The sequence below is a fragment of the Plantactinospora sp. DSM 117369 genome, from assembly GCF_053764795.1.
The window spans coordinates 9,791,015-9,846,785 of sequence record NZ_CM132446.1; the positions used below are offsets into that span (position 1 = coordinate 9,791,015).

At 71.9% G+C, this 55,771-nt stretch carries 56 protein-coding genes and 1 pseudogene (2 of these 57 cut by a window edge); 39 read left to right on the forward strand and 18 right to left on the reverse strand.

Annotated features, from left to right (window positions below):
* The 3 genes from ACSMXO_RS42130 to ACSMXO_RS42140 form a co-directional block, all read right to left on the reverse strand.
* A protein-coding gene (locus tag ACSMXO_RS42130; protein ID WP_455416177.1) for an acyl-CoA dehydrogenase crosses the window boundary here: on the reverse strand, positions 1-664 show its 5' end (the start). It extends 1,226 nt beyond the left edge of the window; only the first 664 of its 1,890 coding nucleotides appear in the window; the start codon lies at positions 662-664; the stop codon falls past the left edge of the window.
* A 177-nt stretch (positions 665-841) separates the two neighbouring features.
* A complete protein-coding gene (locus ACSMXO_RS42135; RefSeq protein WP_455416178.1) occupies positions 842-1,969 on the reverse strand; it encodes a PP2C family protein-serine/threonine phosphatase in 1,128 nt (375 codons plus the stop codon).
* A 177-nt stretch (positions 1,970-2,146) separates the two neighbouring features.
* Positions 2,147-2,785, reverse strand: coding sequence for a septal ring lytic transglycosylase RlpA family protein (locus ACSMXO_RS42140; RefSeq protein ID WP_346258098.1), 639 nt, complete (start codon positions 2,783-2,785; stop codon positions 2,147-2,149).
* 187 nt (positions 2,786-2,972) lie between these two features.
* Between ACSMXO_RS42140 and ACSMXO_RS42145 the strand changes: the two genes are divergently transcribed.
* Positions 2,973-3,524, forward strand: a complete 552-nt coding sequence (locus ACSMXO_RS42145) for a phosphoribosyltransferase family protein (RefSeq protein ID WP_455416179.1) — start codon at positions 2,973-2,975, stop codon at positions 3,522-3,524.
* A 56-nt stretch (positions 3,525-3,580) separates the two neighbouring features.
* On the opposite strand, the gene ACSMXO_RS42150 is transcribed toward ACSMXO_RS42145, so the two are convergent.
* From ACSMXO_RS42150 to ACSMXO_RS42160, 3 genes are read right to left on the reverse strand one after another with little or no spacing between them, the layout of a single operon-like run.
* Entirely contained in the window at positions 3,581-4,726 is a 1,146-nt protein-coding gene (locus tag ACSMXO_RS42150; protein WP_455416180.1) for an SUMF1/EgtB/PvdO family nonheme iron enzyme, read from the reverse strand.
* Between the two features lie 5 nt (positions 4,727-4,731).
* Positions 4,732-6,090, reverse strand: a complete 1,359-nt coding sequence (locus ACSMXO_RS42155; RefSeq protein ID WP_455416181.1) for a radical SAM/SPASM domain-containing protein — start codon at positions 6,088-6,090, stop codon at positions 4,732-4,734.
* Between the two features lie 17 nt (positions 6,091-6,107).
* Entirely contained in the window at positions 6,108-6,800 is a 693-nt protein-coding gene (locus ACSMXO_RS42160; protein ID WP_455416182.1) for a hypothetical protein, read from the reverse strand.
* Between the two features lie 183 nt (positions 6,801-6,983).
* On the opposite strand from ACSMXO_RS42160, the gene ACSMXO_RS42165 reads away from it, so the two are divergent.
* From ACSMXO_RS42165 to ACSMXO_RS42175, 3 genes are all read left to right on the forward strand, one after another.
* Positions 6,984-7,670 (forward strand): response regulator transcription factor, encoded by a 687-nt coding sequence (locus tag ACSMXO_RS42165; RefSeq protein ID WP_455416183.1) that lies wholly within the window; start codon positions 6,984-6,986, stop codon positions 7,668-7,670.
* On the forward strand, positions 7,667-8,785 hold the full coding sequence (locus ACSMXO_RS42170; protein WP_455416184.1) for a HAMP domain-containing sensor histidine kinase: 1,119 nt from the start codon (positions 7,667-7,669) through the stop codon (positions 8,783-8,785). Before ACSMXO_RS42165 ends, ACSMXO_RS42170 begins: the two co-directional genes overlap by 4 nt.
* A 185-nt stretch (positions 8,786-8,970) precedes the next feature.
* Positions 8,971-10,791, forward strand: coding sequence for a DUF4153 domain-containing protein (locus ACSMXO_RS42175; RefSeq protein ID WP_455416185.1), 1,821 nt, complete (start codon positions 8,971-8,973; stop codon positions 10,789-10,791).
* Between the two features lie 120 nt (positions 10,792-10,911).
* Here the strand turns inward: ACSMXO_RS42175 and ACSMXO_RS42180 are convergent, their stop codons facing one another.
* Positions 10,912-11,199 carry a hypothetical protein gene (locus tag ACSMXO_RS42180; RefSeq protein WP_346258105.1) on the reverse strand — a complete coding sequence of 96 codons (288 nt, stop codon included), beginning with the start codon at positions 11,197-11,199 and terminating at the stop codon, positions 10,912-10,914.
* A gap of 595 nt (positions 11,200-11,794) precedes the next feature.
* On the opposite strand from ACSMXO_RS42180, the gene ACSMXO_RS42185 reads away from it, so the two are divergent.
* From ACSMXO_RS42185 to ACSMXO_RS42270, 18 genes and pseudogenes are all read left to right on the forward strand, one after another.
* Positions 11,795-12,610, forward strand: a complete 816-nt coding sequence (locus tag ACSMXO_RS42185; protein ID WP_455416186.1) for a helix-turn-helix domain-containing protein — start codon at positions 11,795-11,797, stop codon at positions 12,608-12,610.
* Entirely contained in the window at positions 12,601-12,789 is a 189-nt protein-coding gene (locus ACSMXO_RS42190; RefSeq protein WP_455416187.1) for a DUF397 domain-containing protein, read from the forward strand. Before ACSMXO_RS42185 ends, ACSMXO_RS42190 begins: the two co-directional genes overlap by 10 nt.
* Positions 12,790-13,606: 817 nt before the next feature.
* On the forward strand, positions 13,607-14,014 hold the full coding sequence (locus ACSMXO_RS42195) for a hypothetical protein (protein ID WP_346258192.1): 408 nt from the start codon (positions 13,607-13,609) through the stop codon (positions 14,012-14,014).
* Position 14,015: 1 nt separating this feature from the next.
* Complete coding sequence (locus ACSMXO_RS42200) at positions 14,016-15,659, forward strand: sodium/solute symporter (protein ID WP_346258106.1); 1,644 nt, start codon at positions 14,016-14,018, stop codon at positions 15,657-15,659.
* An 89-nt stretch (positions 15,660-15,748) separates the two neighbouring features.
* A pseudogene (locus ACSMXO_RS42205) lies at positions 15,749-16,300 on the forward strand (flavin reductase family protein); the annotation flags it as partial.
* A gap of 177 nt (positions 16,301-16,477) precedes the next feature.
* A complete protein-coding gene (locus ACSMXO_RS42210) occupies positions 16,478-16,846 on the forward strand; it encodes a DUF485 domain-containing protein (RefSeq protein ID WP_346258107.1) in 369 nt (122 codons plus the stop codon).
* Entirely contained in the window at positions 16,843-18,537 is a 1,695-nt protein-coding gene (locus ACSMXO_RS42215; protein ID WP_346258108.1) for a solute symporter family protein, read from the forward strand. The genes ACSMXO_RS42210 and ACSMXO_RS42215 overlap by 4 nt, the downstream gene beginning before the upstream one ends.
* 168 nt (positions 18,538-18,705) lie before the next feature.
* Entirely contained in the window at positions 18,706-19,686 is a 981-nt protein-coding gene (locus tag ACSMXO_RS42220; protein ID WP_455416188.1) for a GDP-mannose 4,6-dehydratase, read from the forward strand.
* A 75-nt stretch (positions 19,687-19,761) separates the two neighbouring features.
* Complete coding sequence (locus tag ACSMXO_RS42225) at positions 19,762-21,018, forward strand: LCP family protein (RefSeq protein ID WP_455416189.1); 1,257 nt, start codon at positions 19,762-19,764, stop codon at positions 21,016-21,018.
* A gap of 125 nt (positions 21,019-21,143) precedes the next feature.
* Positions 21,144-22,400 (forward strand): LCP family protein, encoded by a 1,257-nt coding sequence (locus tag ACSMXO_RS42230; protein WP_455416190.1) that lies wholly within the window; start codon positions 21,144-21,146, stop codon positions 22,398-22,400.
* A 233-nt stretch (positions 22,401-22,633) separates the two neighbouring features.
* Entirely contained in the window at positions 22,634-23,608 is a 975-nt protein-coding gene (locus ACSMXO_RS42235; RefSeq protein WP_455416191.1) for an LCP family protein, read from the forward strand.
* Positions 23,609-23,649: 41 nt separating this feature from the next.
* On the forward strand, positions 23,650-23,985 hold the full coding sequence (locus tag ACSMXO_RS42240; RefSeq protein WP_346258112.1) for a rhodanese-like domain-containing protein: 336 nt from the start codon (positions 23,650-23,652) through the stop codon (positions 23,983-23,985).
* Between the two features lie 68 nt (positions 23,986-24,053).
* Positions 24,054-24,902, forward strand: a complete 849-nt coding sequence (locus tag ACSMXO_RS42245; protein WP_455419440.1) for a glycerophosphodiester phosphodiesterase — start codon at positions 24,054-24,056, stop codon at positions 24,900-24,902.
* 136 nt (positions 24,903-25,038) lie between these two features.
* The gene (locus tag ACSMXO_RS42250; protein WP_455416192.1) at positions 25,039-26,499 is read left to right on the forward strand and encodes a sensor histidine kinase; all 1,461 of its coding nucleotides are present in this window, start codon (positions 25,039-25,041) and stop codon (positions 26,497-26,499) included.
* 88 nt (positions 26,500-26,587) lie between these two features.
* Positions 26,588-26,995: an ATP-binding protein gene (locus ACSMXO_RS42255; protein WP_455419441.1), complete on the forward strand. Its 408-nt coding sequence runs from the start codon at positions 26,588-26,590 to the stop codon at positions 26,993-26,995.
* Between the two features lie 109 nt (positions 26,996-27,104).
* Positions 27,105-28,022: a DUF5926 family protein gene (locus ACSMXO_RS42260; RefSeq protein WP_455416193.1), complete on the forward strand. Its 918-nt coding sequence runs from the start codon at positions 27,105-27,107 to the stop codon at positions 28,020-28,022.
* 661 nt (positions 28,023-28,683) lie between these two features.
* A complete protein-coding gene (locus ACSMXO_RS42265; protein ID WP_346258116.1) occupies positions 28,684-28,902 on the forward strand; it encodes a helix-turn-helix domain-containing protein in 219 nt (72 codons plus the stop codon).
* Positions 28,902-29,609, forward strand: coding sequence for a Clp protease N-terminal domain-containing protein (locus tag ACSMXO_RS42270; protein WP_455416194.1), 708 nt, complete (start codon positions 28,902-28,904; stop codon positions 29,607-29,609). The genes ACSMXO_RS42265 and ACSMXO_RS42270 overlap by 1 nt, the downstream gene beginning before the upstream one ends.
* A 61-nt stretch (positions 29,610-29,670) precedes the next feature.
* On the opposite strand, the gene ACSMXO_RS42275 is transcribed toward ACSMXO_RS42270, so the two are convergent.
* Positions 29,671-30,891: an arginine deiminase gene (locus ACSMXO_RS42275; protein WP_346258118.1), complete on the reverse strand. Its 1,221-nt coding sequence runs from the start codon at positions 30,889-30,891 to the stop codon at positions 29,671-29,673.
* 164 nt (positions 30,892-31,055) lie between these two features.
* On the opposite strand from ACSMXO_RS42275, the gene ACSMXO_RS42280 reads away from it, so the two are divergent.
* The 6 genes from ACSMXO_RS42280 to ACSMXO_RS42305 all read left to right on the forward strand — a co-directional run bounded on the left by ACSMXO_RS42280 (position 31,056) and on the right by ACSMXO_RS42305 (position 36,451).
* Positions 31,056-31,793: a hypothetical protein gene (locus tag ACSMXO_RS42280; protein WP_455416195.1), complete on the forward strand. Its 738-nt coding sequence runs from the start codon at positions 31,056-31,058 to the stop codon at positions 31,791-31,793.
* A 176-nt stretch (positions 31,794-31,969) separates the two neighbouring features.
* Positions 31,970-32,503, forward strand: coding sequence for a hypothetical protein (locus ACSMXO_RS42285; RefSeq protein WP_455416196.1), 534 nt, complete (start codon positions 31,970-31,972; stop codon positions 32,501-32,503).
* Positions 32,504-32,751: 248 nt separating this feature from the next.
* Positions 32,752-33,141, forward strand: a complete 390-nt coding sequence (locus tag ACSMXO_RS42290; protein WP_318399993.1) for an ACT domain-containing protein — start codon at positions 32,752-32,754, stop codon at positions 33,139-33,141.
* Positions 33,142-33,229: 88 nt separating this feature from the next.
* Positions 33,230-33,778, forward strand: coding sequence for a hypothetical protein (locus ACSMXO_RS42295; RefSeq protein WP_346258119.1), 549 nt, complete (start codon positions 33,230-33,232; stop codon positions 33,776-33,778).
* A 10-nt stretch (positions 33,779-33,788) separates the two neighbouring features.
* Entirely contained in the window at positions 33,789-34,745 is a 957-nt protein-coding gene (gene pheA / locus ACSMXO_RS42300) for a prephenate dehydratase (RefSeq protein WP_455416197.1), read from the forward strand.
* 314 nt (positions 34,746-35,059) lie between these two features.
* Entirely contained in the window at positions 35,060-36,451 is a 1,392-nt protein-coding gene (locus ACSMXO_RS42305; protein ID WP_455416198.1) for a carbohydrate-binding domain-containing protein, read from the forward strand.
* A gap of 57 nt (positions 36,452-36,508) precedes the next feature.
* Here the strand turns inward: ACSMXO_RS42305 and ACSMXO_RS42310 are convergent, their stop codons facing one another.
* From ACSMXO_RS42310 to ACSMXO_RS42320, 3 genes are all read right to left on the reverse strand, one after another.
* Entirely contained in the window at positions 36,509-37,237 is a 729-nt protein-coding gene (locus tag ACSMXO_RS42310; protein WP_346258122.1) for an AIM24 family protein, read from the reverse strand.
* A gap of 126 nt (positions 37,238-37,363) precedes the next feature.
* On the reverse strand, positions 37,364-37,705 hold the full coding sequence (locus tag ACSMXO_RS42315) for a metallopeptidase family protein (RefSeq protein ID WP_346258123.1): 342 nt from the start codon (positions 37,703-37,705) through the stop codon (positions 37,364-37,366).
* 204 nt (positions 37,706-37,909) lie between these two features.
* Positions 37,910-38,341 (reverse strand): OsmC family protein, encoded by a 432-nt coding sequence (locus ACSMXO_RS42320; protein ID WP_346258124.1) that lies wholly within the window; start codon positions 38,339-38,341, stop codon positions 37,910-37,912.
* 141 nt (positions 38,342-38,482) lie between these two features.
* Between ACSMXO_RS42320 and ACSMXO_RS42325 the strand changes: the two genes are divergently transcribed.
* The 4 genes from ACSMXO_RS42325 (at position 38,483) to ACSMXO_RS42340 (ending at position 42,558) form a co-directional block, all read left to right on the forward strand.
* Complete coding sequence (locus ACSMXO_RS42325; protein WP_455416199.1) at positions 38,483-39,298, forward strand: hypothetical protein; 816 nt, start codon at positions 38,483-38,485, stop codon at positions 39,296-39,298.
* Positions 39,299-39,449: 151 nt separating this feature from the next.
* On the forward strand, positions 39,450-40,706 hold the full coding sequence (gene serS / locus ACSMXO_RS42330) for a serine--tRNA ligase (protein ID WP_455416200.1): 1,257 nt from the start codon (positions 39,450-39,452) through the stop codon (positions 40,704-40,706).
* 152 nt (positions 40,707-40,858) lie between these two features.
* Positions 40,859-41,680, forward strand: coding sequence for an HAD family hydrolase (locus tag ACSMXO_RS42335; protein WP_455416201.1), 822 nt, complete (start codon positions 40,859-40,861; stop codon positions 41,678-41,680).
* Positions 41,680-42,558 (forward strand): HAD family hydrolase, encoded by an 879-nt coding sequence (locus ACSMXO_RS42340; protein ID WP_346258128.1) that lies wholly within the window; start codon positions 41,680-41,682, stop codon positions 42,556-42,558. Before ACSMXO_RS42335 ends, ACSMXO_RS42340 begins: the two co-directional genes overlap by 1 nt.
* Positions 42,559-42,627: 69 nt before the next feature.
* On the opposite strand, the gene ACSMXO_RS42345 is transcribed toward ACSMXO_RS42340, so the two are convergent.
* Positions 42,628-43,233, reverse strand: coding sequence for a bacterial proteasome activator family protein (locus ACSMXO_RS42345; protein WP_346258129.1), 606 nt, complete (start codon positions 43,231-43,233; stop codon positions 42,628-42,630).
* A gap of 118 nt (positions 43,234-43,351) precedes the next feature.
* Between ACSMXO_RS42345 and ACSMXO_RS42350 the strand changes: the two genes are divergently transcribed.
* Both ACSMXO_RS42350 and ACSMXO_RS42355 read left to right on the forward strand, forming a co-directional pair.
* Positions 43,352-44,203 carry an alpha/beta hydrolase family protein gene (locus tag ACSMXO_RS42350; RefSeq protein WP_455416202.1) on the forward strand — a complete coding sequence of 284 codons (852 nt, stop codon included), beginning with the start codon at positions 43,352-43,354 and terminating at the stop codon, positions 44,201-44,203.
* A gap of 45 nt (positions 44,204-44,248) precedes the next feature.
* Entirely contained in the window at positions 44,249-45,460 is a 1,212-nt protein-coding gene (locus tag ACSMXO_RS42355) for an ABC transporter substrate-binding protein (protein WP_455416203.1), read from the forward strand.
* A gap of 30 nt (positions 45,461-45,490) precedes the next feature.
* Here ACSMXO_RS42355 and ddaH read toward each other — a convergent pair whose 3' ends face one another.
* A complete protein-coding gene (gene ddaH / locus ACSMXO_RS42360) occupies positions 45,491-46,315 on the reverse strand; it encodes a dimethylargininase (protein ID WP_346258132.1) in 825 nt (274 codons plus the stop codon).
* Between the two features lie 67 nt (positions 46,316-46,382).
* Here ddaH and ACSMXO_RS42365 point away from each other — a divergent pair, with 67 nt between their 5' ends.
* The 3 genes from ACSMXO_RS42365 (at position 46,383) to ACSMXO_RS42375 (ending at position 50,710) form a co-directional block, all read left to right on the forward strand.
* The gene (locus tag ACSMXO_RS42365; protein ID WP_346258196.1) at positions 46,383-46,841 is read left to right on the forward strand and encodes an Lrp/AsnC family transcriptional regulator; all 459 of its coding nucleotides are present in this window, start codon (positions 46,383-46,385) and stop codon (positions 46,839-46,841) included.
* 309 nt (positions 46,842-47,150) lie between these two features.
* The gene (locus ACSMXO_RS42370; protein ID WP_455416204.1) at positions 47,151-48,515 is read left to right on the forward strand and encodes a glycoside hydrolase family 6 protein; all 1,365 of its coding nucleotides are present in this window, start codon (positions 47,151-47,153) and stop codon (positions 48,513-48,515) included.
* Positions 48,516-48,679: 164 nt separating this feature from the next.
* Entirely contained in the window at positions 48,680-50,710 is a 2,031-nt protein-coding gene (locus ACSMXO_RS42375) for a beta-propeller domain-containing protein (RefSeq protein WP_455416205.1), read from the forward strand.
* A 6-nt stretch (positions 50,711-50,716) separates the two neighbouring features.
* Here the strand turns inward: ACSMXO_RS42375 and ACSMXO_RS42380 are convergent, their stop codons facing one another.
* Entirely contained in the window at positions 50,717-51,823 is a 1,107-nt protein-coding gene (locus ACSMXO_RS42380) for a T3SS (YopN, CesT) and YbjN peptide-binding chaperone 1 (RefSeq protein ID WP_346258135.1), read from the reverse strand.
* Between the two features lie 131 nt (positions 51,824-51,954).
* Complete coding sequence (locus ACSMXO_RS42385; RefSeq protein WP_455416206.1) at positions 51,955-52,854, reverse strand: extracellular catalytic domain type 1 short-chain-length polyhydroxyalkanoate depolymerase; 900 nt, start codon at positions 52,852-52,854, stop codon at positions 51,955-51,957.
* An 82-nt stretch (positions 52,855-52,936) separates the two neighbouring features.
* Between ACSMXO_RS42385 and ACSMXO_RS42390 the strand changes: the two genes are divergently transcribed.
* Complete coding sequence (locus ACSMXO_RS42390) at positions 52,937-53,524, forward strand: PadR family transcriptional regulator (protein WP_346258137.1); 588 nt, start codon at positions 52,937-52,939, stop codon at positions 53,522-53,524.
* Here the strand turns inward: ACSMXO_RS42390 and ACSMXO_RS42395 are convergent.
* Together ACSMXO_RS42395 and mobA are read right to left on the reverse strand one after the other, a co-directional pair.
* A complete protein-coding gene (locus ACSMXO_RS42395) occupies positions 53,521-53,772 on the reverse strand; it encodes a DUF6457 domain-containing protein (protein ID WP_455416207.1) in 252 nt (83 codons plus the stop codon). The genes ACSMXO_RS42390 and ACSMXO_RS42395 overlap by 4 nt on opposite strands.
* Complete coding sequence (mobA, locus tag ACSMXO_RS42400) at positions 53,769-54,509, reverse strand: molybdenum cofactor guanylyltransferase (RefSeq protein WP_455416208.1); 741 nt, start codon at positions 54,507-54,509, stop codon at positions 53,769-53,771. Before mobA ends, ACSMXO_RS42395 begins: the two co-directional genes overlap by 4 nt.
* Positions 54,510-54,571: 62 nt before the next feature.
* On the opposite strand from mobA, the gene fdhD reads away from it, so the two are divergent.
* On the forward strand, positions 54,572-55,429 hold the full coding sequence (fdhD, locus tag ACSMXO_RS42405; protein WP_455416209.1) for a formate dehydrogenase accessory sulfurtransferase FdhD: 858 nt from the start codon (positions 54,572-54,574) through the stop codon (positions 55,427-55,429).
* Between the two features lie 104 nt (positions 55,430-55,533).
* Here fdhD and ACSMXO_RS42410 read toward each other — a convergent pair whose 3' ends face one another.
* Positions 55,534-55,771, reverse strand: the final stretch of a protein-coding gene (locus tag ACSMXO_RS42410) for a DUF4192 domain-containing protein (protein WP_455416210.1). The gene runs 818 nt beyond the window's last position; the window shows 238 of its 1,056 coding nt (coding positions 819-1,056); its start codon lies beyond the right edge, outside the window; the stop codon is at positions 55,534-55,536.

Genomic DNA, 55,771 nt, shown 5'->3' on the forward strand with positions numbered 1-55,771 from the left:
CACCCTCCACCCCGACCGGCCGGGCCAGGACATAGTGGATGATGTTGTCCGTCAGGTCGTGCTCACCACTGGTGATGAACCGCTTGACGCCCTCGATGTGCCAGGAACCGTCCGGCTGCGGGATCGCCCGGGCACGGCCGGCGCCCACGTCCGAACCGGCGTCCGGCTCGGTGAGCACCATGGTCGCGGCCCACTGCTTCTCGACGAAGAGCTTGGCCCACTTCTTCTGCCGCTCGGTGCCCTCCCGGTAGAGGGTGTGTGCGAAGGAGGGGCCGCCGGCGTACATCCACAGTGGCGCGTTGGCGCCGAGGATCAGCTCGGCGGCCGACCACCAGAGCGCCCGGGGCGCCATCGTGCCGTCCAGCTCGGCCGGCAGGTCCATCCGCCAGAACTCGGAGCCCATCAGCGCGTGGTAGGACTTCTTGAACGGCTCGGGCAGCGGCGCGCTGTGCGTGGCCGGGTCGAAGACCGGCGGGTTGCGGTCGCTGGTGGTGTAGCTGGCCGCCAGGTCCTCCCGGGCCAGCCGCTCGACCTCGGCGAGCACGCTCCGCGCGGTGTCGGCGTCCAGTTCGGCGTACGGGCCGACGCCGAACGCCTGGTCCGCGCCGAAGACCTCGAAGAGGTTGAACTCGAGGTCTCGCCGATTGCTCCTGTAGTGGCTCATACGCCTCTGCCCCCCGGACTCGCGAACACAGGTTACCCGGCAGTAACAGGGGTTATATTACTCGCGGGTAAGTCACCGCGAAGCACCGGCTTCAGTGACCCGCACCACAGTGACGGCAACCTGACGACCGGTGCCGGACCGGACGTGCGGCCGATCGCGCTCACCGGGCCGGGCCGGTCAGCTATCGGCGGCGCCGACCTCCCAGCTCGGCACCGACGACGCGGTTGCCGAGTGCGGTCCCGGGTACTCCATCAGGACCAGTGCGATGTCGTCGTCGAGCCGGCCGCGCACCCACTCGACCAGGGCCGTCTCCAGCGAGGCCAGGCCGTCGGCGACCGTACCGTGCCCGAGCAGCCGCCAGGCCCGGTCCACGGTCGGGAAGAACTCCCCGTCCCGGCGCGCCTCGCCGAGCCCGTCGGTGAAGAGCAGCAGCCGGTCGCCCGGTTCGAGCCGCTCGACCCGGGGCCGGACCACCGGCATGAACCCGAGTGGCGGCGCGGGAGCCGGCGGCTCCATCGGAATCACCTGGCCGCGACGGAGCAGCAGGGGTGCCGGATGACCGCAGTTGACGATCGTGAGCGTGCCGCCGCGCTCCTCGACCAGGGCTGCGGTGACGAAGTCCTCGTCGCCGACGTTGCGGGCCACCGCCCGGTCCAGGTCGGCCACGATGGCCCGCAGGTCGGCCCGCTCGTACGCCACGTGCCGGTACGAGCCGAGCACGATGCTGGCCAGCCGGACCGCGTCCAGCCCCTTGCCCCGGACGTCGCCGATGATGATCCGCACTCCGTACGGGGTGTCGATCGCCTCGTACAGATCGCCGCCGATGTCGGCGGCGGCGGTCGACGAGATGTAGTGCCCGGCCACCGCCAGGCTGCCGACCTGCGGTCCGACCGGCCGCAGCACCGCCTGCTGGGCCACGGAGGCGAGCTTGGACAGCTCGGCGATCCGCTCCGCCTGCCGCTGCCGGATCACCGCGAAGAGCGCCGCGATCGCCGTGGCCAGCACCACGCCGATCAGGTTGACCGTGGTGGCCAGCGGCACCACGCGACCGCCCCAGGCCAGCGAGCCGGCCAGCACGGTGGCGATCACGCCGACCGCGAGTACCACCCGCCAGGAGGCGAACGCGGCAGCCAGGAACGGGGCCGCCGCGACCAGGCCGACATAGTTGACCTTGGATTCGTCCGCGAACTCCACCACCGAGACGAGCGCGAGCAGCACGAGGGCCGCGCCGAGACCGGCGCGGGAACCTTGGCTCAGCGGGCGACGGCCCGGTGGCATCAGTCGCATGGGTACGCGGAACAGCATGCCTGATCGACGACCGCGATTGTACGAAGTTGACTCCTCGTCCGATCGGGTTCTGGCCACCTGGCGCATCCCACCGGTCCGGACCCGCCGGATCTTGTCGACGAGTCAGCCAACCGTTGCAGGTCGAATGAACATTCCTGGATCACTTACCTCACGTCGCGCACTCGCCCGGTCACCTCAGCCGAGCACTTCGTACCGGACGTCGATGGCGCCGAGGCCCAGCGAGGCGATCGCCTCGAAGGAGGCCCGGGACAGGTCGATGCAGCGACCCTCGATGAACGGCCCCCGGTCGTTGATCCGGACCACCACCGACCGGCCGTTGTCCGGGTTCGTCACCCGGACCCGGGTGTTGAAGGGCAGGGTCTTGTGCGCGGCGGTCAGCGCGTTCGGGTCGAAGGCCTCGCCGTTCGCGGTCACCTGCCCCTGGTCGTAGTAGGAGGCGCCGCAGGAGCCGCTCTGCACCACCCGGGCCGGTGGGCTGGTCGCCGGGCGCTTGGTGGCGGGCTTCTTCGCGGTGGTGGTCCGGGTCTGGCTCGGCGAGGGGCGGGAACTGGCCCGCGAGGCGCGCTCGGGCGACCGGTTCGGCGTGGGTGTGGCCGCATCCGGGGTGGGCGACGCCGTCACCGGCCCGCTCGGGGTGGCCGGGGTGGCCACGTCGACCAGGGCCGGCACCGAGGCGGAGTTGGCGGCCGGCTCCGTGCCGAGCGTCACCACACCGGCGGCACCCGCGCCGACCAGCGCGACGGCGACCGCTCCGGCCGCCACCATGCCGGTTGGCCAGCGCAGGATCCGAACTCGGGCATGCTTCCCAGCCACCGCACCGTCCTCTCCCAGGAACAACAGAGATCGGGTCGGACCGTAACGAGGGTGGTACTTCGGAAGTCAACGTGATCATCTGCTTTCGCCCGGATATGGGGCGAAACGTGTAGCCGATCATCCGACCCTGGGTGGGTCGGACGTGCCCGTACCCGGGGCGGGCCGGCGATGCCGCAAGATGGTCTCCGTGCGGGCTGAGCTGAGCAGGCGGCTGGTCGGGGCGTTCCGGTGGACCGACCCGGGGCCGGAGAGCACGCACCTGGTCAGCGACGTGTCCGGCTGGTGGCGGGACCCGGCGATCCTCGCCGGGCTGGGTCCGGCGCTGGCCGAGCCGTTCCGGGCGGACCCGCCCACCGTCGTGGTCGCGCCCGAGGTCACCGGTCTGCTGCTCGGGCCGCTGGTGGCGACCGCGCTGGGCGCCGGCTTCGTCCCGGCGTACAAGAACACCGGCGAGCGGCGGATCGCGGAGCCGACCACCTGGGCGTGGACCGATTCCGACTACCGGGGCCGCCGGCTGGCTCTCGGGGTACGGGACCGGCACCTGGGGCCCGGTGACCGGGTACTGGTGGTGGACGACTGGGTGGCCAGCGGCGCCCAGGTACGCGCCCTGCACGAGATCGCCGCCCGGCGCGGAGCCACCGTCCTCGGCACGACGTGCCTGGTCGCCGAGGCCGCACCGGAGGTGGTGGCGGAACTCCGGCTCGACAGCCTGCTGACCCCGGCCGACCTGGACTCCTGACCGCCCCGCCTCAGCCCTTTCGGCGCACCCGTCCACCGGCAAAGGCGTCAGGCGCGTCAGGCGTCAGGGGCCGGGGCCGGGCGTTCGGTGCGGCAGAGCCGGAAGCCGATGTTCGGGGCGAGGTGGTCGCCCCAGTCGCCGCCCCGCCAGCTCGTCGAGGCGCGAGACATCCGGAACGAGACGCTGACCGCACCGGCACAGTCCGCCCAGGAACCGCCGCGCAGCACCCGCTGCTCCCCGTCGACCGGTCCGGTCGGATTGTCCACCGGGCTCTCCAGGTAGTACTCGGCGTCGTACCAGTCGGCGGTCCACTCCCAGACCGAGCCGGCCATCCCGTACAGGCCGTAGCCGTTGGGCGGGAGCCGGCGCATCGGCAGGATCGACAACTCGTCGAACCGGTCGAAGTCGCACCGCTGCGAAGTCGGCGGCTCGTCCCCCCACGGATAGCGGCGGCCGACCAGGCCACCCCGGGCCGCCCGCTCCCACTCGGCCTCGGTGGGCAGCCGGTAACGGACCGTCGCCGTGGAGATCCGCTCGCCGAACTCCTCGGCCTCCTGCGCGGCGACGCAGACCATCGGCTTGTGGTCGTACCCCCACGGCCGGCTCGGGTCCGCCCGGGGCGGTACGCCGAACACGGACGCCGGGTCGACCGGCTCGCCGCCCCGGGTCAGCGACATCCGGGGATGGTGGGCGTGCCAGTCGACCGCCCGGGTGGTCTCGTCCTCGCAATATTGCAGGCGGATCCGGTTCGCCCCGTCCAGCACGAACCACCCGCCCCGGTCGATCGTGGCGGCCTCGGCACCGTCCTCCGGCGGGCGTCCGTCCGGCGGCGGCAGCCAACCCATCAACCGGCAGTACGCCGACCAGCTCACCGGGGTCTCGGAGAGCCAGTAGCCGTCCAGCCGCACCCGGTGCACCGGCCACTCGTCCGGGTCGGCCGTGTCCGAGCCCATCAGAAAGGTGCCGGCCGGGACGTACCGGAAGGTCAGGCCGTACTCCTCGACGGCCAACCGGTCCAGCAGCTCGCGGCGCGCCCCGGCCAGGTCGGCGTCACCCGGGTCGAGCGCGTACGCCCGGTCGTAGACCGCCGCCGCCGCCCGCAACTCGCCGACTCGGACCAGCTTGCGGGCCAGCCGGCACAGCCGAACCGGACCGCCGGTCGCCGCCCGCTCGGCGCGCAGCCACTCCTCGGTCGCACCCACCCCGGTCAGCTCCCGCAGCCCGGCCGGATCCGACCTGTCCCCGCCGACACGTCCAGTACGGCCAGCGGGTTGCGTACCGGATCCGGCGACCGCTGCTCCAACGCCACCTGGCCCTCGATCCACGGATCCGGCGCGTTCACCGAACCGTTCAGCACCAGTGCCCGGGCCCGGCAGCCGCCGCCGAAGGTGGCGGTCCCGCCCCGCGTGCTGGCCGGCTCGGTGTGCGGCAGCGCCCGGATCGCCCGGAAACCGGTGCTGTGCCGCCAGATGTCGGCCAGCGACCGGTCCCGAACGTTCGCCGCGACGAACCGTGGGCCGAGGAAGCTGCACGGGTTGACGTCCCCGGATACGGAGACCGAGCAGACCAGGTTGCCGGCCCCGCAGCCGTAGTTCTGCTGGATCACCGACTGCGCCTCCCGCCGGGTCTGCGGGCCGAACGGGTCGATCTGGCGCAGCTCCATCCGGTCGTCGTCCATCCGGGCCAGGGTGTTCAGCGCGGTGTTGTACTCCGCGAAGCTCGGCATCAGCTCCAGGTGCCGCTGCGCCACCCCGACCGGGTAGAGCGGCCGGAACACCGCCGTGTCCGCGCCCACCTCGCGGGCGAGCCGGGCGCACGCCTCGACCTCCTCGACGTTCGACCGCATGATGGTGAAGGCCAGCGTGAACCGGGTGTACCGGCGGAGCACCGCCAGCCGGTCGAGCACCTTCGCGAAGGTGCCGGCACCGCGTACCCGGTCGTTGGTCTCGGCCGTGGCGCCCTCCAGGCTGACGTTGAGCCAGACCAGTTCCCGCCGGCCGAACTCCCGGGCGATCTCCTCGGTGACCAGTAGTCCGTTGGTGGTCACGCAGGGCGCGAGCCCGTGCGCGGTGGCGAGGTCGATGATCTGGAAGAGGTCCTTGCGGAGCAGCGGCTCGCCACCGGTCAGCCCGAGCCGGAAGCTGCCGAGGCTGGCCATCTCGGCGAAGAGCCGGTCGATCTCGGCCAGGCTCAACCGCTGCTCGCGGCGCGGCAGGTCACCGGCGAAGCAGTGCGTACAGCTCAGGTTGCAGGCCGAGACGACCTCCAGATGTACGGCGAGCGGCCCGGCCAGATGGTCGGCCGGCGGCTCCGGACCGTCGAGTACGACCCCGGCGAACCGGTGCCGCACGGTGAAGAAACCCAACTCGTAGAAGTGCTCGTAAAAGCGGAGCATCCGCATCCGCCGCCCGTCGTCGGTGACCTCCGACAGCACCTCCCCGATCGGCCGGTCGACCAGCCGGCGCAGCAGGGCGGTCGCCTCGGCGTCGAACGGCAGGTACCGCGAGGTGCGGCGGTCGAAGACCAGGCTGCCGAAGTACTCGGGAATCAGCACCAGCGGGGGCACCCGACCTCCTCCGTCCGTCACCGTGCCACCCCGCCGTCGACGGAACCGTCCGCCGCATCGTCGACGGAGGTGTCAGTCATGCCGTCCGGGGAGAGCCGGAAGGTCTTGCGTACCCAGATCGGTCCGGTGCCGTCGGGTACGCCCAGCCCCACCGCGCCCAGCTCGCCGAGCTGCCGGACCTGGTAGCCGGCCCGGTCCCAGCCGGTGTCGTCCGGCGGGCGACGCTCGGCGCGGAGTTCCATCGGCGCCCAGCCGGTGTCGTCGAAGCCCGGCCGGGTCCAGCCGTCGTCCACCGGCTCGGTCGGCGACCACCGCCAGGTGCCGTCCGCACTGGACAGAATGGAGGTCTCGCCGGTCTGCCCGGGAATGGATTCGACGTCGGAGTCGCTGGCCGGGCGGTACACGGCGGCGAACATCAGCGCGATGTACGCGGGGTCGACCTCGGCGACGGTGCAGGCCAGGACGTGCTCGCCGTACGGGACGACGGGGCGGGCCGAGGGCGGTTCCGCGCCGTCGAGCAGTAGCTGGCACTCCCCGGCGACGTAGAGCCGGATCCGCAGCGGCACCCCGGCGAGCGGGTCACGCCAGCGGAGCACCACGCCACCGCAGCCGGCCGGCACCTCGCAGTGCCCGTGCTCCTCCAGGATGAACAGCGGGGACTCCTTGGCGTACCTCGACACCGAGTTGAGCTTCAGTTCCCGGTCCGGCATGCCCACCTCTCGTCCCGGCCTCCCAAGGCCGCCCAACCTATCGCAGCCGCGCCATCCCGGGGACGAACCTTCCGGCCACCGTTCTCCCCTGGTCGGACGGTTATCCACAATGCGGCGCTGTTCTCCACAGGTTGTTCACAACGTGATCCACGTTCCCGCACGCGGGCTTTCTACAGTCAGGGCATGACGGAACGCCGGATCCTGGTCGTGGAGGACGAGCGCACCATCGCCGAGTCGGTGGCCGCCCGACTGCGTGCCGAGGGCTTCGTGGTGGAGATCGCGCGGGACGGGCCGGGCGCCGTCGAGGCGTTCCGCAGCGGCCGGCCGGAGCTGGTCGTCCTCGACGTGATGCTGCCCGGCTTCGACGGCCTGGAGGTGTGCCGGCGGATCCAGGCCGACCGGCCCGTCCCGGTGCTGATGCTGACGGCCCGGGACGACGAGACGGACCTGCTGGTCGGGCTCGCCGTCGGTGCCGACGACTACCTCACCAAGCCGTTCTCGCTGCGCGAACTCGCCGCCCGGGTGCACGCGCTGCTGCGCCGGGTCGACCGGGCCGCGGCCGCGGCGGGCAACGGCGTGGAGATCCTCCGGATCGGGAACCTGGAAATCAACCAGGCCGAGCGGCGGGTCCGCCGCGACGGGGTCGAGGCGCACCTGACCCCGACCGAGTTCGACCTGCTGACGCACTTCGCCAACCGGCCCCGGATGGTACTGCCCCGGGAGCGGCTGCTCGCCGACGTCTGGGGCTGGGCCGACAGTTCGGGTACCCGCACCGTCGACAGCCACGTCAAGGCCCTGCGCCGCAAACTCGGCGCCGATCTGATCCGCACCGTGCACGGTGTCGGCTACGCGTTGGAGGTACGGCCGTGACGAGCTTCTGGACCACCGTCAACCGGACGATGGACGTACTGCCCCGACCGCTGGACCCGATCTGGTCGATCAAGCTGAAGCTGGGCATCCTGATCGTCGGTTCGGGTGCCGCCGGGATGACCGTCTTCATCATCGGCATCGGCTGGCTGCCGCCGTGGACCACCGGGACGGCCATCGGGCTGGCGCTGCTCACCTCCCAGGTGCTGGCCCACGGCATGACCTCGCCGCTGCGCGAGATGACGGCGGCGGCCCGGGCGATGGCCAGGGGCGACTACACCCGGCAGGTCCGGGCCAGTTCCCGGGACGAGGTCGGCACGCTGGCCGCCGCGTTCAACCAGATGGCCGGAGACCTGGCCGAGGCCGACCGGCGCCGCCGCGAGCTGATCGCGAACGTGTCGCACGAGCTGCGTACCCCGATCACCGCCCTCCAGGGCGTACTGGAGAACATCGTCGATGGGGTGGCGGAGCCGGACCTTCCGACGCTGCGGGTCGCGCTGGCCCAGACCGAACGGCTCGGTCACCTGGTCGCCGACCTGCTCGACCTGTCCCGGCTGGACGCCGGGGTGCTGCCGCTGCGCCGGAAGGACGTCGACGTGGCGGAGTTCCTGGACGAGGTGATCCAACAGGCCACGGTCACCGCGGCCGGCGCCGGGCGCAACGTCCGGTTCGAGGTACGCCAGCACTCCGCGGAGCTGACCGTGCAGGCGGATCCCCGGCGGCTGCACCAGGTCTTCGCCAACCTGCTGGACAACGCCGCCCGGCACAGTCCGCCCGGCGGCACCGTACTGGTCGCCGCGCAGCGGGTCGGCGACGAACTGCGGTTCGAGGTGACCGACGAGGGCGAGGGAATTCCGGCCCGGCTCCGGCCGGAGGTGTTCGAACGCTTCACCCGGGGCGAGCGGACCAGCGACGGCGGCACCGGGCTGGGCCTGGCGATCGCGCACTGGGTGGTGGAGCTGCACGGCGGCAGCATCGCCGTCGCCGACCGTCCTCTGGTCGAGCCCGACACGACCAACCGCGCGGACCGTCCGGTCGGCTGCCAGATCCGGGTGAGCCTGCCGATCGTGGCACCGCCCGCCGGAGACCACTCCGCCGTACTCGTAGAGCAGCGATGAACGAGGTGGAAACGACGATGAACGACCAGCCGACCGGACCCGCGAACGGACCCACGAACGGGCCGACCCCGCAGGGGCAGCCGGATCCGGCACCCCGCACCGGCACGCCGCCCACGCCCACCCCGCGCCCGGCACCGACCCCAGCAGCCGCGACGGCCGCACCGCCTCCGAGGCAGGGGCCGCCCGTGCCCGGTACCTGGGCGGCGCTCGGAGGCCCGCCCGCGCCGTCCCCGACATCCCGGCCGCTCCCGCCGCCTCCGCCGTCCTGGATCGCGACCCGCTGGCCCGGACCGGCCGGCGGCCCGACCCAGCCGGTGCTGGTCGGAGTGGCCGCAGCGGCAGCCGTCGCCGCGGTGAGCCTCCCGCTGACCCGGCCCGGTGTCGGCTGGCTGGTCGCCGGAGTCGCCGGAACGGCGGCCCTGGTCACCGCCGCCTGGCCCACCGCACGTCCCGCGACCACCGCCGACGCCGTCCACCCGGCCAGCGACCCCGGCTCCACCCGGCCGAAGAGCGTGCCCGACCCCGCTACCCCGCCATCCGCACCGCCCCAGGCAACAACCGCACCCTCCCAAGCCCCGGCCACACCGCCGCAAGCAGCAGCCACACCACCCCAGAGCCCGGCGACGCCACCCCGGTCGGCAACCGCACCGCCCCAGGCGACGGCCGTAGCGGTCAAGGGGCCGGCCGCACCGGTCGGGAGGGTGAGTCGGCCGGTCGGTGGATGGCGGCGGATCGGCTGGCTGCGGCCGTTCTGGGCCGCCACGACCGTCGCGCTGCTCGGCGTCGGCACGATCCGGGCGGCGGGCTGGCTGTTCGTACTCTGCCTGCTCACCGCGGCGGTCACCGCGACACTGACCCTCGTGGACGGCCGGTCGGTACGCGCGATGCTGCTCTCCGCCCTGGTCCCACCGGCGGCCGTGATCCGGTCGCTGCCGTGGCTGGCCAAGAGGCGGGCCGGGAACGCCCGGTCGGGCCGGGGACCGGCGGTCGGCCGTACCCTGGTCAGCGTCCTGGTCTCGGTCGGCCTGTTGGTGGTATTCGGCCTGCTCTTCTCCTCCGCCGACGCGGCCTTCGCCGGGCTGGTGGACGCGCTCCTTCCGGAGCTGTCGGGTGCCACCGTGTTCCGCTGGGTGTTCGTGTTCGGAGTGGTCGGCGCGGCGCTGCTCGGTGGGGCGTACGTGCTGGCGGCCCCGCCGGACCTGACCGGGATGGCGTCCGGCCCGAGCCGGCGACGGCTGCGCCGGGCCGACTGGATACTGCCGGTCGCACTGCTCGACACACTCTTTGCCGGGTTCGTGGCGGTGCAGGTCACCACCCTCTTCGGCGGTTCGGACCACGTACTGCGGACCGCCGGCCTCACCTATGCCGAGTACGCCCGGCGCGGCTTCTGGCAGCTACTCGCCGTCTCCCTGCTCACCCTGCTGGTGATCGGTGCCGCCGCCCGCTGGGCGCCCCGGGAGAGCCGGGCGGATCGGGCGCTGGTCCGGATCCTGCTCGGCGGGTTGACCCTGCTCAGCCTGGTGGTGGTGGCCTCCGCGCTGTTCCGGATGGACGTCTACGCCGACGCGTACGGCGCGACCCGGCTCCGGCTGCTGGTCGCGGTCTGCGAGGCGTGGTTGGGGCTGGTCTTCGTGCTGGTCGCGGTGGCCGGGGTACGGCTGGCCGCCCGCTGGCTCCCCGGGGTGGCGCTCGGTACGGCGGTACTCGCGCTACTCGCCCTGGCGGTGGCGAACCCGGACCGGCTGATCGCCGAGCACAACGTCGACCGGTACTGGCAGAGCGGCCAGATCGACGTCGCCTACCTGTCCGGGCTCTCCGCCGACGCGGTACCGGCGCTCGACCGGCTGCCGGATTCGCTGCGCGACTGCGCACTGTGGAGCCTGGCGGCCGGTTCCCGACCAGACGACTGGCGGGAGACCAATCTCGCCCGGATCGAGGCCCGGCGGATTCTGGCCGAACGCCCGGCGACCAGCCGAAGGTTCTGCCCAACCCGATCCGGATGGTGACCTGACCCAGCCCTGACAACGACTTGACTTTCCCGCGCAGGATGCCCACCCCGGGCCGCCACCGTTATGGGGGGTAGAACTGGCGGCCCGGGGCAGGTGTTGGGTGATGAGGCACGTTCGTCATCGCTGGCGCGGTACCCAGTAGAGGATCTGGCCGACGATCAGCGCGGGATGCCGATCGGGTAACGCCTCCAGGGCGCGGGGAAGGTGCGCGGCGAGATACATCATCAGCCCCACCCGGTTACCGTCGAAGCCGATCAGCAGTGACAGGCGGGCGTGTGGGCAGGGCCAGTCGCGCTCGCACTCCACACAGGCATACGTGGCTCCGGGAAGATGCTGGCCGATCTGGCGCTCAAGCCGGCGCCGCCGGGCGATGTGCCGATCCCAACGCGCCCACGGCCCGATCACTGGTCAGACCCGCTCGCTGTGCCGGGCGCGGTGTTCCTGAGCGGGTGTGAGGTTTCCGGCCCGGCCGTTTGTGAGCCTGGGATACGCGCGGGTCGGGCCGTTCCATCCGTCGCGGCGATTGGCTACGCGACGCACCGGGGCCGGCTGAGTCTGCCGCGCCCTGGCGGCCACGCGAGTGATCGCGGCTTCGGCCTGGGCGCGGCGCACCCCCGCCCGGAATGCAGCGCGGTCCGGGGTTACCGACGCTGACGGCGATGAAGCGGGGCAGCGCCAGCGGTGCCCGCATCGGCAGAAGAGCCAGAGCCGCCGCCAGTCCCGCCGGTGGTGGGGCCGTGGCCCGGTCAAATGCCGAAGGAGCCTTTTCATCACAACCTCCTCAGGGAGTTGGAGGGGAGCCAATCTCAGCGGGGAATGAGACCGGCTCCCGGGCGAGTTCCACTCGGGCGCTAAGCGGTCACCGAACGGTTCTGCTGGGTGACACTCTGCTGCTCGCGCGCCTACAGTCGACAGTGGAGGAGCTGCTTTCCGGCGTATCAGACCCAGGTCCGGCGGCTCCTGGCGATCTCTGGCAGCTTCGGGGAAATCGTGGAGAGGTGTGGAAGGCGTGGGAATTTCACCTTTGGAGTTCTTGCTTCGGGAGCTGCGCCGCCGCCGTAAGGCCGCGAACATGAGCCAGGAGGCTCTGGGCGCGAAGTGCTTCTGCTCCAGCTCCCAGATATCCGCGATCGAGAACGGCACGGCACCGCTCACCCTGGAACACCTGCGCTTGGTGGACGCCGCGCTGGAGACGGGCGGCTACTTTGAGAACGCCTGGGACGAGATGGTCAAGGACTATGCGGAGGCCGTGATCTGGCTCCGTGAGTGGATCGTGCTGGAACGCGAGGCAGCGGCGCTCCGCTGGTACGAGCAGTCGTTCATGCCCGGCATTCTTCAGACCGAGGCGTACGCGCGGGCGACATTGGGTGTCGGCAAGCTGTTCTCGCCGGACGAAATCGACAAGCGGGTGGCGTCACGCATGGAGCGGCAGAGCATCCTCAGCAGAGAGAAGCCACCGAGCCTCACTGTCGTGCTCGACCAGTCGGTCCTGGAGCGCACGGTCGGCGGCTCAGGGAAGCTGATGGCCGAGCAGCTTGACCACCTGATCGTCTGCGCGGAGATGCCCAGCGTCCAGGTCCACGTCGTGCCGTCGGACGTCGGGCTCTACCCCGGGCTGGCCGGGTCGTTCATCATCGCCACGATGGAGGACAACCGCCAGTACGGCCACCTGGACCACCAGATCGGCGCCGACATCATCGAGCGCCCCAGCGACATTGCTAATCTGGCAAGGTCGTGGGAGGCCGTGCGGAGCGAAGCGCTCCCGAACAGACAGTCGCTTGACTTGATCAAGGAAGTGGCCAAGAGATGGACGTGACCGGCGCACGGTGGCGGAAGTCGACCCGCTCGTCAACGAATGGCGGGTCATGCGTAGAGGTTGCCGACAACCTGCCCGGCGCCGTCCTGGTCCGGGACACGAAGGACCGTGACGGCGGAACGCTGGCCTTCGGGCCGGCCGCGTGGCGCGCGTTCGTCGGCCTCGCAAAGCGGCACTGACCGCAGCACCCCCGCAGGGGCTTTCGGCGTCGTGCCGGGGCCCCTGCGCGCTTTTCAGGCCCGCCCGGTGGCAGGCCATGACGTGGTGACCCCGGGGATACCCACGCCTCCGCCACGGCTTCTGGTGCCTCGTCTTTGAACGTTGATCGGGTAACCCGTTGCTTCCGGGTACCTCTCGGGCTGGCGATCTCTTGACGTTGATCGTGTATGCGGTGGTGTGGGGTTGGGATACCTGCCAGCGAGACTGTCGAGCTGCCCCGCCTGTGCGCCCACTGTCCCGGGCCGTCCAGGCCCCGACCTCCGCCAGCCGGTCGACCCGAACCGCATCGCCATGTGCCGTCTCGGCAAGCCCGACTCTCCGTGCCCCGTCTGGGCACCCAGCTCGACAGTCCGCGCACCAACCACTCCCCAGCCGGGCCGCCGGGTCGCTCATCCTGGTCAGCCGGGCCGCCCGCCCAGCGGCGCCGGTGCCACGTCACATAGCCCGGAACCGGTGATCCGGGATCGCGGATCGTGGAGACGATCGCAGAGGCGCGGAGACAGCCTGCGGAGCGGTACCCGGACCACCGGATTACTCGATCAGCCTTCAAGGACGAGGCACTAGCAGCAACGTCGTCCGGTTAGTCGGGTTGGTCGGCTGTCAAGGGCTGGTGTCGAGGATGTCGATCTCAATAGTGGCTTTGTAGGTGGTTCGGTTGAGGTCGGGGCCGCAGGCGGGCGGAGGACTTTGACCGGCGGCCAACCGAACGGGCTGCCCGACGCGGCCCCGATGATGACTTGACATTCCTGGCCAGCCGGTGAGACTGCCGGGGTGGCCATCCCCATCGATCGGCAGCCGGAGCCGGGGCCGCCCGGACCGCCCCGCCGGACCCGGGTGGTACTGGCCGAGGTGGCTCGCAGCGGCACCGGTGCCGAGCGGACCAGGGCCGAGCTGACCCAGCAGACCCAGGTCGGCGAGGCCCTGCTCCGGGGACTGATCCGCGCCCAGCTCGCCCTCGCGCTGCGGCTGTCGCTGGTGGTCGGGATCGGGCTCGGCGGTCTGCCGCTGCTCTTCGCGATCGCCCCGGAGGTCGGCGCGGCGAAGCTGTTCGGGGTCAACCTGCCCTGGCTGCTGCTCGGGGTGGCCGCCTTCCCGTTCCTGGTCGCGGTCGGCTGGGCGTACGTGCACCTGGCCGAGCGCAACGAGCAGGACTTCACCGACGTGGTTCAGCGGCCGGAGCGCTGAGGTGGACAACGCCTACACGGTGCCGGCGATCATCGTGGTCACCCTGGTCACGGTCGCGATCGGCTTCTACGGGCTGACCCTGGCCCGGACCACCTCGGACTTCCTGGTGGCGTCCCGGATGGTCAGCCCGACCTGGAACGCGGCGGCGATCGGTGGGGAGTACCTCTCCGCCGCCTCCTTCCTCGGCATCGCCGGCCTGATCCTCAAGTACGGCGTGGACGTGCTCTGGTATCCGGTCGGTTTCGCCGCCGGCTATCTGGCGCTGCTGCTCTTCGTGGCCGCGCCGCTGCGCCGCTCCGGCGCGTTCACCCTGCCCGACTTCTGCGAGCTGCGGCTCGGCTCGCGACGGTTGCGCAAACTGGCCACCGCCTTCGTCGTCTTCATCGGGTGGCTCTATCTGGTGCCGCAGTTGCAGGGGGCCGGGCTGACCCTGACCACGGTCGCCGGTGGACCGTACGAGCTGGGTGCGCTGCTGGTCGGCGCGGTGGTCACCGCCAACGTCGCGCTGGGCGGGATGCGGGCGGTCACCTTCGTGCAGGCGTTCCAGTACTGGCTCAAGCTGACCGCGCTGGCCGTACCCGCGATCTTCCTGGTGTTGCAGTGGCAGGCGGACGCCCGGCCGCCGGTCACCCCGGTCGGTGGTCCGGTCTTCGCGGCCGCGACCACCGTCGTGGTCGAGGAGCCGGCGAAGCTCACCCTGCCGGACGGCTCCTCCCGGGAGGTACGCCCCGGCGAGGAGCTGTCGTTCGCGGCCGGTGACCCGGTGCCGGACGTCTCCAGCGTGAACGCCGCCAGGGGGGCGGACTGGCTGCTGCCGAGCATGGCCGGCAACGACGACCGGGGACTCTTCGCCACCTACTCGCTGATCCTGGCGACCTTCCTCGGCACGATGGGGCTGCCGCACGTACTCGTGCGGTTCTACACGAATCCGGACGGCGCGGCGGCCCGGCGCACCACCCTGGTGGTGCTGGCCCTGGTCGGCGCCTTCTACCTGTTCCCCACCCTGTACGGCGTGCTCGGCCGGATCTACACCCCGCAACTGCTGCTGACCGGGCGGACCGACGCGGCGGTGGTACTGCTGCCCGGTGCGGCGCTCGGCGACGGCCTGACCGGGCAGTTGCTGGCCGCGCTGGTCGCCGCCGGAGCGTTCGCCGCCTTCCTCTCCACCTCCTCCGGCCTGCTCACCAGCGTGGCCGGGGTGCTCTCCACCGACGTGCTCGGCCGCGGCTCGGTACGCGACTTCCGGCTGGCCACGGTCGTCGGCGGGCTGGTGCCGATGGTGCTGGCGCTGAACGTCTCCGGGCTGGACGTCTCCCAGGTCGTCGGGCTGGCCTTCGCGGTCGCCGCGTCGAGCTTCTGCCCGCTGCTGGTGCTCGGCATCTGGTGGCGCGGGCTGACCGACGCCGGGGCGGCGGCCGGAATCCTGGCCGGCGGGGGCGCGGCGGTCGGCGCGGTGCTCTTCACCGTGGTCGGGCCGGAGTTGGCCGGCTGGCCGGCCGTCCTGATCGCCCAGCCGGCCGCCTGGACCGTGCCGCTGGCCTTCACCGTGATGGTCACCGTCTCCTGGGCCACCCGGCGCCGGGCTCCAACCGACGTCGCCGCGACGATGCTGCGGCTGCACGCCCCGGAGACGCTCCGGCTCTGACCCGGTGTGCCCGGTTGCCGAAGGTCCCGGTGTCGACCGCCAGCCCGATCCGGGCGGGCCGGCACAATGGTGCGGTGAACCGAGCCGAGCAGCCGGGCGGACAGATCCACCACACCGATCCGTTCGCCACCCCAGAGCGGGACCGCTCCCCGGTGCGCCGGCTGCGCGGCCGGCTTCCGGCGCCGGTGACGCTCTGGACCGCGTACGCGGGGACGACCGCGACCGGCGAGCCGACCGGTCCGGCCGGGCTGACCGTCTCGTCCACCCTGGTCGCCGACGGTGAGCCGGGGCGACTGCTCGGACTGGTCGACGAGGAGTCGGAGCTGTGGGCGGCGGCGTCCACCGGCGGGCGGTTCGCGGTCACGCTGCTCGGTCCGGCGCACCGGCAGCTCGCCGACCGGTTCGCCGGGTTGTTTCCGGCCCCGGGCGGGCTCTTCGCCACCGGGGAGTGGACGCGCACGCCGTACGGGCCGGTGCCGGGCGGGGCCGGGATCGGCGGTTGGGCCGGATGCCGGCTGGACGGCGCCCGGGAGTACGGCTGGGCGCTGCTGGTCGAGGCCACGGTCGAGACGGTCGAGCTGGCAGGTACGGCGGCACCGCTGCTGCACCACCGTGGCCGCTACCGCGAGCTGGCCGACTAGCGTCGCTCCCGCAGCCCCGGCCTGTCGCCAAGCGGCGTGACCCGGGTCACTGGGCGCAGCCACCGGCCCGTTCGGCGCAGCCGGCGACCAGGCTCCGGATCACTGCTTTCCGATATCCGGACCGCTCCATACGGTGCGCGGAAACTCCCCTGCCCCTGCGAAGGTGGTGAGACCAGCATGTCTACGGACACTCCCGCACCGGCCAGCGCACCGCCGGACCGGTACGTCGCCGTACAGCAATCGGACGAGTTCGCCGGGTTGCGCAAGGCGCTACGCGGCTTCGTCTTCCCGATGACCGTGGCGTTCTTCCTCTGGTACGCGCTCTACGTGATCCTCTCCGCGTACGCGCGCGGTTTCATGGGCACCAAGCTCGTCGGCAACATCAACGTGGCCCTCGTCTTCGGCCTGTTGCAGTTCGTCTCCACCTTCCTGATCGCCTGGCTCTACTCCCGGCACGCGGAGCGGAAGCTGGACCCGATCGCCGACAAGATCCGTGCGGAGCTCAACGGCGCGACGGACGAGCAGAAGGAGGAGGCGACGTCATGAGTCGCGACGTCCTCGCCGGGTTCACCCTGGCCGCGGAGGCGGGGAGCAGCAACACCGCCCGTACCCTGACCATCACGCTCTTCCTGGTCTTCGTCGCGGTGACCCTGGGCATCACGATCTGGGCCAGCCGGCAGACCAAGACGGCCACCGACTACTACGCCGGTGGTCGCTCGTTCTCCGGCTTCCAGAACGGCATGGCGATCGGCGGCGACTACATGTCCGCCGCGTCTTTCCTCGGCATCGCCGGCATCATCGCGCTGTACGGCTACGACGGCTTCCTCTACTCGATCGGCTTCCTGGTCGCCTGGCTGGTCGCCCTGCTGCTGGTGGCGGAGCTGCTGCGGAACTCGGGCCGCTACACGATGGCCGACGTGCTGGCGTTCCGGATGCGGCAGAAGCCGGTCCGGACCGCGGCGGCGGTCTCCACGATCACCGTCTCGATCTTCTACCTGCTGGCCCAGATGGTCGGCGCGGGCGCGCTGGTCGCACTGCTGCTGGGCATCCGGCCGGGTACCACGTTCCTCGGCATGGACGCGGACGCGGCGAAGATCGCCACCATCATCATGGTGGGCGCCCTGATGATCATCTACGTCACGGTAGGCGGCATGAAGGGCACCACCTACGTGCAGATCGTCAAGGCGTTCCTGCTGATGAGCGGCGCCCTGGTGATGACGATCCTGGTGCTGGCGCACTACAAGTTCAACCTCTCCACCCTGCTCGGCGACGCGGCGAACGCGTCCGGCAAGGGGCAGGCGTTCCTCGAACCAGGACTGCGCTACGGCGTCGAGGTCGCCGGAGACGCGACGAAGACGTTCTACAACAAGGTCGACCTGCTCTCCCTCGGCATCGCCCTGGTGCTCGGTACCGCCGGTCTGCCGCACATCCTGATCCGCTTCTACACCGTGCCGACCGCCAAGGCGGCCCGGAAGAGCGTGCTCTGGGCGATCGGCATCATCGGCACGTTCTACCTGTTCACCCTGGCCCTCGGCTTCGGCGCGGCGGCCCTGGTGGGGCGGGAGGCGATCACCGCACAGGACGCGGCCGGCAACACGGCGGCACCGCAGCTCGCCGAGGCGCTCGGAGTCGACTTCCTCGGCGGCGACGTCGGCGGGGCGGCGATGCTCGCCATCATCGCGGCGGTGGCCTTCGCCACCATCCTCGCGGTGGTCGCCGGGCTCACCCTGGCCTCCTCGTCCAGCCTGGCGCACGACTTCTACGCCAACGTGGTCAAGGGCGGCCAGGCGTCGGAGCGGCAGGAGGTCAACGTCGCCCGGGTCTCGGCACTGATCATCGGCGCGATCTCGATCGTGCTGTCGATCTTCGCGCAGAACCTGAACGTGGCGTTCCTGGTGGCCCTGGCCTTCGCGGTGGCGGCCTCCGGCAACCTGCCGGCGATCCTCTACAGCCTGTTCTGGAAGAGGTTCAACACCTCCGGCGCGGTCTGGGCGATCTACGGCGGCCTGATCAGCGCGGTCGGGCTGGTGTTCTTCTCCCCGGTGGTCTCCGGGGCGCCCAGCGCGATGTTCCCGGATCAGGACTGGCAGTGGTTCCCGCTGTCGAACCCGGGCATCATCTCCATCCCGGTCGGTTTCCTCTGCGGCTGGATCGGCACGATCATCTCCAAGGAGACGGACGCGGAGAAGTACGCCGAACTGGAGGTGCGGGCCCTCACCGGCGCCGGAGCGCACTGACCGGCGTACCGTCAGCGCATTTCGACGATCACCGATAGTCAGATCGGCACAACGGGTGGTGTCGGGCACGGAGGTGACCCGGCACCACCCGTCCCGTTGTCCCGATCCGACCGTCCCGGATAGGTCCCTCGGCCAGCCGGTGATCAGCTTTCTGGGTACGCTGACCATATGGTGGTAGCCCAGCGTTTCGGATCGGAACACCGCGTCCTCGTCACCGGCGGTGCCGGATTCGTCCCATCCCACCTGGTCGACGCGCTCATCGCGCGGGGCTGCACGGTGGTCGCGGTGGACAACTTCGTCACCGGGTCCAAGGAGAACGTCGCCCATCTGGCCGACCATCCCCGGTTCACCCTGGTCGAGGCCGACGTCTCGGAGGGACTCCCCGGGCACCACCCGGCGATGGCCGAGCGGTTCGACGCGATCATGCACCTGGCCTCGCCGGCCAGCCCCACCGACTTCGCCACGCTGCCGATCGAGATCCTCCGGGTCGGCTCGCTGGCCACCCTGCACCTGCTCGACCGGGCGGTCGCCGACCGGGCCCGGTTCATCCTGGCCTCCACCTCCGAGGCGTACGGCGACCCACAGGTGCACCCGCAGGTCGAGACGTACTGGGGCAACGTCAACCCGGTCGGCGTACGCAGCGTCTACGACGAGGCCAAGCGGTTCGCCGAGGCGAGCACGATGGCGTACCACCGCTACCACGGGCTCGACGTCGGCATCGTACGGATCTTCAACACGTACGGTCCCCGGATGCGGCCGGACGACGGGCGGGCGATCCCCACCTTCATCACCCAGGCGCTGCGCGGCGAGCCGCTGACCGTGCACGGCACCGGCGCGCAGACCCGGTCCATCTGCTATGTCAGCGACCTGGTCCGCGGCATCCTGCTGCTGCTCGACTCCACCGAGACCGGCCCGATCAACTGCGGCACCGAGCACGAGGTGTCGATGCGCGAGCTGGCCGAGACGATCGCCGAGCTGACCGGGAGCCGGTCCCAGGTGACCTATATCACCCGGACCGCCGACGACCCGGAGATGCGCCGGCCGGATCTCACCCTGGCCCGCGAGCGGCTCGGTTACGAACCCGAGGTGACTCCGGCCGAGGGGCTGCGCCGGACGATCGAGCACTTCAGCCAGCGGTTGGCGGGGTAGCGGAGGATACCGGCTTCGTGCCAGCCCGGCCGTGGCACACAGCGGCTTCTTGGTTCCGCTACGTACCCTGAGGGCATGTTCGAGAGTCCCGCACCGAACGCGGCCAGCAGTTCGTACCGGATGACGGCCGGCGGATCCGCCGGTCGGGCCTCGGTGCCCGGCCCGGGCCAGGCGGCCGGTTCGAGCCGGATCTCCGGCCGGGCGCACGTCTCCGGCGTACCGGGCCAGGCTCGTCCCTACGACTCGCCGCCCGGTCCCGGCGGCGGTGGTCCCGGCGGTCCCGGCGGTCCGGGCCTGCCCGGCGGCCCCGGCCGAAGCGGCCCACGGCCCCGGTGGGGTCGGATCGCCCTGGTCGTCGGCGTCGCCGTGCTGGTGCTGGGCCTGCTCACCAGCGGTGGCCTCTGGCTCTACGTCAGAGGGCTCGACAACGACCTGGCCCGGACCGACCCGTTCGCCGAGCTGGCCGACGGCCGGCCCAAGTCGGTCAGCGGCGCGTTGAACATCCTGCTGGTCGGCAGCGACTCCCGCGATCCGGACGCCCCGATCGACCAGGCCAGCAAGTGGCGGGCCGACACCATCATCGTGATGCACATCCCGGCCAGCCACGACAAGGCCTACCTGGTCTCGGTGCCCCGGGATCTCTACGTGCCGATTCCGGAGAACGCCAAGGCGGAGTGCGGCAGCGGCGAACGCGCCAAGATCAACGCGGCCTTCGCGTTCGGCGGCCTGCCCCTGGCGGTACGCACCGTGGAGTGCTTCACCGACGTCCGGATCGACCATGTGATGGCGATCGACTTCGCCGGCTTCAAGGAGGTCACCGACGCGCTGGGCGGGGTCGACCTGCAGGTGGAACGCGACACCACCTCGATCCACAAGCCGTACCGGAAGTTCAAGAAGGGCGTCAACCACATGGACGGCGCCGAGGCGCTGGACTGGATCCGCCAGCGCAAGCAGTTCCCGGACGGCGACTTCGCCCGGATGCGCCACCAGCAGGAGTTCCTGCGGGCGCTGATGGACAAGGCGGTCAGCACCGGCACGCTGACCAACCCGGGCAAGCTGAACGCCTTTCTCAAGTCGGTCACCGGCGCGGTCACCGTCGACGAGGGCTTCTCCCTGATCGACATGGCGATCCAGTTCCGCAACCTGCGCGGCGAGAACCTCCAGTTCATCACCAGCCCGCACAACGGCAGCGAGACCATCAACGGCGAGTCGGTGGTGGTGTCGAACCGGGAGAAGGCGCTGGCCATGTACCGCGCGATGGCGGCGGACACAATGGACGACTGGGTCGCGGCGAACGTCGCCCCGACGCCCACGCCGGCCAATGGCGGTTGAACCGATCCGCGCGCTCACCCGTAAATGAACAGGAGCAGGTAACGTAGTTGAACTCGGGGCGACTGGCGGGTGTCCGCACCATGTCACGGCGTCCCGGCTTCTCACCCCCTGACCCTGGAGCAGGCATGCCGGTGCAATCCCGCCGACGTCCCCCACGGCCCGCCGCGACCGTCCCGCCCTCCCGCGCGGCCGCGTCGGTCGGGTCCGGTGCGGCTCTCGACCACTGGGCGGAGGCGCCGAACGGCACCGGCGGAAAGGCCAACGGGAGCAAGGGCAAGGGTGGCAAGAGCGCCCGGCGCCGCAAGACCCCGCTCTGGGCCCGCCTCACGCTGGTCTTCGGCGCCGTGCTGATGCTCTCCAGCGGGGTGGCCATCGTCGGCATGCAGGTCGTGATCGACCAGGCGACCAGCACCATCCAGCAGGAGAACCTGCTCGGCGCCGCGAGCAAGTCCGACGCGGACGGCGGCAAGGACCTTGAGGGCCCGATCGACCTGCTGCTGCTCGGCATCGATGCGCGGGCCCGGCTGGACGCCGACAACGTCCGGGCCGACACCATCATCGTGCTGCACATCCCGGCCAGCCACGACCAGGCGTACCTGCTCTCCATCCCGCGCGACACCGAGGTGCAGGTGCCGGCGTTCAAGAAGAGCAGGTACGGCGGCGGCACCGCCAAGGCGACCGAGGCGTTCTACCACGGCGCGCAGAACGGCGGCGGGCTCTCCGGCGGCGCGCAGTTGATGGCGCTGACCATCAACAAGCTGACCGGGATCAGCTTCGACGGCGCGGCGATCATCAACTTCAGCGGATTCAAGAAGATCATCGACGCCCTCGGCACCATCCCGATGTGTGTGCGCCAGGAGGTCAAGTCGCACCACATGAAACTGGTCGACGGCAAGCCGATGTGGAACCACGAGGCCGACAAGGCCAGCGGCGTCAAGAAGCCGGTGGTGCACAAGAAGGGCTGCCGGCAGATGGAGGGTTGGGAGGCGCTGGACTACTCGCGCCAGCGCTACGGGCTCACCCACGGCGACTACGACCGCCAGCAGAACCAGCAACAGCTGATCAAGGCGATGGCCAAGAAGGCCATGAGCGACGGCGTGATGACCGACATCGGCAAGCTCAACCAGTTGATGAAGGCGGCCGGCGAGGCGCTGATCCTGGACACCAGCGGCACCCCGATCGCCGACTTCATCTTCACGATGCGCGGCGTGGCCGCCAACGACCTGGTGCTGCTGCGTACCAACGACGGCAACTTCGCCGGCAACGGCAACGGTCGGGAGACTCTCAAGCCGATCAGCCAGCAGATGTTCACGGCGGTCAAGAACGACAGGTTGGACGAGTTCATCATCAACAATCCGACCGTGCTAGCGCCGAGCAAGTAGGCCACGGCGGACATCGCCAGCGAAAATCTCAAAAGCCACTAGACGCTCAAACCGGGCCCCTAGCCTGAAGTGAGGAAGCTTCACTCAGCCGGGTCCGGGGAGGGGTCACGTTCACACCCAAGCGGGCAGTTCCGGGTCAACCCGGGCAGCCAGGACGCGTCTTCGGCACCGGGCGTACCGGTGGACCGGAACGTGCGCGACGGCACCCACGCAAGGCGCCGGCCTGGGCGAAGGTGGCGCTGGGGCTCGGCCTGGTCCTGCTGCTGGTCTCCGCAGCCGGCGGCGCCGGCCTGCACATGCTGGCCAACCGCTACGACAACAGCGTGGTCAAGCAACTGCTCCTCGACCCGGCCGCCCGGGGGGAACGGGGCGACGTCGCCGGCCCGCTCAACTACCTGCTGGTCGGCTCCGACGAGCGCCCCGCCGCCAGCCCCGGCGACGACCAGCGGTCGGACACGATCATGATCGCCCACCTGCCCGCCGGGCTGGACCGGGCCTACCTGATCTCGGTACCCCGGGACCTGCTCGTCGAGATCCCGCCCGCACCGGCCGTCGGCTGGCCCGGCGGCTCCGACAAAATCAACTCGGCGTTCCAGTACGGCGGCGGTGGCCAGGGCGGCACCCGACTGCTCTCCGCGACTCTGAGCCGGCTCACCGGAATCCGCTTCGACGGTGCCGCCCTGGTGAACTTCGCCGGCTTCCAGCGCGCCATCGACCTGCTGGGCGGGGTGCGGATGTGCGTCGACACCCCCGTCCGGTCGATACACACCCGACACGTCTTCGAGGCCGGCTGCCACCAGATGAGCGGGGCACAGGCGCTGGACTACGCCCGCCAGCGGTACGACCTGCCGAACGGCGACTTCGACCGGCAGCGGCACCAGCAACAACTGCTAAGGGCGATGATGGACAAGGCCACCACCACGGACATGCTCCGCAACCCGCTCCGGCTGGACCAGGTGATCCGGGCCATCGGCTCCTCGTTCACGGTCGACACCAACGGCGTACCGCTGGAGGACCTGGTCTTCGGCCTGCGCCGGATCCGCTCCGACGCGCTGCGCGGCATCCAGCTCCCGTCCCACTCCGAGATGATCGACCAGGTCTCGTACGTCCTGCTGGACGAGCCGGCGAACACCCTGTTCGACTCGATGCACGCCGAGGACCTGGACAACTGGGCACAGCAGCACCCGAAGTGGGTCAACCGGCTCTAGCCCTCCGGCGATCTCCCGGGCAGGCTCTACCCTTGGTAACCGTGTTCGCAGCCAACATTCCCGCCGTGACCGCCGCCGAGGTACCCGCCGACGCCTACCTGCTCGACGTACGGGAGCCGGACGAGTGGACGGCCGGGCACGCGCCCGACGCCCACCACCTGCCGATGATGGAGGTGCCCGCACGGATGTCCGAGATCCCGACCGACGCCGACGTGGTGGTGGTCTGCCGCTCCGGCGGCCGCTCCGGCCAGGTGGTCGGCTACCTGATGCAGAACGGCTGGGACAACGTGCGCAACCTCGACGGCGGGATGCGGCAGTGGGCCGCCGCCGGCCGCCCGCTGGCCAGCGAGGACGGACAGCCGGCCCGGGTCATCTAACCCGACCGGTGGGCACCGTGAGCGCGAGGAGTGAGCCGGGGTCGCGCGCCCCGCAGCGCGAGCCGGGGTTGCGGGTTCCGCGGCCACGGGAGTCGGGCGGAGTACCGGAACGCCGGACGCGTCCGCTGGTCTTCGCGCACCGCGGCTCCTCGGCGGCGATGCCGGAGCACACCCTGGCGGCGTACCTCCGGGCGTTGGCCGAGGGCGCGGACGGGCTGGAGTGCGACGTACGGCTGAGCCGGGACGGGCACCTGGTCTGCGTACACGACCGGCGGTTGGAGCGGACCAGCAACGGCCGGGGACCGGTCGGGGCGTACACCCTGGCCGAGCTGGAACGGCTCGACTACGGCTCGTGGCACAGCGGGGCCGCGCCCGACGGCGATCTGCCGCCGGATCCGGAGCGGACCCGGCTGCTCACCCTCGACGCGCTGCTCCGGGCGGTCCGGGCCGCCGACCGCGAGGTCGAGCTGCTGATCGAGACGAAACACCCGGCCCGGTGCGGCTCCGGCGTCGAGCGCCGCCTGATCGCGCTGCTGGAGCGGCACGGGCTGGCCGACCCCCGGCCGGACGATCCGGTACGGGCGACCGTGATGTCCTTCTCCCCGCTGGCCGTACGCCAGATCCACCGGCTGGCGCCCCGACTGTCGACGGTACTGCTGCTGGAGCTCGCGCCTCCCGGGCTGCGCCGGGGGCGGCTGCCGTTCGGTGCCCGGATCGCCGGCCCGAGCCTCAAGCTGCTCCGCACCCGCCCGCAGCTCGTCCCGGCCCTGCACCGGGCGGGCAACCGGGTCTACGTCTGGACCGTCAACGACACCCCCGAGCTGGACCTGGCGCTGGCCTACGGGGTGGACGGGATCATCACCGACCGGCCCGCCATGGTCCTCGACCGGCTGGGCCGAGCCGGGTCCGATCGCTGAACCGAGCCGGGGTCCGACCGTTGGGCCGGACCGGGCGACCGCCGGACCGGGCGGTCGCCCGGCCGGGCCTCGGCCGGAGCACGCCAGCCGGATGACGGTACTGCCGAAAGACCCGCCGAACGGGCAGACTCGGAGCATGCCGGAACGCCCCGATTACCCCTGCCTCATCGCCGGCCACGCCGAGGTGATGGAGATGCTGAACACGGGCGAAGTGGGTCTTCCAGTGCTCAACCGGCTGTTATGGGTCGCCGCCCGGGCGCTCCACGCACCCGGCGTCGCGTTCGTCGAGTTCGGCCCGAACGGCGGCCGGGTGGTCTCCGGCAACGGGGAGTTGGACTGGGCGGTCGGCCGACCGATCCCGATCGTCGAGCAGCCGACCGACGAGCTGCTCTGCGCCCCGGGAGTACGCGCGATGAGCGTCGACGTCCTCCCGCCCGACCTCGCCGAGGAGCTGGACGGGCGCGGACTGCGGCACATGCTCGCCGCCCAGGTCGAGATCGGCGGACTGACCATCGGCAACCTCTACGCGCTCTATCGGGACGCCGAGCCCCCCGACGACCCCGAACACCGCTCGACGCTCGGCTTCCTGGCCGCCACCGCCGCGCACATGTACGGCGACCAGGCCGGCCTGCCGGTGCACGGCGACGGCACGGTGGTCGCGGCGCTGGCCGACGGGCTGGCGATCGTCACCCGGGACGCCACCGTGCAGCTCTGGAACCCGGCCGCCGAGAAGGTCACCGGGCTGCGCGCCGCCGAACTACTCGACCGGCCGCTGCCCTTTCCGGTGCCGCCGCCCGGGCAGGTGCTCGACCACCGGCTGCCGGACGGACGCTGGCTCAAGATCACCTCTGGCGAACTGCCGGGCACGGCGGCATCCCGGGTGGTGACCTTCCGGGACAGCAGCGACCAGCACATCCGCGACCACGACCGGGACCTCTTCGTCGCGGTGACCAGCCACGAACTCCGTACTCCGGCCACGGTCATCAAGGGGTACGCCGACACGCTCGGCACGCACTGGGAGTCGCTCTCGGACTCGGACCGCCGGCAGGCGGCCGGGGTGATCGGCCAGCGAGCCGGCGAGCTGGCCCGACTGGTGGACCGGCTGCTCGCCACCACCAACGAGGCCGGCCCGGTCGGCGGCTCCCCGCCGATCCCCTTCGACCTGCTCGACACGCTCCGGGCGGCCGCCGCCGACCTCCCGGCCGAGCTGCGCCACCGGCTGGTCATCCAGCTTCCGGAGAACCTGCCGAAGGCGCTCGGCGACCGGGCCAGCCTGGCGACGGTACTGACCGAACTCACCACCAACGCCGGCAAGTACTCGCCGGACGGCTCGCCCGTGCTGCTGACCGCCGAGGCCGACCGGCGGACGGTGGCGTTCCGGGTGAGCGACCGGGGGATCGGGGTACGTCCGGAGCATGTCGAGCGCGCATTTGAACGGTTCTGGCAGGGGGAGTCCGGCGACCGACGCCGCTATCCCGGCGCTGGCCTGGGGCTCTACCTCGTACGCCGAATCGTCGAGCGACAGAATGGGTGGGTTTCCCTTCGCCCGCGCGACGGGGGCGGTACGGTCGCAGAGGTACGGCTGCCCCGAGGCTGAACCGAGGTCGCCCGGTGCCGCCGTGCCCCGGTGGTCCGTCGAGGAGGCACTTGGAGTGTCGAGCGTCTCGACCGAACGATCGTGGTGCCTGCTGGTGCCACAGCACGCCCAGGGTGCGCGGACCGCCCGGCACCGGCTCGGCGCCGAACTCGACGGTGCGGTCCCGACGGCGCTGCTCGCCGATGCCGAGATGGTGGCGGCCGAGCTGCTCGGCAACGCCGTACGGCACGCGCCGCCGCTGCCCGGTGGGATGATCCGGCTGACCTGGCTGCTGCGTACCAGCCCGACCGCCCACACCGTGGAGATCCGGGTGACCGACGGCGGCGCCGCCGGCCCGCCCCGGGTGCGCCAGGTCGGGCCGGAGGCGACGGACGGTCGGGGGCTCCTCCTGGTGGCCGCGCTCGCCACCGACTGGGGGGTCGAGCGCGACGGGCTGGGGCAGAGCGTCTGGGCCCGGCTGGTGCATCCGGTCCGGCACACTGTCGCCGTCCCGTGACGCGCCGGTTGGCGGCTGCAGAAGAGCCGCCGACGGTCAGCCGCAGGTGACCCGCCGGTAGTGCCGCCGGGTGTCCGTGCCCGCCCGGTTGCGCCTAGGCTGTCTCGCCGTGGGCAAGCGTCGAAAGAGTTCCCGGTCCGCCGCGGCGGACGCCAGCAGCTCCGCGAGCGGGGAGAACCGGGCCGAGAAGCGGCAGAAGGTACGGGACATCTTCGTGCCCCGCCCCTTCGAGGGGCTGACCGACGAGGCGGAGTGGATCGCACTCCGTGAGCTGGTGCCGGCGGCCTCCGCCCCGCTGACTCTCGCGCCCCACCTGGCCGAGGAATTCGGGGACCGCCCGGTCACCCTGGCCACCGTGCTGCCGATGGCCACGCCCGCGATCACCAAGCCGGACGGCCGGATCATGATCGGTCTCCAGCGGCACGTGCAGTCCGGCGACGTCTCCCGGGACCTGGCCGAGGCGCTGCTCTGCGCCCTGCGTACCGAGCCCGGCGGCACGGTCTCGGTGCCGGCGCTGCCCGGCGAGGGTCCCCGGCTGCCGGACGTGCTGGTCGACGGGCCGCTGGACATCACCATGCACGAGGGGTTCGAGTTCTGGCTCGACCCGGGGGCGGGCGACGATCCCAACGTCAAGGCGTCGCTGGAGCGGGCCAACGCCTCGATCTACCCGACGGTCCGGCTGGCTGCCGCGCCGGCCGCGTACTGGTGCCAGGTCACCGACAAGAGCCACGTCCGCTGGGTGTTGCCGGATGACGAGGACGCCGCGCTGGACGCCCTCTCCCGGCTCTCCGCCGCCGGTGAGCTGCCGCTCGGCCCGCAGACCCGGTTCGCCGGGATGTTCCGGGCACACGGCCGGCTCGTACCGGTCTGGGACATCCCCCGGGACGCCGCACCGGAGTCCTGGGAGGCCCCGCTGGCGGACTTCGCGAAGCGGTACGCCGCCGCCCTGGCCGACCCGGCCCCGCTGGACGCTGCCGGTCGCCGGGCGAAGCAGGGGCTGCTCGGCCGCCAGCTCACCCTCCGCTAGCTCTCACCCTCGACCCGTCAAACCGACGGTCATCGCCGCAGGCGAGCGATCGCCTGCGGCGCTGTCCGCAGTTGCTGTAGAGCGGTATCCAGTGCCCCGTCTTTGACGGTTGATCGTGTATGTCACCCGTTGCTTCCGGTTGGTGTGGGGTTGGGGTACCTGCCGGGGAGACTGTCGAGCTGCCCCGCTTGTGCGCCCACCCACCCCCGGGCCGTCCGGCCCGGTCCCCAGGCCGTCCGGGCCGTCCGGGCCGCCCGAGCCCGGTCCCCAGGCCGTCCGAGCCCGGTCCCGCCGGCCGCTCGCCCCGAACCGCATCACCACACGCCGTCTCGACAAGCCGCTCTCCGTGCCCCGTCTGTGCACCCGGCTCGACAGTCCGCGCACCGACTACTCCCCGGTCGGCCGTCGGGGCCGCTCATCCTGGTCAGCCGGGCCGTCCGCCCAGCGATGCCGGTGCCACATGACGCAGCCCGGAACGGTGATCCGGGTGGCGGATCTTGGAGATGATCGCAAAGGCGGGCTTGCGGCGGCTGCGTCTAGCGGAACGGAGCGACCGATCGGGACCCCGAGCGGCAGCCTCGGCAGGCCGCCGCAGTGACTGGCCAACCACCCTCGTCAGCATGTGTTGACGATTTTGCCGCCGTCAGCATATGCTGACGACATGTCCGCGATCGCCGACCTTGACCGGGCCGTACACGGCAGTGACCCCGACGTCACGCTGCCGGCGGTCGCCCGACTTCGCCGCCTGGTGGAACAACTGGAGGCCGACCAGGTCGCGGCGGCCCGCCGAGCAGGCTGGTCCTGGCAGGACATCGCCGTCCGGCTGGGCGTCACCAAGCAGACCGTGCACCGGAAATACCGCCGCAACCAGGAGGTCTGATGTTCCGAGGCGATCACCCCGAGCTCCGCCGTACGGTGGGTCGGGCCCTGGCAATGGCCCGCGATCTCGGCCATCCCCGGGCCGGCAGCGAGCATCTCCTGCTCGCCCTCGCCGCGACGGATCACCCCGTCAGCGCGGCCCTGGACCGGCACGGCGCCACCGAGGCGGCCATCCGCGAAGCGGTACGCCAAGCCGCGCCGCTGGGCGCCGGAGCCGCCGCCGACCGCGACACCCTGACACCGCTCGGCATCGACGTGGACGGGCTCATGTCACGCCTGAGTCCGGCCGTACTGGACCGGGCGACCGCACGCGAGCCGCTGCTGCCGTTCGGAGCCGCCAAGGCACGACGGCGGTGCGCTCGAACCAGCCCGCCCCTCGGGCTCGACGCCCAGGCGGCCTACGAAGCATCACTCCGGCTCGCACTCGCCCGCCGGGACCGCGAGCACCGGCCGGAACACCTCGCCCTCTCCCTCGTCGCGCTCGATCCCGGGGCAGCCTGGGCGCTGCGCGCTGCCAGGGTGGACACCCCGACCCTGCTCGCCGACCTGGCCGACGCCTTCCCGCCGCCGTCACGCAACCCACTGCTGCGCGCCGAACGCCGGATCGGCCGGCAAACACGCGGCCACGACCTGGTCCGGCGTTACCAGCGTACGACCGGGCGCACGGTCACCTCAGGTAGCACGGTCACCGCACTCATCACCGGCTGACACCGAACGGGTCCGCTTCAACTGTGGCGAAAGCATCCGGCGACCGGGCGGGTCGGCCTCATCACCTAGAGGGTGCTCCCGCGCGTAGTGGCTCCCGGACGAGGGGGCAGGACATGCAGCGCGGCCCGCCCCGGCCCGAGCCGAGTTCGGAACCGGCGATCCGGATCACCTCGATACCGGCCCGTTCCAGTTGGGCGTTGGTCTCCACGTTCCGCTCGTACGCGACGCAGAGCCGGGGCGCGAGCGCCAGTGTGTTGTTGCCGTCGTCCCACTGCTCGCGTTCCGCCATCACCGGGTCCAGGCCGGTGTCGATCACCCGGAGCGTGTCCAGGTCCATCGCGTCCGCCGCCGCGCGCAGGAACGGTGCCGGCCCGTCGAGCTGGAGATCACCGTCGGTGCCGGCCACCACCGTGTACGCCGAGAGCGTGTCGGCGATGTTCGGATACATCAGTACCGCGTCGACGTCGACCATCGTGCAGACGGTGTCCAGGTGCATGGTGGCGCGCTCCTGCGCGATCGGCACCACCAGGATGGTGTGCGCCAGGCGTGCGTCGAAGACCCGGCGGGCCAGCCGCTCCGCTCCGGCCGGGGTGGTGCGCTCGCCGACCCCGACCGCCAGCACCCCGGGGGCGAGCAGCAGTACGTCGCCGCCCTCCAGGTGCTCCAGGCCGGGGCCGTACACGAAGGAGGTGCCGGCGAACCGGGGGTGGTGCCGGTAGATCGCGTCGGTCAGGCTGGTCTCCCGGCCCCGGGCCGGCATGGCCAGGCTGGTCACTGCGGCATGGTCGCCGATCCAGGTGGAGGAGTCCCGGGTGAAGAGCAGGTTCGGCAGCGGGTCGATCACGAAGTCCAGCCGGTCCATCAGCCGGTAGACCAGGCCGCCGCCCCGGCCGCCGAGCCGCAGCTCCTCGTGGGCGAGGCCGGCGATCAACACGTCGGCCAGCGCGGCCGGATCGAGGTACGACAGGTGCTCCGCCACCCGGCGCCGCAGCGTGTCACCCAATCGGGTGTCGGCGAGTACCCGCTCGGTCATCTCGGACCGCGCGTCCGGCACGGCCAGCGTCTCGGCGAGTAGGGTTCCGATGTAGAGCACCTCGACGCCGCGCCCGGTCAGCGCGGCGGCGAACGCGTCGTGCTCCTCCTGCGCCCGCCCGACCCAGGGGATCGCGTCGAAGAGCAGCGAGTCGTTGTTCCGGGGCGTGAGTCGGGCGAGTTCAGGCCCGGGACGATGCAGAAGTACGGTGCCGAGACGCCCGACCTCGCTGTCCACGAAATGGGTCATCCTCGCAGCGTAGGCCAGCAGTTGGCACCATCCGGGAAAAAGGGCTTCGGGTGAATAGGGCATTCATCCACACTCACTCCGGTGCTTCGACTTGCCGCTCCCTAGGTCTGGCCACGTACCGTAGTGAGGAGATAACTTCGAGGGACCTTTTGCCGGAGGTCACGATGACTGTCTTTTCTGCACGATCAGCGGTTCCCGCTGCGCGGGCCCTCCCTCCCGCGCCGGTCAACCAACTTCCCCCTCTGGAGGCCGTCCGGCCGACACCGATGGACTGGGCCCGTCGGCGTCGCGCGGAACGGGACGCCCGCCGGATCGAGGCCGCCGGTGCCCGGGCGCTGAGCCGGCTCGACCACCTCGGTCCATCGTGGCACGTGGTCGACTGGCCGCGTACCGAGATGACCGAGGCGAGCATGCTCGACCTGGACTACCGGTCCCGGGACGAGCGCGCGGGCTTCCTCGCGATCGGTCCCAGCGGACTCTTCGCGGTCACCGTGGCCGACCACGGCCGGTCCCGGGTCCTGATCGCCGGGGACGTCGTGCAGATCAACGGCAAGCGGCCGGCGTACGTGTCGGAGGCGCGGCGGGACGCGAAGCGCGCCGCCAAGGCGCTCTCCAACGCGGTCGGCCTGACCATTCCGGTCACCCCGGTGCTGACCTTCGTCGGCTCCGGGGTGATCAGCGTGTACGGACTGCCCAAGGAGTGCCTGGTGGCGACCCACCGGGAACTCGACCGGCTGCTCGTCGCGGGCGGCAACCGGATCAGCGCCGCCACTGCGGAGAAGCTGTCCCGGGTCGCCCAGTCCCCCTCCACCTGGCTGAACGCCCCGTACCGGTCCGCGGCGGACTACCGGTGGTACGAGGAGGGCCGAACGGCGGCTGACAAGCACGCCGGTCGCCGGTAGCGTCACGAGCCGACGCCACCCGCCGGGCGGCGCCCCGTCGCCGCCCCAGGGGCCGTGGGGTGTGTGCCGTACCGGCGGGGGCTGCGGGATGGCCCGACCGGCCGGCGCACCGCGGGGGTCGCGGCCCCGGTAGGCACCGGCTAGCGTGGGGCGTGGTGCGGCAAATAGGAGGCGCGGTGGCCCACGTCGAACTCTCGATCTCGGAGGCGTTCCCGACGCCGGCGACCCCGTCGCTGGGGCACCGGTCCACCGGCTTCGACGACTCCACCGGCTTCGACGACTCCACCGGCTTCGACGACGCCGACGGGCGAGGTCACCTCGACGGGTTCAGCCGGTGGTCCGAGACGGTCTCGGCGGCCGCCGAGCCGTGCCTGCTGATCGACCGGGAAACCACCATCGCCGCCGTCTCGCCGTCCTGTTGCCAACTGCTCGGCCTCGGCACCCCGCTCGACGCGCTCGGCCTCCCGCTGCTCGGCAGCGGGCTGCGGCTGCTCGACTTCACCGCCGCCCGCGGCGAGCTGACCGAGCAGGACGTCGAGAAGATCCCCCCGCTGCTCGCCCTGCACTCGGGCCGGCTCGCCCGGGGGCTGCTCCGGGTGCGCTGCCCCGAGGCCGACGGGCCGGACGCCACCACGGTGGACGCGATCGCCACCCCTGTCCTCACCGAGGGCCAAGTCGCCGGCTCGCTCACCTTCTTCTCCGAGGTCTGAGCACCCTTTTCCGGGGTGTGAGCACCCTTTTCCGGGGTGTGAGCACCGCCTGCCCGGCCCCTGGGCGGGCCCGCCGGCCGCCGGCCGGCGAGGGGCGGCTCTCGGGGGTACGCCGGTCACCGGTTGGACAGCTCCGCGAGACGTACCGGCCACCCGGAGGTTGCTGGGCAGGTGACGCGCGTCGCGATCTGGCCCTTCCGCAGGGCGGCGGTGTTGGGCCGGTGCCGTACCCCCCGTAAGGTCTCCTCATGCTGGACATCGCTCTGCTGCCGGAGGAGTACGCCGTGTGTCGGCTGCCCGCCGGCTCACCGGTGCCGGCCGGCCTACTGAGCCCTCCGGCGGACTCCGGCGTGCTGTCGGTGACCCGGAGCGGCGCCGAACTGTCGATCATCTGCCGCGCCGACCAGGTCCCGGCCGACGCCACCGCCGAGACACCGTGGCGCTGCCTCCGGGTGGCCGGCCCGCTCGACCTGGCGCTGACCGGGATCCTCGCCTCCCTGGTCGTCCCGCTGGCCGACGCCCGGGTCAACATCGTGGCGTTCTCGACGTTCGACACCGACTATCTGCTGGTCCCCTCGGTACGGCTCGTCGAGGCGCTCGCCGCGCTGCGGCAGTTCGGACACCGGATCACCACCTGAAGCGTGGTCGATCACGCCGACGCCCTACCATTGGCGGGGCCATCCGCCGCACCACCCACGGCAGCCACCTATGCCCGAGGATCCGGCCGTGCTCCGTCTCCCGTCGCCCGACCCCACCACCGGCCGGCTCCGCGCCGCCGGCGCCCTGCTCGGCTGCCTGGCCCTGGCCGGCTGCCTCGCCCTGGCGGCCTGTGGCGTTCCGCCCGAGCTCCAGACGCCCCGGGCCACTCCCACCCGGCCGACCCCCACTCCGACGGTCGGCCCCACCGGCACGCCGACGTCCGCGCCGAACCTGTCGCCGACGCCGACGCCGAGCCCCACCTCGCTGGTCGCCTGCCCGGCCGGCGGGCCGAGCCGCGACCAGGTGACCGCACTGCTGCGCCGCACCGCGAACCTGCCCCGCTCCGGCCGGGTCACCTACCAGACCGGGCCGCTCTGCGTGCAGGACTGGCAGTACAGCGTCGTGATGGTGGCCGACCGGGAGCCGTTGCAGGCGGTGACCCGGGGCCGCCCCGGGAACCTGCGGCTGGTCACCGCCGGCTCCGACGTCTGCACCATCACGGTCCGGGCCGAGGCGCCGCCCGCGCTCCGGACGACGGTGTGTGACGCACCCCCGCCCGCGTACGGCGGTTTGTAGGCTGGAGGGCATGCCCGGAACACCGCCGACCCGCTTCGTCTACCTGGGGCCCGAGGGGACCTTCGCCGAGCAGGCGCTGCGTACCATCCCGGCCGCGGAGCGCGGCACCCGTACCCCGGCGCGCAGCGTCCCGGAGGCGCTGGACGCGGTCCGGGCCGGTGACGCCGACGCCGCGCTGGTGCCGCTGGAGAACTCCATCGGCGGCGCGGTCCCGGTCACCCTGGACGAGATGGTCGACGGCGAACCACTGGTGATCACCCGCGAGGTGGTGCTGCCGGTCGAGTTCGTGCTCGCCGCGCCGCCGGGCCGGGCCCTCGGCGAGGTGCGCACCGTGGCCGCCCATCCGCAGGCGTCCACCCAGTGCCGCCGCTGGCTCCGCGAGCACTTGCCCGACACGGTCGTGGTGGACGTACTCTCCAACGCCGCCGCGGCGCTCGCCGCCGTCGAAGGCCAGCAGGACGCCGCGATCTGCGCGCCGATCGGCGCCGCCCGGCAGCGGCTGGCCGTGCTCGCCGACAAGATCGCCGACCATGACGACGCGGTGACCCGGTTCGTGCTGCTCAGCCGGCCGGGACCGCCGCCGCCCCGGACCGGTGACGACCTGACCTCGCTCGCCGTCTACATCGCGCACGACCGGGTCGGCGCGCTGCTCGCCGTGCTGATGGAGTTGGCGGTACGCGGGGTCAACCTGACCCGGATCGAGTCCCGGCCCACCGGCGAGGCGCTCGGCCGCTACGCGTTCTTCCTCGACTGCACCGGGCACGTCGCCGACGACCGGGTCGGCGAGGCGCTCCAGGGACTGCGCCGGATCTGCGCCGAGGTGCGCTTCCTGGGGTCGTACCCGAGGCATCGCGGGAGCACGGCGGTGGCCGAGCGGCCGGTCCCGGCGCCGGCCGGGCTCTCCGACGTCGACTACGCCGACGCGGCGGCCTGGCTCGCCCGGCTGCGGGCCGGCGAACTCTCCTGAGTCATGGTGCCGGCGCGCGGCGAGTCGGAGCGCATCGCCTGACGCCCTCTCCGACGCCTCACCGAGCCGATTGGTGATGCCGCGAGCGTGCCGTCGTCGCGGGGCAGCTCCGGTCCGGACGCCGGCGGCGAGCGGGGAGACCTTCGCGGCAGCAGAAGTTTCTGGCTGCGGGGTCTCTGACACCCGGCTGTACTCATTTAGACTCATCAATGGATACCCCTGGTTCACCAGCGGTACATGATCGGGCCGCCGGTGATAGAGGCACCCCCGCCACGCCTCGGTCCAGCCTCCGTCCCCGACAGACAGGACCGCTCATGACATCCGCAGTACGCCGGACCACCCTCGCCGGAGGGCTCGCTGCCGCCCTGCTGGCCGGCCCGCTCGCCGTCCCGGCCGTCGCCGCACCGACCGCCACGATCACCCTCAACGGGTCCAGCGCGAGCGTCTCGGGCAGCAACGTCACCGTCTCCGGTAGCGCCGTCACCATCACGGCTCCCGGGTCCTACCAGATCAGCGGCACGCTGAACGACGGCTACGTCAGCGTGGACACCGCCGCCACCGGAAACGTGGAACTCATCCTCAGCGGCGCCTCGATCACGAACTCGCGTTCCGCTCCGCTCTACGTCACCAACGCCAGCGCCGTCACCGTCACGCTGGCCGCCGGGACCAGCAACAGACTCACCGACGCGTCGACCTACACCAACACCGGCGAGCCGGACGCCGCGCTGTTCAGCACGGCCGGGCTGACCATTGGCGGCACCGGCTCGCTGGACGTACGCGCCAACTACGCCGACGGCATCGTCAGCAAGGATGCCCTGGTCATCCAGTCGGGCACGATCACCGTGAACTCGGTGGACGACGCCATCCGGGGCAAGGACTCGCTCACCGTCAACGGCGGCACCATCAACGTGACATCGAGCGGCGGCGACGGAATAAAGTCCAACGACACCGAGGACGGCAAGGGCGTCGTCACCATCACCGACGGCACGATCACCGCCGCCGTCGGCGACGACGCCGTCAAGGGCGAGAACGCGGTGAACGTCTCCGGCGGAACCATCAACGTGACCCGGTCGTACGAGGCGATCGAGGGGCTGCGGACGACGATCAGCGGCGGCACCGTCAACGCGGTGGCGAGCGACGACGCGATCAACGCCGTGGAAGAGGGTCTCGGGGACTGGGTCCCCTCCACGATCGCGTTCATCCGGGTCACCGGCGGCACGGTGGTGGCCACCGGCGGGACCGACGGCTTCGACTCCAACGGCGAGCTGACCTTCGCCGGCGGCACGGTGGTGGCCAACGGCTCCAGCACCGTAGGCGGGGGTGAGGGCGCGTTCGACGCCGACGGGCCGATAACCTTCACCGCCGGCACGGTGGTGGGCGCCGGCCTGACCTCGCTGGCCGTGTTCCGGGCGGTGCCGAACACCGGCCAGGGCTGGGTGGCCCCCCGGTTCACCACCAACCTCGCGGCCAACACCATCGTGCACGTCGTCTCCGGCAGCGCGGTGGTGGCCTCGTTCCGGTCGTCGCAGACCATCCGGGAGGTCGTCTTCTCGTCCAACCGGATCGCCAACGGCCAGCAGTACGACATCTACACCGGCGGCAGCGTCAGCGGCACCGGCATCGGCGGCTACTACGCCAGTGGCAGCATCACCGGCGCGACCCGGGTGTTGACCGGCGTCACCGCCGGGCGGTACGGCCGGTTCTGAGCTGTACCGGCCGGCAGGGGGCCGGAGGCGTCCCGGGCGGGGCGCCTCCGGCAGTCGTCAGTCCAGCAACTGGTTGAGCAGTCCGCCGCCACCGCCCTGCTCCTGGCGGCCCATGCCCTGGATCGGCGGCTCCTCGGAGGGCTGGACGATCACGAAGCCCTGCCCGGCGAAGCTCATCGTGAACGCCTCACCGGTACGCCGGCCGAGCAGCGTGCCGAGGCCGAGCTGCTCGGCCCGGTGGTAGCCGGTCTGCAGGCTCGCCGACCAGGCGACCGCGGCCTGCGGGTCGACGTACGTCGGCGCGTCGACGTTGAGCACCACCGGGGTGCCCTTGGTGGTGATCGCGATCCGGCCGTAGCCGCTGAAGACGCAGTTGAACAGCCCGGACGACGACATCATGCCGGCCCCGCCGACCATCTTGATGTCGTATTGCAGGGTGGAGTCGAAGGCGAGCACGCTGGAGCCGTTGATCGACAGTGCGTCGCCCGGCTCCAGGTCGATGATGTGCACGTCCGCCGCGTAGTCGGCCAGGAAGACGTCACCCCGTCCGCTGATCTTCATCAGCGGTACACCCTCGCCGGTCAGCTTCTGCTTGAGAAACTTGCCGAGCCCGCCCGAGCCCAACGCCTGGAACTGCACCTGCCCCTGGTACGCGACCATGGAGCCGACCCGGGCCATCGCCTCGCCGTTGAGTTCGATCTTCAGCATCTTGGAGTTCTGCAGCCGCATCCCGGGCTGGTGTGACTCCTTCTCCAGGTTCTCTGCCGAAAACAGCGCGCTGCGCATCACGTTCCTCCTGACGGGTGGAGGACCGAGGGTAGGCAACCGGCGCAACCAGGCAGTTCCCGGGGGCGGCCGTTCCCGGTGGTCAGGCAGGTCCGGGACCGGCCAGGCGCGGCCGAGGTCGCTGGTTCAGGCCCAGCCCAGGTCGTGCAGCCGGTCGTCGTCGATGCCGAAGTGGTGGGCGATCTCGTGCACCACCGTGATCGCGACCTCGTCGACGACGTCGTCCTCGGTGTCGCAGATCCGCAGGATCGGCCGACGGTAGATGAAGATCCGGTCGGGCAGCACCCCGGCGTAGTCCCAGCCCCGGCTGGTCAACGCGTGGCCCTCGTAGAGGCCGAGGAGTTCGGGGCCGTCCTCCGGCGAGTCGTCCTCCACCAGGATGACGACGTTGCTCATCAGGTTGAGCAGGCCCTCCGGCACCTCGTCGAGGGCCTCGGCGACCAGTTCCTCGAAACGCTCGCGGCTCATCTCGACCGGCACCGCCCAATTGTGCCGCACCTGACCGGGTGGGCCGGCGCCCGTCGTGAGGCGCGACGGCCGCCCGGACGCACCGGACGCACCACCAACGTCGACGATCGCGATGATCAGGGCCGGCGGCGCCGCGCTCGGCGGCGTACCGGGAAGTGCCCTGACCACCGCGATCGAGGGATGGGTGGGGAGGTTTCGCCAGGATCAGGCGGCGAGGCGGGCGTTGAGCGAGATCTCGGCCCCGGGCGAGAGCAGCCGGGAGATCGGGCAACCCGCCTTGGCGGCCTCGGCCAGCTTGTTGAACTCGGCCTCGTCGATCCCCGGCACGTCGCCGACGGTGTCGAGGTCGATCCGGGTCACCGTCATGCCGGCGTCGGTCTTGTCGAGGTGCACCTGGGCGGTGGTCTCGACCGAGGTCGGCGTGAATCCGGCGTCGGCGAGAGCCTTGGAGAAGGCCATCGAGAAGCAGCCGGCGTGCGCCGCGCCGATCAGCTCCTCCGGGTTGGTGCCCTCGCCCTCCTCGAAGCGGGACTTGAACGAGTAGTTCCCCTGCAACCCGCCCTTGCCGGTGCGGATCGTGCCGGAACCTTCGGTGAGATTGCCCTGCCAGCGGGCGGATGCGGTGCGGATAGGCATGGTGCCGACGCTAGCTCAAAGCGACCGGCGACGCGACGACCCCGGCCAGGACGCGGACCATCCGGGCCCATGGGTACGGGGCCGGTCCGCGGCTGCTGTGCCATCATCGATGGCAGGAGTCCGCCGTGGAAGGGGTCAGCGATGCCCGACGACGTCTCCATCCCCCGCCAGGACGGGCCGGACGGCCGTCGGGACACCGGCCCGGAGGATCCGGCACGCCCGGGCGACGACGCGGAACCCACACCGGACGGTGCCAGCATCGTGTCGTGGGGCGACCGCCCGGGTACCGGGGGGCGGGCCGGGCTGGCCCTGCGCCGGCTCGGCCGGGACAGCCGGTTGGTGCCGGTGGTCGGTGCCGCCGGGGCGGCAGCCGTCTTCGCCTCGCTGATCGGCGACTGGGCGGTCACCAGCATGACGGTCGAGGGCGCCGAGAACGCGGTCGCCCTGGGCAGCGGCGTGGTGGACATGTCGACGTTCGGCACGGCGTACCTGGTCGGGGTCTTCGGCGTGCTCGGCTGCCTGGCGCTGGTCCTGTTCGGCTCGCCCGGGGTACGCCACAACGCCCGGGTCGTCGGGCTGGCCGTGTCCGGGGCGGTGCTCGGGGTACTGGTCGCCACCACCGGCTCGCTCGACACCCTGGCCGACCGCTGGCAGATGTACGGCCAACTGGACGGGATGGTCATCGAGTACGGCCAGGGCCTCGTGCTGGCGTACGTCGGCACCGGCGGGTTCGGGCTGGCCCTGCTGCTCGCCGGGCGTTTCGTCCGGCGGAGCGCGGTCGCACCGGCGCCGGCCGCCGAGCCGGGCGCACCGGCCGGACCCCTGCCGGCGGAGGAGTCCGACTGGCCGTGGCGGCGGCCCCGGGCGGCCGGCACTGCGGAGGTGGCCGACGATGACGACGGCCGGCCGCCACCGATCGACCTGACGGTGACCCCGACCAAGCCGTTCGCGCACTGAGCCGTCCCCGCCGGCCGGGCTGGCACGGATCCGGCCAGGGCCACGGTCCGGATGCCGGGGACGGGGGCCGCCACCGCCCCGACCGGGCGGCGCGTCGGCCGGGCGTATCTCGATACACCTGCCCCGCCGCGCACCGGTAGGCTCGGTTCCCGTGATTGACCTGCGTCTGCTCCGCGACGATCCGGATACCGTACGTGCCAGCCAGCGTGCCCGTGGCGAGTCCGAGTCCGTGGTCGACGACCTGCTGCGGGCCGACGAGGAGCGGCGGGCGGCGGTCGGGCGCTTCGAGGCGCTCCGGGCCGAGCAGAAGCAGCTCGGCAAGCGGATGCCAAAGGCCGACCCGGCGGAGAAGGCCGGGCTGCTCGCCCGGACCAAGGACCTCTCCGCCGAGGTGAAGGCGGCCGAGGCCGCGGTCGGCGCGGCCGAGGCGGCGCTACGCCGGGCGCAGTACGCGATCCCGAACGTGGTCGAGCAGGGCACCCCGCCCGGCGGCGAGGACGACTTCGTGCTGCTCCGCGAGGTCGGCACCCGGCCCGAGATCGAAAACCCGCGCGACCACCTGGAGCTGGGCGAGGCACTGCGGGCGATCGACGTCGAGCGCGGCGCGAAGACCTCGGGCAGCCGGTTCTACTACCTGACCGGGGTGGGCGCACTGCTCCAGCTCGGCCTGCTGCAACTCGCCGTCGCCCAGGCGGTGGAGTACGGCTTCGTCCCGACCATCACCCCGTCGCTGGTCAAGCCGGAGGCGATGGAGGGCACCGGATTCCTCGGCTCGCACGCCAGCGAGGTCTACCGGCTGGAGGCCGACGACCTGTTCCTGGTCGGCACCAGCGAGGTGCCGCTGGCCGCGTACCACTCGGGGGAGATCCTGGACCTGACCGAGCCGGTCCGGTACGCCGGATGGTCGTCCTGCTACCGCCGGGAGGCCGGCTCGTACGGCCGGGACACTCGGGGCATCATGCGGGTACACCAGTTCGACAAGGTCGAGATGTTCTCCTACTGCCAGCCGGAGGAGGCGCACGACGAGCACCTCCGGCTGCTGGCCTGGGAGGAGGAGATGCTGGCCAAGGTCGAGCTGCCCTACCGGGTGATCGACGTGGCAGCGGGTGACCTGGGCAGCAGCGCGGCCCGCAAGTACGACTGCGAGGCGTGGGTGCCGTCGCAGGGCCGCTACCGGGAGGTCACCTCGACCTCCAACTGCACCACCTTCCAGGCCCGGCGGCTGAACGTGCGATACCGGGACGATCAGGGCCGCCCGCAGACGGCCGCGACCCTGAACGGCACCCTGGCCACCACCCGCTGGCTGGTACCGATCCTGGAGAACCACCAGCAACCGGACGGCTCGGTACGGGTCCCCAAGGCCCTCCAGCCGTACGTCGGCGGTCGGGACGTACTCGAACCGAAGTGAACCCCTCCCGGTGAAGAGCACTTCACACAAATGTCATGGAGCCACCCCGGAAGGTGAGATACGGTTGCTGCCCCGTCACCGCCAGCTGACCCGGTAGCAGCAGTTCCGGCGACTTCTCCGAGCCTGGCGGGCGGCGGGCTGGAGGAGGAGCCATGCCCCGACCCGGGTTGCCGAAGCTGATCGCCACCGACCTCGACGGGACGCTGGTGCGCACCGACGAGACCGTCTCGGCGTACACCCACGAGGTGCTGGACCGGGTCCGGGCCGCCGGCATTCCGGTGGTGGGCGCCACCGGTCGCGGGCCCCGGTTGGCCGAGCTCACCCGCAACGACATCCGGGCCGCCGACTTCCTGGTGATGGCCGGCGGCGGCCGGGTGGTCGACCAGACCGACCCGGCCGGGCCGGTGATCCTGCGGGACGAGCGGTTGCCCGGTGCGTCCCTGGCCGAGCTGCTCCGGGTGCTGGAGACCGAGGTGGGGCCGATGACCGTGATGGTCGAGGCGCTGGACGCACCGGGTGCCCCGCTCTGGGGTGATTTCGACGCGACCTGGCCGTACCAGGACCGGTTCGAGGCGCGGGCCCGGGTCGACTGCCTGGGCAGCGACGTGATCAAGGCGTTCGCCCGGACTCCCGACCACGACGTCGACACCCTGCTCGCGACGGCCCGCCGGCTCGTACCGGCGGAGCAGGCCTCGATCACCCAGGCCGGGCTCGGCTTCATCGAGATCTGCCCGCCCGGGGTGGACAAGGCGACCGGGCTGGCGGTGGTGGCCCAGACCCTCGGCGTCGACCCCGCCGAGGTGCTGGTCTTCGGGGACATGCCCAACGACCTGCCGATGTTCGAGTGGGCCGGCTGGGCCCGGGTGGCGGTCTCCAACGCCCACCCCACCGTGCGGCGGGCCGCCGACGAGGTGACCCTGCGCAACGACGACGACGGGGTCGCGGTCTACCTCGATCGACTACTCTCGCGTTGATGGGACGACTACCTCGGCTGGTGGCCACGGATCTCGACGGCACGCTGCTGCGGGCGGACCGGACGGTCAGCCCGCGTACCGTCGAAGCGATCTCGCGGATCTCCGCCGAGGGCGTCGGCGTGGTCCTGGTGACCGGCCGCCCGATCCGCTGGCTCCAGCACGTCTACGACCAACTGGGCCTGCCGCTGCCGACGGTCTGCGCCAACGGGGCGGTGGTCTACGACCCGGTCGCCGACCAGGTGCTCCGGGCCGACCCGCTCGCTCCGGACCTGCTCGCCGAGGTGGTCCAGCGGCTCCGCGCCGAGGTGCCCGGGGTGACCTTCGCGGTGGAGGTGACCGACGGCCGCGAGATCCGGCACGAGGTGGACTATCCGCTGAGCTGGGATCGGGGCTACCCCGACATCCGGACGATCGAGAGTCCGGCCGACCTGCACGCCGTACCGGCGGTGAAACTGCTGGCCCGGGCCGGCACACAGGACCCGGACGTCTTCGTGAAGGTGGTGGCCGGGGCACTGGCCGGGCTCGCCGAGGCGACCCACTCGTCGTACAGCGGACTGATCGAGATCTCGGCGGCCGGGGTGACCAAGGCGGCCGGGCTGGCCTGGTACTGCACCCGGCACGGGGTGGACGCCGCCGACGTGGTCGCCTTCGGGGACATGCCGAACGACGTACCGATGCTGACCTGGGTGGGCCGGGCGGTGGCGGTGGCGAACGCGCATCCGGCCGTACTGGAGATCGCCGGTGACGTGACGGCGAGCAACGAGGAGGACGGGGTGGCGGCGTACCTGGAGGCGCTGCTCGACTCCGACCCGGCGGGCGGCGCCGACGCCGCCGGACCGGGCAGCCACGCCGCGGACCGGATCGCCGACCCGGCCTGACCGGCAGCGCTCCGGTTCCGGCCCGGCCGGGCTCGTGGGCCCGACCGGGCCGATCGGTGGTCGGGGGAGTTAGAGGTACTGGCCGGGACCGGGACCCTCACCGGGTTGCCCGGCGTTGCCGCCCGGCATGCCCGGGAGTGTGCCGGCGGGGCCCATCGGCAGCGCGGGACGCCCACCGGAACGCATCTGCTCCAACTGCATCCGGGCCGCCATCTGCTGGGCGACCAGCGCCGCCTGGATGCCGTGGAACAGCCCTTCCAGCCAGCCGACCAGTTGGGCCTGGGCGATCCGCAGCTCCGCCTCGCTCGGCGCGGCGTCCTCGCCGAACGGCAGGGACAGCCGCTCCAACTCCTCCCGCAGCTCCGGGGCGAGCCCGTCCTCCAGCTCGACGATCGACCGCTGGTGGATCTCCCGCAGCCGGTGCCGGCTGGCGTCGTCGAGCGGCGCGGCCTTGACCTCCTCCAGCAACTGCTTGATCATGCTGCCGATCCGCATCACCTTCGCCGGCTGCTCGATCAACCGCGACGGGTCCTCGCCAGGCGTCTCGCCGTCGGTCGGCACGGTGCCGACCGGGCGCCCGTCCGGGCCGACCACCAGCACGGCGCCGCCGCCGGGGCGCTTGCCCGCTGGAGCCGAGTCGTCGTTGTCTTCCTGGGAACGTGGCACGTCGGTCATGCCCCCATCTTCCCGCAACGACCTCCCGCGACACGCGCCGCCCACCGCCGACGAGCGGGCGCGGTGCCGCTCCCCCTCCCAACGGCTGGTGGCGGTGCCCGCACCGTACGGTCGCACCATGGCCGAAGACCGTCCCGCCGCCCCTCCCGCCGATCCGCGGGAGGTGCTCGATCGGCCGGCGCCGCCACCTGACCTGCGACTGCGGTACGGCACCGACCCCGAGCAGGTCGCCGACCTGCGCCTGCCCGCCGCACCCGCCGGTCCGGCCCGACCGCTGGTGGTGGTCGTGCACGGCGGCTTCTGGCGGGCCGAGTACGACCGCCGGCACACCGGACCGCTCGCGGCGGACCTGGCCGGCCGGGGCTACCCGGTGGCCCAGTTGGAGTACCGCCGGACGGGGCAGCCGGGCGGGGGCTGGCCGGGCACCTTCGACGACGTCACGGCCGGGATCGCCGCGCTGCCCGGGCTGGTCGGGGCCGTGCTGCCGGCCGGCCGGATGGCGCCGGGCCCGCCGATCCTGCTCGGGCACTCCGCCGGTGGACACCTCGCGCTCTGGGCCGCGCTGCGTGCCCCGGCCGGGGTACTCGGGGTGCTCGCCCTGGCCCCGGTGCTGGACCTCGCCGAGGCGTACCGGCTGGACCTGGACGGTGGCGCGGTGGCCGCACTGCTCGGCGGCGGCCCCGAGGAGGTGCCGGACCGGTACGCGGCGGCCGACCCGGCCCGCGCGGCGGCACCCCCGATCCGGACCTCGATCGTGCACGGCACCCTGGACCAGCAGGTACCGGTGGCGCCGAGCCGCCGGTACGCTGCCAGAGCCCACGGCACCGACCTGCGCTTCGTCGAGCTGCCCGAGTGCGAGCACTTCGGGCTGATCGACCCACTGTCCCGCGCGTGGACCGTTGTACTGGCCGAGTTACATTGGCTAACTGGGAGATCAGGCGGCATTGACGCAGCACCGCGTTCCCGGTAGAACCCCGGGAGAGCTGCGCTCCCAACGCCGCTCCGGGAGGGATCCGTGTCGCAGATGGACCGCAGACGAGCGCTCAAGCTGCTGGGCTCGCTCGGCGCGCTCGGCGCCACCGGGCTGGCCGCCGCGTGCGGCCGGTCGGACGGCCTCGAAACCGAGGAGCCAATCAGCGACGAACCGGTGCGGATCGGCATGATCGTCGCCCAGTCCGGCGTCTACAAGCCGATCGGCGACGAGATGCTGCGCGGGTTCCAGCTCTATCTCGACCTGAACGACCAGCGGCTCGGCGGACATCCGGTCGACCTGGTCGTCGCCGACGAGGGCGAGACGCCCGAATCCGCTCGGGCCGCCCTGGACCAGCTCGTCAAGCAGGGGGTACTGGCGCTCACCGGAGTGGTCAACTCGGCGGTCATGCTCGGCCTGCGGGACGCCGTGGAGCAGGCGAAGATCCCGCTGATCGGCTCCAACGCGTCCCCGTCGACGTTGCAGAGCGTGGTCTACATCTGGCGTACGTCGTACATCAACGACGAGCCGGGGCGGGCGCTGGCGCCGTACGTCAAGGAGCAGGTCGGGGCGAACGGCCGGGTGGCGATCATCTCTCCGGAGTACGACGCCGGCCTCGACGCGGTGCAGGGCTTCCGGCAGAGCTTCGGGGAATCCGACGAGCGGATCTCCGACCCGGTGATCTGGACCGAGTACTTCCCCGGCAAGCCGCCCCGGAACGCCTTCGCGCCGTACATCACCCAACTGGTCAACCGCGATCCCGCCGCGATCTACTGCTTCTTCTCCGGCGACTCGGCGGTCGAGTTCCTCAAGAAGCTGCGCCAGGCCGGCTACCGCAAGCCGATCTACGCGCCGGGCTTCCTCACCGAGGGGCCGGTGCTCGGGCAGCTCAGGTCGCGTGAGGCCGAGGGCATCGTCACCTCGCTCAACTACTCCGCCGACCTCAACAACGCGGCCAACCGCCGGTTCGCCTCCGCCTTCCGCAAGGCGCACGGCTCGACCCCGACCACCTACGCGATGGCCTCCTACGATGCCGCGCAGGTGCTCGGCAAGGGGATCCGGATCGCCGGGGAGAACCTCAACCCGTTGCAGCTCAACCTGGCGCTCGGCCGGATCGGGCAGATCGACAGCCCGCGCGGCCCGTGGCAGTTCAACCAGCCGCGTACGCCGCAGCAGAAGTGGTATCTGCGCGAGGTGCAGTTGGACGGGCAGGTGCTGTCCAACGTACTGATCAACGAACTGGCGACGCTCGGCTGAGCCGGCGGGACGGGTCCCGGCGGGGCGGGCTCAGTCGCGCAGCTCGGCGACGCAGCACTTGACGCTGCCGCCGCCCTTCTTCAGCTCGGAGAGCTCTACCGGGACCGGCAGGTAGCCGGCGGCGGCGACCTTGGCCGCCATCCCACTGGCCTCGCTGTTGAGCACCACGTGCCGGCCGTCGCTGACCAGGTTCAGCCCGAACGCGAACGCGTCGACCTCGTCGGCCCGAACCGCGTCCGGGAAGAGCTGGGCCAGTACCCGCTGGGCGGCGACCGAGAACGCCTCCGGGAAGTACGCGATGTTGCCGTCGTCGAGCGGGGCCAGCGCGGTGTCCAGGTGGTAGAAGCGCGGGTCCACCAGGCGCAGCGAGACGACCGGGCGGCCGAGCACCTCCTGCGCCTCGGCGTGCGCGGCCGGCTCGGTCCGGAAGCCGTACCCGGCCAGGATCAGGCCGCCGTGCGCCTCCGGCAGGTAGGTGAAGTCGCCCTCACCCTCGTTGATCTCGGCGGGCGCGACGAACCGCGCGCCCCGCGCCTCATGGAAGGAGCGGTGCGCCGCCGCCTCGGGAGTCCGCTGCGGGTGCCGGAACCGGGCGCCGTAGACGGTGCCGTCGACCACGAAGGCGCCGTTGGCCGCGTAGACCATGTCCGGCAGGCCGGGTTCCGGAGCGAGTTCGTGCACCGTGTGACCGAGGTCGAGCAGGGTCTCCCGCAACCCGTGCCACTGCTTGACCGCCAGCTCCCGGTCGACCGGGGTGGCGGTGTCCATCCACGGGTTGATCGCGTACTCCACGGTGAAGTACTCCGGCGGACACAGAAGATATGTCCGCTTTCTGGGGATCCTCGGCTGGTTCACGGATCCAAGGGTAGGTACGGTACAGGTTTACTAACAGCCAGAACCGTTGCCTGAGAGAGGCGGAACGTTGCAGATCGACGGCGTGGACCAGCGAATCATTGCGTCACTCGTCGCCGACGCCCGTGCCTCGTACGCGGAGATCGGCTCCCGGGTCTCGCTCTCCGCACCCGCGGTGAAGCGCCGGGTCGACCGGTTGCGGGCGGCCGGAGTGATCCGGGGATTCACCACCGTCATCGACCCGGCGGCGGTCGGCTGGAGCACCGAGGCGTTCGTGGAGCTCTTCTGCACCGGGCGGACCACCCCGACCCAGATCACCGTGGCGACCCGGCGGCATCCCGAGGTGGTCGCCGCCTACACCGTCTCCGGCGAGGCCGACGCGCTGGTCCACCTGCGGGCGGCCGACATCGCCCACCTGGAACAGGCCCTCGAACGGCTCCGCGCCGAGCCCTTCGTCACCTCGACCCGGAGCATGATCGTGCTGTCCCGGCTGGTCGACTCGCCCACCGTGGTAGCCGCCCCGGCCTGACCGGGAGCGCCCGCCGGGCGACCGTCCGGGGCAGATGCGGCATTCGATCACGTTGGCGTTTCTGCCCTGTTTCCTTCCGGTTGCGATGGGAGCGTTCCCATGTAATGATGGCCATCAATTGGTACTTGAGTCGCGAGCCGGGCAAGAACATTACGTCGCCCAGGGCAGCCGATTTCAGGAAATGGGCGACCGCGCGCCGGAACCCGCTACCGCGGAGCGGGCGTCTGCCGCACCACCCGATCCGAACGTGCCGCCGTCACGCCCCACCAGGGCGAACGGTGGATGCCATCGTCGCGAGGAGTAGTCAAGATGCACACGAACCCCTTGTCCCGGGGTAAGTGGTCGCCGGCCCGTCGCGGGCTGGCCGCCGCCGCGGCCTTCACCCTCGTCTCCGGTCTGCTGGTCGGTCAGGCCAGCCAGGCCAGCGCCGCTCCCCGGGTCGACAACCCCTACGAGGGGGCCACGGTCTACGTGAACCCGGACTGGGCCGCGAAGGCCACCGCCAGCGGCGGTGCCGCGATCGCCGACCAGCCCACCGGGGTCTGGATGGACCGCCGCGCCGCGATCACCGGCACCGAAGGCGCGCGTGGCCTGCGGGAGCACCTGGACACGGCACTGGAGCAGGGCGCCGACCTGATCCAGATCGTCATCTACAACCTGCCCGGCCGGGACTGCGCCGCGCTCGCCTCCAACGGCGAACTGGGGCCGGACGACATCGAGATCTACAAGTCGGAGTACATCGACCCGATCGTCGAGATCATGGGCGATCCCGCCTACGCCGACCTGCGGATCGTCAACATCATCGAAATCGACTCGCTGCCGAACCTGATCACCAACGTGGGTTCGCGGGAGACGGCGACGCCGGAGTGCGACGAGATGCTGGCAAACGGCAACTACGTCGAGGGCGTCGGCTACGCGCTCGCCCAGCTCGGGTCGCTGGAGAACACCTACAACTACATCGACATCGGCCACCACGGCTGGCTGGGCTGGGACGACAACTTCGGCGCGGCCGCCCAGCTCTTCCACGAGGCGGCGACCGCCGCCGGGGCCACCGTGGACGACGTGCACGGCTTCATCAGCAACACCGCCAACTACGGAGTACTGCGCGAGGAGTTCTTCGACGCCAACACCGTGGTCGGCGGCCGGCCGGTCCGCGAGGCCAGCACCTTCGTCGACTGGAACCGGTACGTCGACGAGCTGTCGTACGCCCAGGCGTACCGGGACGAGCTGATCTCGGTGGGCTTCAACAACGACATCGGAATGCTGATCGACACCTCCCGCAACGGCTGGGGCGGCCCGAACCGGCCGACCCAGGCCAGCACCTCGACCGACCCGGAGATCTTCGTCAACGAGTCGCGCATCGACCGCCGGATCCACCTCGGCAACTGGTGCAACCAGTCCGGTGCCGGCATCGGCGAGCGGCCGACCGCGTCTCCGGAGCCCGGCATCGACGCGTACGTCTGGATCAAGCCGCCGGGCGAGTCGGACGGCGCCAGTCGGGAAATCCAGAACGACGAGGGCAAGGGCTTCGACCGGATGTGCGACCCGACCTACGAGGGCAACCCGCGCAACCAGAACAACATGTCCGGTGCCCTGCCCGACGCCCCGCTCTCCGGGCACTGGTTCGAGGCTCAGTTCCAGGAGCTGCTCCGCAACGCCTACCCGCCGCTGTGATCCCCCGGACGGCTCTCGCCCTGCTCCGGTGGAGGATCTGACCCGGCAGCAGCCCGGTAGGAGACCTGGTGCGGTCGACCGACGTCGGCCGCACCAGGGGCGTGTCCGGGGACCGGTGACCGGGGCCGGGAACCGTGGACGCGGGTCGGCGCGTCGAACCGCGCATGACACCCGAACGGGGAACTCGATCCGGCGCCACCGTCGGCACGGCGTTCGTCGCCGGCCTGGCGCTGACCGGCATGCTGCTGACCGGCTGCACCTCCGAGCCGGATCCCACTCCGCCACCACCCGGCACCGGCGTACCGGCCAGTGGGCTGCGGCTGGTCGCCTTCGACTCCTGCGCAAGCGCGCTGGCCGGGCTCCGCGCCGCCGCCAGGGCGTACGTCGGGCCGTACGGCCTACCGGGCGGCTCTATGGAGCCGGCGTTCCAGACCACCGACGGTGGCGCCGAGCGGGCCGCCGGCGCCGACGCGGGGACCGCCCGGGACAACGCCGCCGCACCCGGCGCCGGATCCGGCCACTCGGGGACCAACACCCACGAGGCCGGGGTGGACGAGCCGGACCTGGTGAAGACCGACGGCCGGCGCATCGTGACGGTCGACCAGGGCACGCTGCGGGTGATCGATCCGGCGAGCCGGCGGCTGACCGGCACCCTGAAGCTCGACTCCGGCCCGGACGTCGGCTGGGCCGAGACCAACCTGCTGCTGCACGGCGACCGGGCACTGGTGCTGGCCCGGGAGCACGGCGTGGTCCACCCGGGCCTGAGCCGGCGGGCCCGGCCCGGCGTGCCCCCCGCCGACGACCAGCAGCAGGCCATCGTCGGTCCCCGACTGATCCTGGTCGACCTGGCCGGCGCCCCGAAGATCGTCGGCGACTACCGGATGGACGGCGGCCTGGTCGACGCCCGGCAGGTCGGCCCGACCGTCCGGGTGGTGGTGCGCTCCTGGCCCCGGCTCGACTTCCCGCTGAACAAGGCAGCGGGGCCGGCCGACGAGAAGAAGAACCTCGCCGCCAACCGGAATATCGTGGACCAGGCACCGATCGACGCCTGGCTGCCCCGCTACCAGACCAGCACCGGTGGGCAGACCAGCACCGGCCGAGTCGGCTGCGACCGGTTGAGCCGGCCGGCGGTCTACTCCGGCACCTCACTGGTCACCCTGCTCAGCTTCGACCTCGGCGCCGCCAGCCTCGGCGACGGCGACCCGGTGACGGTCGCCGCCGACGGAGACACCGTCTACAGCAACGGGTCGCGGCTCTATCTCGCCAGTGACCAGCGCTGGCGGGTGCTGCCGGCGCTGACCTCCGGCGACCGGGCGCCCGACCCGAAGGACGAGCAGACCGACATCTACCAGTTCGACATCTCCGGCCCGGACCGGCCCCGCTACGTCACCGCGGCCACCGTGCCCGGCTGGCTGGTCAACCAGTACGCGCTGTCGGAGTGGGACGGACACCTCCGGGTGGCCACCACCAGCGGGCGTACCTGGGGACAGAACCCGAAGTCCAGCTCGGCGGTGTACGTGCTGCGCGCCGACGGGCGGACGCTGACCGAGACCGGCCGGGTCACCGGGCTGGGCAAGGGCGAACGCATCTACAGCGTGCGGTTCGCCGAGGGGACCGGCTACGTGGTGACCTTCCGGCAGACCGATCCGCTCTACACCGTGGACCTGCGCGATCCCCGTAAGCCGACCGTCACCGGCGAGTTGAAGATCACCGGCTACTCGTCGTACCTGCACCCGATCGGCGACGGGCGGCTGATCGGGGTCGGCCAGGAGGCCAACCGGCAGGGGCGGACCGAGGGCAGCCAGGTCTCCCTCTTCGACGTCTCCGACCTGACCAAACCGACCCGGATCGCCCAGCACCACGTCCGGTACGGCCACTCCGAGGCCGAGTTCGACCCGCACGCGTTCCTCTACTGGCCGGCCACCAAGACGCTGGTGGTGCCGCTGACCACGTACCAGGCGGCCGGCACCGACGGCAAGGGCAGGCTTGGCGGCGGCGCGCTGGTGCTGCGGGTGACCGACGGCGGCTTCACCGAGGCGGGCCTGGTGGAGCACGCCGAGGCGCGTACCACGGAGTCGAGCGGGATGATCCGCCGCTCGCTGATGGTCGACGGGGTGCTCTGGACCATCTCCGACGGCGCCATCAAGGCGACCGACCTCGGCACCCTCGGCACGCTGGGCGTGATCCGCATCTAGGAGGGACTACAGGTACATCCCGGTCCGGTGCTCGCCCGAGCCCCGGTTCTGCGGCTTGTCGCCCTCGCCGAAGAACCGCCGGCCGCCGAACTCGCCGTGCAGCCGGTCGTCCAGCTCGTCGGCGAGCCCGGTCATCACCTGTACGGCCAGCATCAGGTGGGTCGCCTGGAAGTTGCGGCCGAAGACCGGGATCGACGCCCAGACGGTGTCGTTGGTGCAGTAGAGCCGGCCGATCGGCATCCGGTTGGTCAGCTCGGAGAGCTTGACGTAGAGCTGCTCGGTCGGCTCGACCTCGGTGAGCACCGGGGAGAAGACGTCGACCAGCGGAGGGTTGTCCCGGACCCGGACGAAGACCATCGCCGATCCGGCCCGGATGCCGATGTCGCCGTCGGAGTCGACCTGGAGCTGGTCCGCCGACGACTTCAGCATCGCCGAGACCACTGTCCGGACCCGGTCCTCCAGGGCCAGCGCGTCGTTGCCGCTCTGCGCGGTCCGGGCCGCCGCGAGCGCCTCGTCGAGGTCGAGGTCGGCGGTCGGATCCGCCGCCACCTCGGGCCGGGCGGTGCCGAGCGGTTCGACCGCGAGCGGCTCGTCGGACTCGTCGTGGACCAGGAAGACGAGGAAGGCCGGGTGTGGTGCGCCGTACACGTCACGCAGGGTCCGCGACACGGTGGTGGCAAGCCGGACCGCCTCGCTGGTGCTGGCCCGCATCCCGAAGTGCCCACCGGAGCCCTCGAGCACGCCGGGCGGCGACCAGCCGAGCGCGATCATGTCGGCGATCGCGGCCCGATCCAGCCGGTACCCCTGGGGCAGGGCGGCGTTGCCCACCGCCCGCAGGTCGACCTGGCCGTCCTCGCCGATCTCGATGCTCACCGAGTAGACGGCGTCCCCGGTGCCGGAGGCGGTGGGGTCGAGGGTGAGCGCGATCTGCGTACCGGTCGGCAGGCCCCGCAGTTGGCCGGCGAGCGCCCGGGCGAACTCCTGCCACGCCTCGGTCACCTTCACCCGGAGGTCCGCGGTGGTCGGTTCGTCGAGAAGGATCGATTCGTAATGCTCGGCCGGGCTCCCCTCGGTCACTTCGTCCCCCGGCGCCTCAGGGTTGTCAGCCGCCATAACCGCCTCCGTCCGTCAGGGCACCGCACACCCTACCCAGCCGACCGGTTGGCCGGGATAGTGCGGACCCCGATCAGACACTAGAGGGGCCGTCCCGGGTACCCGGAGGACAGGCCCCTCGGCGCAGACCGTCACTGGCGACGGGGACTGGCGGCGAAGAACTCCCACATCGCGGCGGTGGCATCGACGGCGGCCCGGTAACCGCTCGCCGACGGCCAGGCGTGGCCCATCCCGTTCACCGTGTAGTCGACGACCCGGCTGCCGTCCGGGCAGGTGCTCGCCGTGCGGTTCACCGTCCTGGTCGCGTCGACCCAGACCGGCTTCCCCACGGTGCAGCCCAGGTTCTTCTGCCAGCGGGAGAGCCCGCTGTACATCCGGGAGGAGTTGCGGTCCTCCCGGCCGATGAAGGTGATCAACGAGACGGGTCTGCTCGGCTTGTAGTTCGGGTCACTGGCCGCCGGGCCGCCGGCGAAGGCCCCGCTGACCGGCGCGATCGCCGCGAACACCTCGGGCGCCTCGACCCCGAGCGCGTACGTCAGCTCGGCGCCGGAGGAGAACCCCGTCGCGTAGACCCGGGCCGGGTCGACGGACCACTCCTTGACCATCTTGTCGACCAGCGCCCGGACGAAGTTGATGTCGTCGCCCTGCTCGGCGATTCGGCTGAACTGCCTGTTCAGCGACTTCGGGTAGGCGACCAGGAATCCTTCGGCGTCGGCGAGGGTGTTGAGCCCGCTGGTGTCCCGCAGCCGGTCGACGCTCTGGTCGGTGCCGTGCAGGGCCACCACCAGCGGAGTGGGCACGCCGGGGCGGTACCCGGGCGGGGCGTGCACCGCCCAGGTCCGTTCCGCGCCGGCCCGGTCGATCGCCAGGGTGTGGTCGCCGGGCGCCGGGGAGACCGCCGGGCGGGCGGCCCGGGACGCACTCGGGTCGGTCTCCGGACCGGCGTCGCCTTCCGCACCGCAGGCGGCGGTCGTGCCGATGACCGCCGTCAACGCGATCGCTGCCAGGATGGATCGTCCAACGCTGCGCATCAGTTCCCCGTTCGATGTGCGGTTGCTGGTCGGGAGACTATGTCAAAATTGACATAGCAAAGCCGCTCCGGGAGATAACAGTTTGGCTACCGTCAGTGCGCTGGGTTATGCCCTGCTCTGCGCTCTCCACCGTGGCCCGCTCACCGGTTACGAACTGGTCCAGCGGATGCGCAAGCCGATCGGCTACTACTGGACCGCCCAGCAGAGCCAGATCTATCCCGAGCTGGCCCGGCTGTCGGCGAGTGGGTTGATCGAGCACGACGCCGAGGCCGGGCCGGGGCCACGGCAGCGCAAGACACACCGACTCACCGCCGCCGGCCGGGAGGCGCTGGCCGCCTGGCTGGTCGAGCCGCCCGCACCCCGGGCGTTCCGGGACGAGGCACTCCTCAAGACGTACGCGCTGGCCGCCGCCGATCCGGACGGGATGCGGGAGTTCTATCTCGCCGAGGCCGAGACGTACCAACGCCGGCTGGACGCCTTCCAGGAACAGCACGCCGACCTGCTGTCCCGGCACGCGGACGATCCGCTCCATCCGCAGTTCGGCGCCTTCGCGACCCTGGAGCTGGCGCTGGCCGGCACACCGCCCCGGATCCGCTGGTGCCGGTGGATGGCCGAGCGGATGACCGAACTCGGCCGGCTCCGACGCGAGTCGTCGCCGGATCCGGCCTAGGCGTCGGCGTCGCCGTTCTCCGACGACCAGCGGGCGGCCAGATCGGCGAGGTTGGCGGCCGCGACGGCCGGGTCCGCGCCGCGGCCGACCGCGAGCCCGAGCAGGTACGCGGTGACCGGAGCGCCGGGCCGGAGTACGTTGTGCGCCACGTCGCGGGCCAGGTCGAGTACCCGGGGCACGTCGACCTGCGCCGGATCGACGTCGAGTTCGGCACACGCCGCCGCCACCCAGCGGTCCATCGCGTTCACCTGATCCACTCCTCTGCCCGGCGTACGTCGTCCTCAGTGTCGCAGTCGAACCAGGGTGGCGGCCCCGTCCCCCGCCACGCCAGCTCGGTCACGGTCAGCTCGGCGATCAGGGCGCGCATCGACGTACCGGTGAGGATGCCGTCGCGGCCGGCGGCCAGTCGGGTCAACGCGGCCCGCAGCGGAGCGACCCGCCAGACCCCGCAGAGAAACTGCGCCCGTCCGGCGTTGTCGACGTAGACCACGCCGTCGACACCGGGTGCCCGGGACAGCGCGGCCCGGAGCTGGCGCACCGCGTCGGTGGTCAGCAGTGGCAGGTCGGCGGCGAGCAGCGCGACGGTGCCGGTGTCGGCTGCGTCGGGCGGCGTGGTGTCGGCTGCGTCGGGCAGCAGGGCCAGTCCGGCGGCGAGCGCGGCGACCGGTCCGCCACCGGGCGGCTGCTCCCGGGTCGCCCGAACGCCGGCCGGTAGCTCGCCGGCCGGGCCGACCACGACCCGGAGGTCGGCATCGGCGGCCGCCGCGAGCACCCGGTCCACCATCGCGCGACCGCCCACCGGCAGCGCCGGCTTGTCGGCACCACCCATCCGGCGGGCCGCCCCACCGGCCAGCACCACCGCCGCGAACCCGCCACCGTCGGGCTGGGCCGCGACGGACGCGGCCGCAGCGGGCTGGGCCGCGACGGACGCGATGGAGACGGGCTCGGCCGATTCCGGCGTGGTCGACGGCCCTGTTCCGGTCATGGCGGTAACGGTAACCGGGGCTTGCGGCGGTGGGCGACGGGCCGCGAGGCAGGATTGTGGGCATGGGACGAGCCAGTGGTCGGCGGAGTGTGCTGCGGATAGACCTGGACTCCGTCGCGGCGGGCGGTCGGGTCTCGGCGCGCCGGCAGGACAACCTCGCCGCCGAGGAGCCGCTGGAGATCCGGGTGGGTCCGGCCGGGCCAAACCGGCGTGCCCCGCTGGCGGTAACAATGCGTACCCCCGGCGACGACATCGACCTGGCGATCGGGTTCCTGGTCACCGAGGGGATCATCCGGACCGCCGACGACGTACGCACGGCGCAGCTCTGCGCCGGCACCGACACCCCGAACACCTACAACGTGGTGGACATCGTCCTCGCCGACGACGTACCGGCACCGACCACCGATCCGGCCCGGAACTTCTACACCACCAGTTCGTGCGGGGTGTGCGGCAAGGCCAGCATCGACGCCGTCCGGACCCGGTCCCGGCACGACGTGTCGACGGACCCGGTCACCGTGCCGGCACGTACCCTCGCCGATCTGCCGGACCAGCTCCGGGCCGCCCAGCGGGGCTTCGACCGTACCGGCGGGCTGCACGCCGCCGGGCTGTTCAGCGCCGACGGGAAACTCGTGGTGTTGCGCGAGGACGTGGGCCGGCACAACGCGGTCGACAAGGTGATCGGCTGGGCGGTCCGGGAGCAGCGGCTGCCGCTGCGCGGGCACCTGCTGCTGGTCTCCGGCCGGGCCAGCTTCGAACTCACCCAGAAGGCGTGGATGGCCGGCATCCCGCTGCTCGCCGCCGTCTCCGCGCCGAGCACCCTCGCCGCCGAACTGGCGACCGAGGCCGGGATGACGCTGGTGGGCTTCCTCCGGGGCGGCACCATGAACGTGTACGCCGGAGACACCCGGATCACCTTCTGACCCGTATTCTCCCGCCCAGCACCGGCGGGGCCGGGGTGTCTGCGGTGCGGACTGTCGAGCTGCCCCGCCTGTGCGCCCACCGGATCCCACCCGAGATCCCGCCGTCATCGCCGCTCGTCTCCGGGACAGGGCGGCGAGTCTTCGCGGTCGGAGTCGAGCCAGTCGTCGAGTACGGAGGGGCCGATCCCGGCCTGCAACGCCTCGGCGAGGAGCTGGGCGAACGAGTAGCCGGGCTGCGCCTGCAACGCACGTTCCACCGCCACGCTGGCCAGGGCACCCTGCCCGGCCCGCCAGGCGGCGAAGCCGAGCAGGCTGGCCGGGGCGGGCACCAGTTCCGGCTCG

What these genes read in the sequence shown, in the direction of transcription:
- ACSMXO_RS42135 (WP_455416178.1), bottom strand. Translation starts at nt 1,969, where the DNA reads ATGCTGTTCCGCGTACCCATGCGACTGATGCCACCGGGCCGTCGCCCG.
- ACSMXO_RS42160 (WP_455416182.1), bottom strand. Translation starts at nt 6,800, where the DNA reads ATGCCGGACCGGGAACTGAAGCTCAACTCGGTGTCGAGGTACGCCAAG.
- ACSMXO_RS42165 (WP_455416183.1), top strand. Translation starts at nt 6,984, where the DNA reads ATGACGGAACGCCGGATCCTGGTCGTGGAGGACGAGCGCACCATCGCC.
- ACSMXO_RS42190 (WP_455416187.1), top strand. Translation starts at nt 12,601, where the DNA reads ATGGACGTGACCGGCGCACGGTGGCGGAAGTCGACCCGCTCGTCAACG.
- ACSMXO_RS42210 (WP_346258107.1), top strand. Translation starts at nt 16,478, where the DNA reads ATGTCTACGGACACTCCCGCACCGGCCAGCGCACCGCCGGACCGGTAC.
- ACSMXO_RS42215 (WP_346258108.1), top strand. Translation starts at nt 16,843, where the DNA reads ATGAGTCGCGACGTCCTCGCCGGGTTCACCCTGGCCGCGGAGGCGGGG.
- ACSMXO_RS42220 (WP_455416188.1), top strand. Translation starts at nt 18,706, where the DNA reads ATGGTGGTAGCCCAGCGTTTCGGATCGGAACACCGCGTCCTCGTCACC.
- ACSMXO_RS42225 (WP_455416189.1), top strand. Translation starts at nt 19,762, where the DNA reads ATGTTCGAGAGTCCCGCACCGAACGCGGCCAGCAGTTCGTACCGGATG.
- ACSMXO_RS42230 (WP_455416190.1), top strand. Translation starts at nt 21,144, where the DNA reads ATGCCGGTGCAATCCCGCCGACGTCCCCCACGGCCCGCCGCGACCGTC.
- ACSMXO_RS42250 (WP_455416192.1), top strand. Translation starts at nt 25,039, where the DNA reads ATGCCGGAACGCCCCGATTACCCCTGCCTCATCGCCGGCCACGCCGAG.
- ACSMXO_RS42265 (WP_346258116.1), top strand. Translation starts at nt 28,684, where the DNA reads ATGTCCGCGATCGCCGACCTTGACCGGGCCGTACACGGCAGTGACCCC.
- ACSMXO_RS42270 (WP_455416194.1), top strand. Translation starts at nt 28,902, where the DNA reads ATGTTCCGAGGCGATCACCCCGAGCTCCGCCGTACGGTGGGTCGGGCC.
- ACSMXO_RS42275 (WP_346258118.1), bottom strand. Translation starts at nt 30,891, where the DNA reads ATGACCCATTTCGTGGACAGCGAGGTCGGGCGTCTCGGCACCGTACTT.
- ACSMXO_RS42280 (WP_455416195.1), top strand. Translation starts at nt 31,056, where the DNA reads ATGACTGTCTTTTCTGCACGATCAGCGGTTCCCGCTGCGCGGGCCCTC.
- ACSMXO_RS42290 (WP_318399993.1), top strand. Translation starts at nt 32,752, where the DNA reads ATGCTGGACATCGCTCTGCTGCCGGAGGAGTACGCCGTGTGTCGGCTG.
- pheA (WP_455416197.1), top strand. Translation starts at nt 33,789, where the DNA reads ATGCCCGGAACACCGCCGACCCGCTTCGTCTACCTGGGGCCCGAGGGG.
- ACSMXO_RS42305 (WP_455416198.1), top strand. Translation starts at nt 35,060, where the DNA reads ATGACATCCGCAGTACGCCGGACCACCCTCGCCGGAGGGCTCGCTGCC.
- ACSMXO_RS42310 (WP_346258122.1), bottom strand. Translation starts at nt 37,237, where the DNA reads ATGCGCAGCGCGCTGTTTTCGGCAGAGAACCTGGAGAAGGAGTCACAC.
- ACSMXO_RS42315 (WP_346258123.1), bottom strand. Translation starts at nt 37,705, where the DNA reads ATGAGCCGCGAGCGTTTCGAGGAACTGGTCGCCGAGGCCCTCGACGAG.
- ACSMXO_RS42320 (WP_346258124.1), bottom strand. Translation starts at nt 38,341, where the DNA reads ATGCCTATCCGCACCGCATCCGCCCGCTGGCAGGGCAATCTCACCGAA.
- ACSMXO_RS42325 (WP_455416199.1), top strand. Translation starts at nt 38,483, where the DNA reads ATGCCCGACGACGTCTCCATCCCCCGCCAGGACGGGCCGGACGGCCGT.
- ACSMXO_RS42335 (WP_455416201.1), top strand. Translation starts at nt 40,859, where the DNA reads ATGCCCCGACCCGGGTTGCCGAAGCTGATCGCCACCGACCTCGACGGG.
- ACSMXO_RS42340 (WP_346258128.1), top strand. Translation starts at nt 41,680, where the DNA reads ATGGGACGACTACCTCGGCTGGTGGCCACGGATCTCGACGGCACGCTG.
- ACSMXO_RS42345 (WP_346258129.1), bottom strand. Translation starts at nt 43,233, where the DNA reads ATGACCGACGTGCCACGTTCCCAGGAAGACAACGACGACTCGGCTCCA.
- ACSMXO_RS42350 (WP_455416202.1), top strand. Translation starts at nt 43,352, where the DNA reads ATGGCCGAAGACCGTCCCGCCGCCCCTCCCGCCGATCCGCGGGAGGTG.
- ACSMXO_RS42370 (WP_455416204.1), top strand. Translation starts at nt 47,151, where the DNA reads ATGCACACGAACCCCTTGTCCCGGGGTAAGTGGTCGCCGGCCCGTCGC.
- ACSMXO_RS42375 (WP_455416205.1), top strand. Translation starts at nt 48,680, where the DNA reads ATGACACCCGAACGGGGAACTCGATCCGGCGCCACCGTCGGCACGGCG.
- ACSMXO_RS42380 (WP_346258135.1), bottom strand. Translation starts at nt 51,823, where the DNA reads ATGGCGGCTGACAACCCTGAGGCGCCGGGGGACGAAGTGACCGAGGGG.
- ACSMXO_RS42385 (WP_455416206.1), bottom strand. Translation starts at nt 52,854, where the DNA reads ATGCGCAGCGTTGGACGATCCATCCTGGCAGCGATCGCGTTGACGGCG.
- mobA (WP_455416208.1), bottom strand. Translation starts at nt 54,509, where the DNA reads ATGACCGGAACAGGGCCGTCGACCACGCCGGAATCGGCCGAGCCCGTC.
- fdhD (WP_455416209.1), top strand. Translation starts at nt 54,572, where the DNA reads ATGGGACGAGCCAGTGGTCGGCGGAGTGTGCTGCGGATAGACCTGGAC.